This window comes from Aurantimonas sp. A2-1-M11 (assembly GCF_036549475.1).
Classification (GTDB): domain Bacteria; phylum Pseudomonadota; class Alphaproteobacteria; order Rhizobiales; family Rhizobiaceae; genus Aurantimonas.
The window spans coordinates 1-40,649 of the sequence record NZ_JAZHLI010000042.1; the positions used below are offsets into that span (position 1 = coordinate 1).

The following is a 40,649-nucleotide window of genomic DNA, read 5'->3' on the forward strand; positions in this document are numbered from 1 at the left end:
TCGGCTTTCTGCGATGGATACGGCTGGTCTTGCTGACGCCCTTGAGAAAGCGCTCATTCTCGGCCGAGCGGTAGGCGCTGTCTGCCCAGACATCGGAGGCGGTGTTTGAAGGGGCGATCAGCCCTTCGCGCAAACGCGCTCCGTCATGAGCCGCCGCGTCGGTGACGAGAGACTCGAAATCGACCGTAACGGAGAGCTTCTCCAATGGATCGCCATGGCGTGAGAGTTGCGAAAGCCGATCCTCGACGTCCCAAAACCCGATCTGTCCCGCCATCCGACCCCTCCCGAAAGCGCGACCTCAGTGAATCATGTCAGCACGAAATCCGCCAGTTTCCGGAGGCATCCANACCCGATCTGTCCCGCCATCCGACCCCTCCCGAAAGCGCGACCTCAGTGAATCATGTCAGCACGAAATCCGCCAGTTTCCGGAGGCATCCATCTGATGGCGATGCAGGGCGAGGATGTCGCCGACAATAGCCTCGTCCTGCATGCGGTGTATCTCATGGCGACCTGCGCGATCATTATCGATGCCAGTGCCCACGGGACATTGAGGGATGACCGGGTGCTGCCCGGGGCCCAGGTGTTCGCGATGGTGCAGGCCGAGATCCTGAGGCGTCGGGCGGCGTTCGAGGAGAGGAAGACGGCCTGATGGGCAAGTATGAAGGCACCTGGGTCGATGTCGCTCGCGAGACGATGACCGAGAGCGAGGTCTACGCGCTGATGGCGGGCATAGAGCGGGAGATCCAGGACGATCCGGAGTGCGCCCTGGAACAGGCGAACAGCATCGTCCAGCGGCACTACCCGAACGTCGTCATCGTCGCGTGGGACGACGAGACCGCCGCGGTTTCGGGGACGGAGCTTGTCGACAGGGCCATCGAGATCCTCGCGGGCTCGAAGCGTTGGGACGAGCAGCTGGCGCGCAACACTCATCTGAATCCGGGTGTCGGTAAGGACTGAAACCCTTATGTAATAGGCGTTGTACCTGTTTCGCGATTTCAGTAACAACACCTTGCTGGCTCGCCGCAAACGGAACCAAATATTGTTATCGTTCGCTCTCCTGACCCGGCTTTTCCGCAGCCATCCAGTGACCCTCACATCGGGTTGCTCTCGTCGTTGACGGTCGGCTCGTTCGCGATCCTGTCTGCGTCGAACTCGTCTACGATCTGCGTGATCCCGGCGTCCGCAGCCAGATCCCGCAGCTGCTCCCGGATATAGCGGACCTGGCCCAACGCTTCGGTCAGCGACCCGTCGATGTTGTATGGCGTCGGATCGTCTGGCGCCGCGGTCGCCGGATCGAACGCGAAGAGTTCCTGAGCGATTGAGACGTTGCCCTCCACCGCGGCGAGTTCGGTCCAGATCGCAATCAGGCGCTCGATTTGGCGGGTGTCCATGATGATTCCAGCGCTGTGGGAGATCGTTCTTCAAGGTTATACCGGATCTGCGCAGGCGGCGTAGCGCCGTCATCCTCGCCTGCCAAGGCCTCCCTCACCCGTCCTCATCTGCCGCCTCCACGATCCTGTTCTTCGGGCCGCTCGGCAGCGCTTCCCGCGCCATTAGGAGCGTCTTCACCAGTGCAGCGTCCCCGAGTGGAGCGAATCGACGGAATTTGCCATACGTGCCCGCGTACCGAGTAGAGGAGAGAATATGTTTAATCGGGTTCGACTGGCTTTTGTCGGAATGATAGTAGCGACACCGCTGGTTCTGTCGGGATGTCAAACGGGGAAGCCGGGAGTTTCGAACGACACGTATACGGGGGTAACGACATACTACTCGGGTATCGTAGACGCGAACAGTGGGCTACTGATGAACCTGAAATCGCAGGCTATTTATTCAGATAAGCTCGGATACGGCGTCAAAACGAACTACTTCAGTTCGGCATCCGGCTGGATGTTTCTGGAGAGCGCGTATGCTGGAGGGAGGCAGTACAACTACGACGTGACTGACCGCCAGACGGCAATGTGCAGCGGGACTGGCTGTGTCACTATCGAGAAGGGCTTCATCCATATGACCGAGTCCGAGTTCGCCAAGGCGGCGGAGACGGGCTTCGACTTCAAGCTCATCGGGAGCCGCGGGTCAGTGACCGGCCGCATCGAGCCAGCAGTTTTCCAGCAAGTCACCAGCCAACGGACCGGGTGATCCTGGATCAAACTCCTGAGCAACAAGAGAAGCCGTCTCCGCGGAGACGGCTTCTGAACTCAATGATCTCCGAGGCGGGTGTTCAGTTTCCGAAATTTATGTACAACCCCTGCGCCATAGGGGTTTGCGGCCCGTTATACCGTTTGCGCAGATCCGGTATAACGGAAATCGGCGTCGTACAGCGGCGGGGATGCGTGGGTAGGTATTCAGTCGTCGCGGTCGAGAGATGGGCTTCAGTGGGCAAGTGAGAGGCCGTTTTTCCGACCGAGGCCGGCGTGGATCACCGAAGGCGGGCCAGGCGTTCCTTCAGTTGCTCGTCGAGAAGCTCAAGCGCTTCGCGGATCTCACCGGTTTCTGAATCGGACAGTCCGCCGAAAAGGTTCTCTTCGACGCCTCGCCAGATCTCTCGAACCAACGCCTGCATCTCGACGCCGGCGTCAGTGAGGACGACCGCACTCTTCCGATGATCGAGCATGTCTGGGATCTGCTCGACGAGTCCCTTCTTCGACAGGCAATTCAACATCTTAGAGACCGTGGCGGGGCGGACGCCGAGCCGGGCGGCAATCTGGCAAACGGTTCGTGTCGGCTCTGCGGAAAGAAGGATGATCAGCTCGTCCTGGCCGGGGCGCAGGCCCGCCACGCGTGTCGCGATCTCCACATAAGCGCGAGTAAGCTTCGCGACGCGCAGCAGATCGACAACGATGTGGCTGCTGGCTGGCGCCGCCGAGGCGATGTCTGACGTTTGGTACATCGGATCTCCCTCCTGATTGGCGTGTCACCTGACAACAAGAGATCAGTCGCCAGATTCCGATGCCACGTTTTCCATGCGCCCCACGCATTGCATCGCTGCCAGTCACCCGCCCACGGCAAACCGGCCATTTAAACGCCCGCTGAGCGGATGAAGGGTCACCGAAGGGTTTATCCCTCCTACCCTTCGCCTCTGCCTTCAGCGGCCAGTATAAACGCTGTTTTTATTTCACGAGTTGCCTTGATTTCCGTCTATGAGGAAGCTATCTTTATCGTATCGGCAGGGAGCAAGTCCCGCTGCGAGCGAGGCGAAAAAGGCTAGCGAAATGAACAATCTGAAGGCGATCATGAACTGCGCATGGGAAATCGCCCGGGCTGGCGCCGCCGGATTCGGCGGCAAGGTCCGCATGTATTTTGGCGCTGCATTGAAGCAGTATTGGAAGGAGAACGGGATGAACGGCGAGAACAAGAAGTCGATCGGGGACAAGACCGCCACCTGACCCCTGAACCCCGGGTCTCCGCAAATGTGTGGAGACCTCCTCAATCAAACAGGAAAGCGCTATGATCGAATTCTCCGTCCCGCCCGTCGACCATTCGTTCGAGGCCGCTGGCTACTTCGAAGCCGGCGATTTCCTTCGCGAGGCCGGCGAGGCTCTCTACGGCGACCGCTGGCAGACCGCGATCGCCCGCGACTTGGACGTTTCGGACCGCACCGTGCGCAACTGGAACGCCATGAAATTCGCGATTCCCCTCGGCGTCCAGCGCGACATCCTCGCTCTCCTGTCGGCCCGCGAGATCGAAATTGCTCGTGTCCGGGGCGGCGGCGAAAGGATGCTCGAGCACGACGATCAGCCGACCCGGGTCTGTTCCGACTCTCCGGAGACCACGTTCATCTTCGGTAGCATCAGCCACCGTTCGTCCGCGGACATGCACGACGCGATCGCGTACGCCTGGATCGGCGGTGGCGTCACCCCGGACCTCGCGGATGTCGAGGAAATCCTCGCAAACTGGGAAATCTCCGCCGAGGAGATCGAAGGCGCCGACGGGTGGGGCCTCGCCGGGACCGAAGAGAAGGACCCCCTCAACAACTATGAGCGCCGCGAACTCAAGGCCGCCGTCGAGCGGCTCCGGGACCGGCTGGCGAACGGCGACGAGGAGGACGAGTGATGGGCCTCCGCGAACTCATGACCCGGGCGCACAAGAAGACGAAGCGCCTCGTCCGCGCCGGCATCAGCTACGCAGCGACCCTGCGCCTCGTCCTCCGCGATCTCTGGCACCTCCTCCGCCGCCCGCTCCCTGCCCTCGTCGGCCGGCGCCGGGACGTCATGCGCGCCGAATCCCTGCGGTCCACGTGGCTCCCTTACTACGCCGCCGAGATCGAACACTGGGTCCTCGAATGCCAGGACGAGCCCGGCGTTTTCGAGCGCGGCCTGACCCTGACCCTCGCCCTTTTCCGCAGCGAGGCGGCATTCTGGATCGACATCGGGCGCGGCGGAATGCTCGGCCTCGAGCGGCTCGGCGAGATCATCCGCGGCGAAGAAGTCGCCGCATAATCAATGTAGGAAAGGAACACTCACATGATCAAGACCATCGACCTCGACTCCCCTGCCGCTTCCGAAGCTTTCGAGGAAGCAAATGGCCGCGCCAATACTTTCACCCTCGGCGTGGACGACGCGAAGCGCATCGCCGAGAGCGTCTGCAGGCAGCTCGACAACGCCGGTCTCGCGGCATCGAATCGTAAGGGCGTCGAGGTCTACGTGCGGTCCGGCGGGCCGAGCGGGAGCAGCTACAACCACGCGGCGAACGGGACGGAATTCAAGCTTCTGTGGCGCGGCGGACGCTTTCAGATCGTCGCCGGCAGCGTGGGGCGGGTCAGCGTCTACCCGACGAATCCGAAGGTCCGGCGGGTCACGCTGAACGAAGCGCAGGCAGAGATCGTCCGGAACGCCGCCGTCCGCCCCTTCCCCATCGCTGCCGCCGCGGCACCGAGCAAGCTGGTTTCGAGCCAGACCGAAGCCAACGACCATCGCCCCATCTAACGCATAGATCAAAACGAGAACATCCCATAGCCTCCGGTTCACCAGAATCGGAGGCTTTCTCTTGTCCAGACGATCGCGCTACGTCCGCCCCCTCGGCGTCCTGCCGCCAGACGCTGGCATCACGGACGCTCACATGCGCACGATCATCACCCTGGCGATCGAAGAGATCCCAGTCGATTTGCGGGCCCGCATCGCGATGAAGCGGCCGCCGACGAACTGGCAAGATTACGATGACGCCAGGAGGGCGATCGCGGAGCATCTGGTGTCGAGGATCCGCGAATCGGTGCGGTGCGATTACTCCGGATCGGGCGCGAACGGAGGGCACGGGTGACTGCGGTCTATTATGCCGATGTGCGGGTTTTCCGCACATGGCTATAATAGAGATCACCGTCCGCCGGCTTGGTCGACCCTCTGCTGCATGACGTCGCCCAGAGCCCTGGCCTCCGCCTCTTCCTTGGCCCGTTCGATGTATGCCCGCTCCCACCCCTCGAGCTTGCTGCCGATCGTCGGGGTGGGCGTCCGTACCGCCAAGATCTCGTCGAGAGTGACCGGCCGGAAGTCCCAGCAATCGACACCGACATCCACGGCGCCGGCGACCAGGCGATTGCCGTGGACGTGCCCGAAGAGGTGAACGCTGTCCCTGTAATAGGCAGGCCATTCTGCCAAGGGGTAGTGACACATGACCACCCGCTTGCCGTCGACGGCGATCTCCTTCAGATCATGGACCGATTCCCAACCCCAGTCGCGAACAGACGACTTGTCGTGATTGCCGACAATCAGGTGCTTGCGGCCATGCAGCATCCCGAAGATCTTGTGGGCGTCGTCGACGGACATTTTGTAAGCGAAGTCGCCGAGGTGCCAGACCTCGTCTCCCGGCGCGACGGTAGCGTTCCAGCGCTTCACCATCTCGCTGTCCATCCTGCCGACAGTCTTGAACGGCCTGGCGCACAGATCGATGATGCCGGCGTGCCCAAAATGGTGGTCTGCTGTGAAGAAAATCCTGCTCATCGTGGCCTCCATCGCCAATGCTACTGCCTTCTAATGCTCTGAAGCTTCCACCGCATTACATTGAGGCCGATACTTTTACGCATTTCCGCGTCAGTGTTGGTCCAGACTTCCAGCGCAGATGCGACGAAATCGTTGGGCGGGATGCCCTCTCCCTCTTCGATCTGGCGCAGGCGTTCCTGCAAATGCTTTGGGATCACGATCAACATGGGTAGGCCTCCTTCGCCTTAATTCCGGATTTCCAGCCGGTCGCGGTTGTCGACAAGCGCCTCGACGATGCGCGACAACTGCCTGAGAGAGCCGCCGCGCCAGGCCTTCTTCAGCAGGTCTTCTTCGTCGGGCGCGATCGGCGGGATCATTCCCGGGACGAGGCCCCGCTTCCGCCGGATGTCGTCCACGATCCGGCGGGCGAGAGGACCGATGTGTTCGGGGCCCGGGTCCGGCATCCGAACGACGTCGAACCGGTCCCTCAACGGCGCCGGGATCGACAAGGTGTTCGCTGTCGCGACGAACGAAACGTGCGAGAGATCGATCGGCGCGTCGAGAGCGGTCTCGTAATATGCCTGCGCAGTATGCGCCTCCAGCATCGGCAGCAAGACATCCACGAGACTACCGTTCTCGAAGTGCCTGCCCGCCTTCTCGATCTCGTCGAGAATGACCAGGGGATTCGCCACACCGTGCTGTCGGATCGCTTCGCCCGGCGTCGACAGCTGCGCGGAGTGCCACCTGGCGGGCGTTCCTCCGAAGCTGTTGTCGCCCGAGGAAGCACACGGGAACACGAAATGCGGAGTGTCCAGCATCGCGGCGATCGCCTGCAAGAGACTCGTCTTCCCCGTTCCCGGCGCGCCGACGAGGAGGGTCGGCCGCAGCTTCACCACGTCGCCGACATTGATGCCCGCCAGAAGCCGGCGGATCACGTCGCCGGCGTGGGGCCACTCCCCCAGGAGCATCGCAGTCGGGTCGTTGTAGACAGTCCGCAACGGCAGATCGACGTTCGCGATCTTCTCGCATGCCGACCACAGTGACTTCGTGGCTTGCGTCTTGGGCGTGGCGATCGGCGAGGTCAGGACGCGGGCGGTCGGGCCGGCGGGCTCCGGCATGCGCACGTCTTCCTCGACCAGCGGAGCCGCCTCCTCCGGCTCCTGGGCGCCGGCTTCGGCGCGGAAGATCGCCAGGATCTCGATGAAGTCGGAGGGCAGGCTCGCTTGTTCGATCGCCAGGTCGAGGTGGACGCAATCGAACGAAAGCGGGTCCCAGCCGGCCGGCCAGACGGCATCGGGCGTTCCGAAGTGCAGACGCAAGACCTCGGTCAGATGCGCCTCGCCGACCCTGGTGGCGTCGATCTCGGCGGAGGCGATCCTCGCCAACACATCAGGCACAACGTCATCCGGCCCGAGCTGGAGCAGGACATCGCTCTGCCCGAGAGCCTTGAGAATTTCCCGGACATCGATATAGCGGCCGGCGACGTCGAGCGACGCGCCCCGCGCTTCATGGACGATGCCTGAGACGTACGTTCTTGCTGCCCACCGAGCAGACCGCTCCCAGTTTTCGTTCGACCGGATAACGACCAGGCGGCGGCGATCCGACATCCGCTCCGGAATACGGAGTTCAGGATTCGCGAGGAAAATCGCTTTGAGAGTGGGGATTCGGGCGTCTTCGACGAGAGACTGGATGCCGGGATCTTCGTCGTCGACGTCGTCGCCGGAGAAGGTCTGGCCTTCGCTGTATGCGCGGCGAGACCCGACGAGACGGGCAAGCTTCTTTGACATAGAAAGCACTCCAGAGTCGACGGTTGCGGGCCTAATTCGCCTGGGTTCCGTCTGGAAGCGTTCTGGGTATCAGCGAGGGGTTAAGATCGCTTAACGAATATCCCGAGAAATCGTCATAGATCCTCGAACTCTTCGAAATCGTCGTCGTGGGCGAGTTCGAGCATGCATGACCTCGCGACCTGGCGGACGAAGCCCGATTCCTCACGCAGGTCAGCGTAGACCAGGCGTATCCGGTGATCGAACTCGGCTTTCAATGCCAGCTGGTGCTCGAGCTTGGCGAGCAGCTTCGGTGGGATCCGGGATTCGCCGTTCAGCCAGCGAGTCACTTGCCGCATCGGGACCATAGTCGACCGTTGAAGGCTTTCTGCGGTCGATCGCGGGAAGACCTTTTTCACCAGCGCGATCGAGGCGGCAGCGTCGTAGGGGACGAAATCTGGCTTCTGGGAATTGTCGTCGTTCATGTCGGGGGCCTCCGTTCGCCCAGGTGGTGATCGCCCGAACTATGGTGGCAGAAGCCGGCGCGAGGCTGAAGCCGAAAGTCCCGACAGAATCCCTGTCAGGGACCAATCAGGGACCAAATGCCAATCACCGGGCCGGCAGTGCTTCGCCGAAATCCCGTTTCAGCATCGATATCAAGGGGTTATTTGGTGGGTGATGTAGGGTTCGAACCTACGACCCGCTGATTAAGAGTCAGCTGCTCTACCAACTGAGCTAATCACCCACGACGCCGGTGGCGTTCGGTAGCGGCTACATAAGCGGAAGCGCGGGACCTGTCCACCCCGCGCGATGGCATTTTTGCAGTGCGATGACAGTTATTTCGGCGGCCAGCCGATCCTTGCCCCTGCAGGCGCGGCGCCCCTGCGAGCAGGCCCGGTCCTTGCGGGTCAGGACCAGGCGAACAGGCGAGTCAGGGCCTCGGGCAGTGCTTCCGGCTCGATGCGACGGATGCTGCCGGTGACGGCGGGCGCGGGCCGCGTGTCGACCGGCGCGGGGGCCGGCGCCGGCTCCGGTCGCCGGTCCTCGTGGTCGGGGCCCGGCTCGATGTCCAGAAAGCGGATGCCGGCGAACATGGCGCGGCGGTAGACCAGGCGCGCCGGGCGCTCGTCCTGCGCCTCGCCGATCCGGATCTGGAATTCCTTGGGCAGATGCGCGGCGTCGTCGATGGTCAGGAGCGCGCCGGTGGCCGAAATGTTGCGCACGATGCAGTCGAAGGTGGAATAGCCGCCGTTGAAGACGACCTTCGCGCGCTTGAGGGTGCGCATGCGCGGCGCGACGCGGCGTTCCGAATCGTCCGGCTCGTGTTCAGGAAGCGCGGCCATATCAGCCTCCGTGCCAGGTCTGTCGCCCCGTTTGTCGCAGGAACTCCTTTGCATTTCCTGAACCGGACGCGGCAAGTTCGCCTGAAATGCAAGGCGCCGGCGGGACAAGGCCCCGCCGGCGCTGTTTTTCTGCGAAGAGCGCCTATGCCGCGATCAGTTGCGGTCCTTGTCGACCAGCGCGTTGGACTTGATCCACGGCATCATGCCGCGCAGCTTCTCGCCGACTTCCTCGATCTGGTGCTTGTCGTTGAGGCGGCGGATGCCCTTGAAGCGCGCGCCGCCGGCCCGGTATTCCTGCATCCAGTCCGAGGTGAACTTGCCGGTCTGGATGTCGTGCAGGACGCGCTTCATCTCGGCCTTGGTTTCCGAGGTGATGATGCGCGGGCCGGAGACATACTCGCCCCATTCGGCGGTGTTGGAGATCGAGTAGTTCATGTTGGCGATGCCGCCCTCATAGATGAGGTCGACGATCAGCTTCACTTCGTGCAGGCACTCGAAATAGGCCATTTCCGGCGCGTAGCCGGCTTCCACCAGCGTCTCGAAGCCGGCGCGGATCAGCTCGACGAGACCGCCGCACAGGACGACCTGCTCGCCGAACAGGTCGGTCTCGCACTCTTCCTTGAAGTTCGTCTCGATGATGCCCGAGCGGCCACCGCCGACGCCGCAGGCGTAGGACAGCGCCAGTTCCAGCGCGTTGCCCGACGGATCCTGGTGAACGGCGACGAGGCACGGCACGCCGCCACCCTTCTGGTATTCGCCGCGCACCGTGTGGCCCGGGCCCTTCGGCGCGATCATCACCACGTCGACGCTCGCCTTCGGCTCGATCAGGCCGAAATGCACGTTGAGGCCGTGGGCGAAGGCGATCGCAGCGCCATCGCGGATGTGCGGGGCGATCTCGTCGCGGTAGATGTCGGCCTGGAGCTCGTCCGGGGTCGCCATCATCATCAGGTCGGCCCAGCCGGCCGCCTCGGAGACGGTCATGACCTTGAAGCCGTCGGCTTCGGCCTTCTTGGCGGTCGCCGAGCCGGCGCGCAGCGCAACGGCGACATCGTTGGCGCCGGAATCCTTCAGGTTCAGCGCATGGGCACGGCCCTGGCTGCCGTAGCCGATGATCGCGACCTTGCGGGACTTGACGAGATTGAGATCGGCATCCCGATCGTAATAGACGCGCATGATGTATCCTCCTTGGATGATGGCTGGTTGTCGTGAATTCAGGCCGTTGCCGGCCTCTCCTCGTCCACTCCGTACAGAGTGAAGAACTGGTGTGTGGCGCGCTCGGCGTCGCGGGCGACGGCATCGCGATCGAGCGCCTGGCGGTCGCCGAGCAGCAGCCGAATCTGCACGTCGCGTACGACGAGGCCGAAGAAGCTGCGAAAGGCGTCGTCGGCGTCGTCGAACCGCACCAGTCCGGCGGCCCGGCCGGCCTCGAGCGCCGGCTTCAGCCGCCGCGCCATGGCGAAGGGACCGTTATGCAGGACGATGGCGCCGAGATCGGCGGTCTTCGACCCGGCCTCGGCGATGGCCAGCCGGTTGAGCGCCACCGAGGTCGGTGAGCTCAGCACGGTCAGCCAGTCGCGGGCGAACTGGGTCAGATGCGCCGCCAGACGCTCGCGGGAGGCGGCCTCCGCCCCCACCGGTACGCCGCGCACCTTGGAGGCCTGCCACTGCACCGTGGCGGTCAGCAAACCGTCCCGGTCGCCGAACCATTTGTAGAGCGTCTCCTTGGAGCAGCTCGCGGCGCGGGCGACGGCCGTCATGGTCAGCGGCCGGCGCGCCTCGACGAGCAGGCGCAGCGCCGCGTCCAGCACGGCGCCCTGGCGCTCGGTCATGCTCTCCACGGCGATGGTTTCGGTTGCCGACACTCTGCCTCCCAACGGTCGGCATTGCCGTACCGTACGTTACGGTACGGCTCCTATCCGCTGTCGGAGGCCGGTGCAAGCGGAAAACGTCGTGCCGTTGATCCGGGCTATCCGGGCAGCGCGATGCGGGGTCCGCTCAGCCCTGGCCGCAGGCGGCACGGAACCGGCGCACGCTGGCTTCCATCCCGTATTCCAGCGCATCGGCGGTCAGCCCGTGGCCGATGGAGACTTCCGCGAGATCCGGGATCCGGGCGACCAGCGCCGGCAGATTGGCGACGGTCAGGTCGTGCCCGGCATTGACGCCGAGCCCTGCGGCGAAGGCCGCGTCGGCCGTCGCGCCGAGGCGTTCGATCTCGGCGGCCGCGGCGGCGGGATCGGAATGGGTGCCGCCATAAGGGCCGGTATAGAGCTCGATCCGGTCGCAGCCCGTGGCAGCGGCGGCCGGGATCGCGGAAGGGTCGGCATCGGCGAAGAGGGACACCCGCGCACCGCCGGCCTGCAGACGCGCGACGATGGGCTGCAGAAAGGCCGCTTCGCCCGCAAAGTCCCAGCCATGGTCGGAGGTCGGCTGCGACGGATCGTCCGGCACCAGCGTCACCTGCTCGGGACTGACCGTCTCGACCAGCGCCAGGAACTCTTCGGTCGGATAGCCTTCGATGTTGAACTCGGCCGCGGGAAACTCGCTGTCGATCAACCGGCGCAGATCCGGAAGGTCGGAGAAGCGGATGTGCCGCTGGTCCGGCCGCGGATGCACGGTCAGCCCGTGTGTGCCGGCCCGCAGCGCGATGCGGCCGAAATCGACCACGTTCGGCCATGGCAGGTCGCGGCGATTGCGCAGCATGGCGACGGCATTGAGATTGACGGAGAGTGCGGTCGACATCGTGGCCTCGCGAGAAATTGCGGCGTTCCGTAACTGTGCGATCCCCGGCGAACGGTCAACGGCGCGGCAAGAAAAGCTCCCGATCCGACGACCGCGGACGGATCGCATGTTGAAAGGGCTCCCCATACAGTTAGTCTGTCACCGGCATTGTGATTACCCGGGGCGCCTCCCGGGTCTGGTTCCGAGGGAGAGAGAAGAGATATGCGCGGTTCGAACTTCATACCGATCGTGGTTGCCGGCGTCGTCGGCATCGCGATCGGCTGGGGCCTCGCCCCCGACTACGACGACGTCCGCGAGGATCTGGGCAGTCGGATCGACGGTGTCGCCGGCCAGTTGCAGACCGAGATCCAGACATTGCAGACCAGCGTCTCGGAACTCAGCCAGCAGGCTGCCGCACCGGCCGACGACGTAATGGCGCAGACGCAATCGGCGATCAGCGCCCTGGGTACCCGCCTCGACGAGCTCACCGGCGAGTTCCAGACCCGCACCGAAGCGCTGGGACAGTCGCTGCAGACGAGCGCCGGCGAGGCGCGGGACACAGCTTCGGCCAAGCTCGACTCACTGGCCGCCGCCGTCGAAGACCTGAAGGGAGACATCGCGAGCGGGGCCCCCGGTTCGGCTGAGAACGCCGCAGGCGCTGGCGGCAGCGATCCGGCGGCACTGGCTGGCCAGATCGGCAACACCGGCGCCATCCTGCTGCCCGGCCAGTCGGCGATTTTCGGCGGCACGCCGGTCGCACTCGTCGCCATCGCCGCGGAGACCGGCAACGCCACGCTGGCGGTCGCGGGCGGCGACGAACAGGACGTCGCGGCCGGCAGCAGCATCGATGTCGGCAACAATTGCCAGGTGACCGTCGCGGGCATCGCGGCCGGTGCCGCCTATCTGGGCTCGCAGGATTGCGCCGACGCAACAGCCCCCGCCTCCGGCGGCGAGACCCAGCAGGCTGAGGCGGCTCCCGCCGAAGCGGCCCCCGCACCCGAAGCGGCGGCATCCCCGGACACGGCGGCAGCCGGCGACGCCGCATCGAGCCAGGCCCCCGCGGCTGAGGCCCCGGCGGAACAGCCGGCCGAAGCTGCCGAAGCCCCGGCAGAGCAGCCGGCCGAGACGGCAGCGGCAGACGCAGCGCCGGCCGCGGACCCTGCGGGCGATCAGTCCTTGCCCATCGGCGACACGGCGATCTTCGGCGAGACGCGGGTCTTCGTCTCCGCCATCGGTGAGGACAATGCCACCCTCTTCGTCGTTGGTGGCGACGGCCGCCAGACCGTCGCGGTGGGCGAGGCGCTCGATGCCGGCAATGGCTGCAGCGTCACCGTCGAGAGCATTTCCGACGGCCAGGTGACCCTTGCCGGCGACAACTGCGCGGGTGGAACCGGCGAGGCACAGGCTGCGCCCGAGTCGGGCGAGGACACCGCTGCATCGACGCCCCAGGGTGCGATCGCACCGGCTGCCGAGGCGCCGGCGCAGGCCGAACCCGAGGCACCCGCCGAGGCCAGCGCGGCGGCTCCGGCCGGCGATGGTGGAATCACCGTCGGCCAGACGGCGACCTTCGGCGACAAGAAGGTCTTCGTCTCCGGTCTCATCAACAATGGCGCCGTTCTCTATGTCGTCGGCGGCGGTCGCCAGCAGGTGGAGACCGGAAGCTCCGCCGATCTCGGCGACGGCTGCACCGCAGTCCTCGACCGCGTCGAGAATCGCACGGTCTTCATGACCCCGAACGGCTGCTGAGCGAGCACGATAAATCCGGGCAGAACGGTAGAGGGCGGGAACGACTGGTTCCCGCCCTCTTTTCTTGGTCCGGCTTGCGGCGCCGATTGGGCGCGAACCGGATTCAGAAAGCGTTCGGGCCTATTTGACGATCGTCAGGGTCTCGGCCGCGCGGGTGATGGCGGTGTAGAGCCAGCGCTCGCGGGTCTCCTTGAAGGCCCAGCTCTCGTCGAACAGCATGACGTTGTTCCATTGGGAGCCCTGCGCCTTGTGGACCGTCAGCGCGTAGCCATAGTCGAAATCGTCGAAGCGCTTCTTGGTCGGCCAGGGAATGTCCGCATCCGGATCCTCGAAGGCGGCCTTGAGCAGCCGGATCTTGGCGGCGCCCTGGTCGATGTCGTCATCGTCCGGCTTGACGATCAGGTTGACCCCCGGCTTGGTCGTCTCGCGCGAGGCCGTCATCACCTGCCAGAGCGAGCCGTTGAGCAGCCCCTTGGCCGGGTCGTTGCGCAGGCAAACCAGCTTGTCGCCGGACATGGGCAGCGGCCCCTCGAAGCCCTTCAGCTCGCGCAGCCGTCCGTTGTAGCGCCGACGGGTGCGGTTGGTGCCAACGAGAACCTGGTCGGCGGCAAGCACCTCCTCGGTCTCCACGTCGCGCTTGCCGATGATGCGGGCCGCGCCCCAGTCGCCATGCATCAGCTCCTTGCCCTCGCGCACATGCAGAGCGAGCTCGATGATCGGGTTGTCCCGGGCCTGGCGGTGAATCTCGGTCAGGAGGAAGTCCGGCTCGGCCTCGGTGAAGAAGCCGCCGCCCGAGACCGGCGGCAACTGTCCCGGATCGCCGAGCACCAGGATCGGCGTGCCGAACGACATCAGGTCGCGGCCCAGCGCCTCGTCCACCATCGAGCATTCGTCGACGATGACCAGCTTGGCCTTGGCGACCGGGCTCTGCCGGTTCAGCGAAAAGGTCGGCGAGACCCGCGAGACGCCGCTCGCCTCGTCCGAGACGGTCTCCTCGCCGCGCGGCCGGTAGATCAGCGAATGCAGGGTGCGGGCGCTCTTGGCGCCCTTCGAGCGCAGCACCTGCGCCGCCTTGCCGGTGAAGGCGGCGAACTGCACGGCCCCGTCGATGCCCTCGGCAAAATGCTTCGCCAGCGTCGTCTTGCCGGTTCCAGCATAGCCGAACAGCCGGAAGATCGGGGTGTCCCCCGCCTCCAGCCAGCCGGCCACGGCCTTCAGCGCATCGTCCTGCTGTGGTGAGAGTTTCAAGCCGATCTCCGGTCGCCGGTCGGGCGCCCGGCCCGATTCCCTTTGCGACAAGCCTTATAGGTCCCGGCCCGCTTTTTCACCCTCGATGCGTCGCCGCGCCGATGCGACCCTGTCTCGCCTGCCAGCCGGGCGTGCCGCGGCACATCTCCGGCATCGGGATCGGTCTCAGGACGCGGTGGGCGCCCGGCCCGCAGTATCTTTGTCGTTGGCGGCAATGATCCCGGCAATCGCCCGGGCCAGTTCGCGTTCGCCGAACGGCTTGGGAAGCTTCGGCAGGGTGTTGTCGCCGCCGGGGGGCAGTTCGGCATAGCCGGTGGCCAGGATGATCGGCAGGCCGGGCAGTTCGGTGCGGATCACCTGGGCGAGCTGGCTGCCGGTCATGCGCGGCATGGCGTGATCGGTGATCACCAGATCCACTGCCTTGCCGTCCCGCAGGATGTCCAGCGCCTCGGTCCCCGACATCGCCTCGAACACGCGGTGCCCCATGTCCTCCAGCATCGCCACGGTGTTCATCAGCACCAGTCCGTCGTCGTCGACGGCCAGAATCGTCAGCGGACGGTGACCGCCGGGTTCGGCGGCAGCCGCATCGAAAGCTACCGGCGCCGCGGCGGCTGCGGCTGCGGCTGCGACGGCGTCGGCTGTCGCGGCCGGGAGCCACAATTCGACGCGGGTACCCTCTCCCTTGCGGCTGTGGATCCGCAGGCCGCCACCCGACTGGCTGACCAGCCCGTGCACCATCGACAGGCCGAGACCGGTGCCCTTGCCCACCCCCTTGGTCGTGAAGAACGGCTCGGCCGCACGCTCCACCGTCTTGGCATCCATGCCTTCGCCCGTATCGGTCACGGCGATCCGCACATAGGCGCCGGGCTGCAGGCCGCCCGGATCGGCGCGCGCGACCATCACTTCGTCGGCGTCGATGACCACGACGCCGCCGCTGCCCTCCATCGCGTCCCGCGCATTGACAAGAAGGTTGAGCAGCGCGGTCTCGAGTTGGTTGGGATCGACATGGGCCGGCGCCAATCCGCTGGAAAAATGCGTCTCGATGGTAATTTCCGGGCCGATCGAACGCTCCAGGAAGCCGGTGATACCGGCGACGAGTTCCGCCAGATCGACGGCGCGGGGCGCCAGGTCCTGCCTTCGGGCGAAGGCCAGCATGCGCTGCGTCAGCGTGGCGCCGCGCCGGGCGCCCTCGAGGGCGTTGTCGATCAGCGACAGCACCGCGTCGGGCTCCACGCCGACGCGCTTGCGCGCCATTTCCAGGCTGCCCAGAACGGCGGTGAGGAGATTGTTGAAATCGTGGGCAATGCCGCCGGTGAGTTGCCCGATCGCCTCCATCTTCTGCGACTGGGCCAGCGCGGCATTGGCCTTGGCCAGCGCCTCCTGCGCCTGCTTGCGCTCGGTGACGTCGCGCGTGATCTTGGCAAAGCCGATGACGTTGCCGTGTTCGTCGTCGACCCGGTCGACCACCACGCTCGCCCAGAAACGGCGGCCGTCCTTGCGGATGCGCCACCCCTCGGTCTCGAAGCGGCCTTCTACGAGCGCGGTGCGAAGGCCGCGCGCGGGCTCGCCACGCTCGCGGTCCTCGGGGGTGAAGAAGCGCGAGAAATGCTCGCCCACGATCTCTTCGCGGGTGTAGCCCTTGATCCGCTCGGCTCCCAGGTTCCAGTTCGTCACCCGTCCGTCGCGATCGAGCATGTAGATCGCGTAGTCGCGCACGCCGTCCACCAGCAGCCGGAACTGCTCCTCGCTGCGCTTCAGGCTCTCCGCCGCTTCCTTGCGCTCGGTCAGGTCGCGGGTGATCTTGGCGTAGCCGATCAGGCCGCCGTCGGCGTGGCGTATCGAGTCGAGCACCACATGCGCCCAGAACTGGCGGCCGTCCTTGCGGACGCGCCAGCCTTCCGTCTCGAACCGACCTTCATCGGCCGCGATCCGCAGCTCGCGCTGCGGCAGGCCCGCCTGCCGGTCCGCCGGGACGAAGAAGCGGGAGAAATTCTCCCCGAGAATCTCGTCCGCCCTGTAGCCCTTGAAGCGCTGCGCGCCGGCGTTCCAGCTCGTGATGACGCCGTCGGGATCGAGCATGTAGATCGCGTAGTCGGTGATGGCGTCGACGAGCAGTCGATAACGTCCCTCGTCGCCCCCCGACACCGTCACGCGTGCCGCTCGTGCCATGCCATCGTCCTCACGCCTTCGTTATCCGGACAGACATAGCGACGGACAGCGTGGCGCCAAGACGTGCAAGGGTCGACAAGCTGCGAAATCGTGAGCGATTACATGCCTTCCTTGCCGCGTGACAAGGCGGCCACGCCGGTGCGGCAGACCTCGACGAGTCCGAGCGGCTGCATGATCGCCACGAACTTGTCGAGCTTGGACGGCCGCCCGGTGAGCTCGAAGACGAAATGCTCGATCGACGAGTCGATGACCTTGGCGCGGAAGACGTCGGCCAGGCGCAGCGCCTCGACGCGCTTGTCGCCCTGCCCCGCCACCTTGAGGATGGCGAGTTCCCGCTCGATCGGGTCGTTGTCGCCATTGGCGCCGCCGGCCCGGGTCAGATCGACCACCCGGTGCACCGGTACGATGCGGTCGAGCTGGCTCTTCAGTTGCTCGATGACATGCGGCGCGCCGCGGGTCACCACGGTGATCCGCGACAGATGCTTCTCGTGCTCGGTCTCGGAGACGGTGAGGCTTTCGATATTGTAGCCACGACCGGAAAACAGGCCGATCACCCGCGCCAGGACGCCCGGCTCGTTGTCGACAAGCACGGCGAGAGTTCGGGACTCGATCGCCTCCTTCTCCGGCGTGATGAAATAGGCCGATGCGGGCGGCTGGACGGGTTGGTTCATGACGAAAACTCGGCAGGTTCTTGCGGTTGCGGCACCATAGAGGCGCGGCGCGCAAAGGCCAAGGACGCTTGTCAGGGCCGCCGGACCCGTGCCGCTTTTGCCGTTGGTGCTGGACGTGCGTCATCGGAAGCGCATCTTGACCTGCAATGAATGGCGCCGGACGCGGCGGCAATCGAAAGGGAGAGACGGACATGAAGACGATCGTGCTTCTCGGCACCACGGCGGCTCTGGCCTTTCCGGGCCTGAGCGGCGCATCGGCCCAGGCGCCGGGGCAGACGCATTGCGTCCCGGCGCTCACCGATGCGGGCTTTTCCCTGACACTCCGGGTCGACGGCCAGGGCGGGCTCTTCCGCCTGGCCTGCCGCGACGGGGCACTCGTCGCTATCTCGGCGGACGAGCCGGTCGCCGATGCCACTGTGCCGATGGCGCAGGAGACGCCGGACGAGGCGGCCGATCAGATCGCCGCCAGCGCCGCCGAGGCACAGTCCGAAATGGCCGCGGACGCCGAGCTAGCCGAACCGCCGGCGGAATTGTCCGCGTCGCCGGCAACGGACAGCGCTGCCGCCCCGGCCGACACGATGGCAGCGGAGATCTCGGACGAGGCCGTAACCGATTCCAGCGCCGTTGCAGCGGCAGGGTCCGAACCCGGCGACGACATGGTCGCGGTCGAACCGGGCAGCGCCGAGACAGTGGCCCAGCCGGACATGGAGCCGGCCGGGACGGATGATGCGGCAGACAGCGAGGCGGCCTCGGACTCTGCCGCAGCCGCCATCAACACCCTCGTGGGCGAATCCGGCAACGATGCCGCACTCGACCAGCTACCGACGGAGCTTGCCGATCCGACCGGCGGATCCGCGAGCGAAGACGCTGCCCAGGCAGACTCCGGCGCTGACGCACAGCCGGCCCCCGACGGCGACGATACCGCCAAGGCCGACGGACCGGCGGACGACGTAGAGGAAATGATCGACGAGAGCGCCGAAGCCGCGGCTGAGGACCTCGACGCCGATACGTTGCAGTCGCCGCCGGAGCTTTCGGCCGCCGATCTCGACACCGCCCGCAACGCCGCCGGCCTGTCGGGTGCGACGCCCGAAACCTCGATTACCGAGGCGCCGCAGGACGCGCATTCTTCTGGGCCGGCTGCCATGGCCGACGACGGCGACGCGGGCGACGACAACAAGCCGGCCGTCGCATCGAAGGATGCGGCGCCGATCGGCGCGGCCTCGCGTCCCGGCAAGGCCAAGCAGGACGACCGGCTGGCCGCCACCGATGGTCCTACGCCGGGCGAGCCGGCCAGGTCGTCGGAACCGGGCATGGTGGCAGTGCCACTTGCGGTCATCGGCAGCGCCGAACTGGCACTGCCCGGCGCCTCCTTCCGCAGTGTGGCGATCAGGGGTGACGGCGAGGACCGGATCTATGCCCTGCGCGGCGAAGTGCGCGGCGGCCGCGACGTCGCGGTCACCGTTGCCGTCGACGGGGCCGTGCTGAAGATCGACCGCGAGGTTACCCCCGACGAGGTGCCGAAGCGGATCCTGCGGATCGCCGAGGCGCTGATGCCCGATGCCGAGATCGATCACGTGATCCTGTCGAACCGCGAGAACTACAAGAGCTTCTTCGTCTTCGCCGGCATGGACACCCGCGGCGAGCGCTTCGAACTGGAGATCCGGTCCGACGGGCGCAGCGTTGCCTTCGACCGCCCGTCATAGGTTAGATGAACGAAAGGCGGCTCGCGCCGCCCTTCGTTTCGACAGATCAGAGCGTCCTTCGTGCGCCCGTTGGACGCACATCGCTCTGCAAGATCAGACCAGGGCCCGGCCCTTGGCGTCGATGACGCTGCCCACCGCCTCGTCGCTCGCCTCGTCGGGCAGCAGGATCTCGTTATGGGCCTTGCCCGACGGGATCATCGGGAAGCAATTGGCCAGATTGGCCACGCGGCAGTCGAACAGCACCGGCTTGTCGACTGCCAGCATCTCCTCGATGGCCGCGTCGAGATCACCCGGCTTCTGGCAGCGGATGCCGTGGCCACCGTAGGCCTCGGCCAGCTTGACGAAGTCCGGCAGGGCCTCGGTGTAGGAGTTGGACAGCCGGTTGCCGTGCAGAAGCTGCTGCCACTGGCGCACCATGCCCATGTACTGGTTGTTCAGGATGAAGATCTTGACGTTGGCGCCGTGCTGCACGGCCGTCGACATCTCCTGCATGTTCATCAGCACCGAGGCGTCGCCGGCGATGCAGACCGACAGCGCATCGGGATGCGCGATCTGCGCCCCGATCGCCGCCGGGAGGCCGTACCCCATCGTGCCGAGGCCGCCGGAGGTCAGCCAGCGGTTCGGCGCCTCGAAGCCGTAGAACTGCGCCGCCCACATCTGGTGCTGGCCCACTTCGGTCGAGACATAGGTCTCGCGGTCCTTGGTGTGCGCATAGAGCCGCTGGATCGCGTATTGCGGCATGATGATGTCGTCGTTCGGGTGGTAGGCCAGGCTGTCGCGGGCACGCCATGCGCCGATCTGGTCCCACCAGCCGGCCAGGGCCGCCTCGTCGATCGCTGCACCGCGCTCCTTCCACAGGCCGACCATGTCCTTGAGGACATGGGCAATATCGCCGATGATCGGCAGGTCGGCCCGCACGTTCTTGTTGATCGAGGACGGATCGATGTCGATGTGGATCTTCTTGGAGTTCGGCGAGAAGGCGTCGAGGCGGCCGGTGATGCGGTCGTCGAAGCGTGCGCCGACGCACAGCATCACGTCGCAGCCATGCATGGCCAGATTGGCCTCGTAGGTACCGTGCATGCCCAGCATGCCCAGCCAGCTTTCGCCGGAGGCCGGATAGGCGCCGAGCCCCATCAGGGTCGAGGTGATGGGCGCACCGGTTAGGGCCACGAGTTCGCGCAGGAACTGCGCCGCCTCCGGACCGGAGTTGATGACACCACCGCCCGAATAGATGATCGGCCGCCGGGCACCGGCCAGCATCGCCACCGCCGCCTCGATCCGGTCGCGGTCGCCGACCAGCTTCGGCCGGTAGCTCTCGTGCTGGGTCTGCGGCTGGGGCGGCGAATAGAGGCCCGTGGCGAACTGCACGTCCTTGGGAATGTCGACGACGACCGGCCCCGGGCGCCCGGTGGTCGCCACGTGGAAGGCCTCGTGCAGGACACGGGCCAGGTCGTTGACGTCCTTCACCAGCCAGTTGTGCTTGGTGCAGGGCCGGGTGATGCCGACCGTGTCGCATTCCTGGAAAGCGTCCGAGCCGATCAGCGTCGTCGGAACCTGGCCGGTGATGCAGACCAGCGGGATCGAATCCATCAGCGCGTCCTGCAACGCCGTGACGGCGTTGGTCGCGCCGGGCCCCGAGGTCACGAGCATGACGCCGGGCTTGCCGGTCGAGCGGGCGTAGCCCTCGGCGGCGTGTCCGGCGCCCTGCTCGTGGCGTACGAGAATGTGGCGAACGGCGTCCTGCTGGAAGATCTCGTCGTAGATGGGAAGGACCGCGCCGCCCGGATAGCCGAAGATGTCGAGGACGCCGTGGTCCTTCAACGCCTCCACGACCATCGCCGCGCCTGTCATTTCCCGTGTGTCCGATGTCGCGTTCATGACTCGTCTTCCGTCCCTGCCGGGTCTGTCTGGCGCCACTTCCCGGCCCGGATGCCTGTGTCGGAAATCGGCGCAATAAAAAAGGGCCACTGGGGCCCTTGAGTTGCGCACACGTGGCTCTCGCCGGACGGTCCCTAGACCGCCTCGCGTGTGCGCCGTCCTACTACGAGAATGTTGATCGTCATCATGGGGCGGAAGCTAAGCCCGTCGCGCCCGTCCGTCAACGGCTTATCTTCGCATCCGGCCCGGCGGCCAGTCCTGCCCCCGGGCCGGGGATCGCTCAGCCGACCCTTTCGATATGGATGCGGCGGTAGAGTGCCTCGGCACCGGCGTAGATGCCGAAGGCGATCAGGCCGAGACCGGTGATCGACAGGAGGATCCAGCCGAAGCTCCACTGGGACATCGCCTGCAGCGCCGCGTCCAGTCCAGGCGTGTCGCCTTCGCTGTAGGAGACGGCGCCGGTGAACAGCAGCCCGGCGAGGACTAGGAAGGTCACGCCCCGCGCGATCAGGCCGAAGCGGCAGACCGGCCGCAGCCATGCGCGCTTGTCGGCGGGAATGGTCATGTATTTCTCGAAGCCGGCGATGATCCCCTTGTAGATGTGGGCTGCCCCGGCCACCGCCATGCCGAGCGAAACGAGATAGGTGATCCAGACGCCGTAGCCGGCATCATAGGCAGCCGTGACGACCCCGCCACCGCCACCATCCGAGCTCACACCGGCGAGAACCGTGGCGGCATAGAAGGCAACACCGCCGTAGGCGAAGGCACTGATCAGGAGGCCGGTCCGGGCAAAGACGCCCTTGGCATCGTGGCCGTGCTCGTCGACGTCGAAATACACCTGGATGAGCCGCCAGATCGTGAAGAAGGTCAGCGCCGCGATCAGGGCGACGAGGGCGATCGTGCCGAAACTGGAGCCGGCGATCGTGTTGACCGCATCCTCGGTTCCCATGGCACGCCCGGTCGCATAGGCGGCGCGGAAGGCAAAATAGCCGATGATCAGAAAGACCAGGCCGCGCGCGGCGTAGCCGGCCCGGGCGGCCTTGCGAAGCCAGTCATTGTGGCTCTTGGAGATGTCCTGGAAAGTCAATGTCGCTCCTCACCTTGTGATGGAGCTATACGCGGCGGCTCAGGCGTTGGTTCCGGCCGGTATACCGGACCCGGCGCCGGCATGTACCCGGTTCCGGCCTCCCTGCTTGGCGCTGTAGAGATTGATGTCGGCACGCTTGAAGATCCCCGCGCAGTCGTCGCCCGGGGCCGACGACGCCAGGCCGACCGACACGGTGATCGGCAGCGTCACGTCGCCGACGCGGATCGTCAGCGCCGACACGGCCCGCCGAATCCGTTCGGCGAACGAGACCAGCCCCTGCCCCGACATGTTCGTGACGACGATCGCGAACTCCTCGCCCCCCAGCCTCGCAACCACATCATGGTGGCGGGCAAACTCGCTGAGGCAGCCGGCGACGGCCTTCAGCACCTCGTCGCCGACACCGTGGCCGAACGTGTCGTTCACGTTCTTGAACTTGTCGAGATCGAGCAGCATCAGCCCCACCGGACGGCCGATCCCCTCGAAGGCCGAAACATATTCCTCGAACATCCGGTCGAATTCGCCGGTTGCTCAGCCCGGTCAGCGGATCGGTCAGGGCCGCCTGCTCGAGGCGCTGGGAGGACTGCTCGAGGGAATCGGCCAGCGAGCGCAGCTTGCCCTGCTCGCGCAATTCCGCACGGATGGTCGGCAGGATCAGGAAAAGGCCGACGGCCAGCGCGACGCCGAGGCTGGCCCAGGTCGCTGAGAACAGGCCGGTCGCCATCGGGGGCTCTCCGGCTTCCGCCAGGATCGCGGCCGTGACCGAGTGGGCCTTCACCGTACAGGCGCCCGCAACGACGATCGCGGCCAGAAACAGCACGACCGACAGCTCAGCCTTGGTTGCCTTCATCGACGGTCCCTGCACCGGTTCTTACCCAGCGGCATCGATACGCCGAGAAGCTGTCCGGTCGCTTAAGGCGGTCGCTCAAATCGTCTGGATCGCTGCGACATCCGGTACCACCAGGCGCTCCCAGCTGGCATCAAACTGATTGCGGAACCAGGTTTCCTGGCGCTTGGCGTACTGGCGCGTGCGGGTCGCGGCGCGCTCCACGGCGAGATCCGGCGCCATCGTGCCGTCGAGCACCGCCGACAGTTCGACCACACCGATGGCCTTGGCGGCTGATCCGTCCATCGCGCCGGGCAGGGTCCGAAAGGCCGCGACCTCCTCGAGCGCTCCTTCCGCCATCATCCGGGCGAATCGATCGCCGATCGCTTGGCGCAGCACGGCGCGGTCCGGCGCGGTCACCAGCTTCACGCAGGCGGCCGGATCGAGCAGCCCCGGACGACGCCCGGTCTGCAGCGCCGAGAGCGGCTGCCCCGCCGCTTCGCCCACTTCCAGGGCACGCACGATTCGCTGCCCGTCGGCCGGGTCGATCCGCTGCGCCGCCACCGGGTCCGTATCGGCAAGCCTTCGGTGCAGCGCCGGCGCCCCCTCCTCCGCCAGCCGCTGCCGCCAGCGCGCACGCACGGCCGGGGGCACGGGCGGCAGATCGTCGAGAAGGCCGAGCAAGGACTTGAAATAGAGGCCGGTGCCGCCGCACAGGATCGGCAGGCGGCCCGACGCGCGGATCTCGTCCAGCACCGGCGCCACGTCCCGGACATAGGCGCCGGCGGAATAGCTCCGGTCGGGCGCGACATGGCCGTAGAGCCTGTGGGGGACCCGGGCGAGGGCCTCGGCATCGGGCCGCGCGGTCAGGATGCGCAGGCCGGCATAGACCTGCATCGAATCGGCATTGACGACGACACCGTCATGGCGCTCGGCCAGTTCCACCGCCAGGCCCGACTTGCCGCTGGCGGTCGGTCCCGCTATCAGGATCGCCTGTTTTCCCGCCATTCTGGACAGTCGCTTCATGCTCGTCGCAACGCTCATTGCCGCACCCAAGGGTGCCGACCTGCCTGCTTCAGGCCTCGCCGAAACTGCCCGGGCGGTCGGCACGACACCGGACCAGGCGGACTGGCTGGCACCGGGTTTTGCCGCGGATTTGCCGTTCGAACCACCGGCCAGCCCGACCTGGCGGCAGGATCTGGCCGCCATTGCGGCGGCTGGCGGGTTCGACTGCGTGGTGCAGCAGCGCGACCAGCGGCGCAAGCGGATTTTGATCGCCGACATGGATTCCACCATGATCGATCAGGAATGCATCGACGAACTCGCCGATGCCATCGGGATCAAGGATCGCGTTGCCGGCATCACCGCCCGGGCCATGAATGGCGAGATTGCCTTCGAACCGGCGCTGAAGGAACGCGTCGCACTGCTGGAAGGACTGGCGACGGCGGTCGTCGAGCAGGTCATCGCCGAGCGCATCACGCTGGCCTCCGGCGGCGCCGAACTCGTCGCCACGATGCGAGCCAACGGCGCCTTCACGGCACTCGTCTCGGGCGGCTTCACAGTCTTCACCGGTCCCATCGCCGAACGTCTCGGCTTCCACGAGAACCGCGCCAACACGTTGCGGTTCGAGGGTGACGCCTTCACGGGGCGCGTTGCCGAGCCGATCCTCGGCTCGGCGGCCAAGGTCGCGGCCCTGGAGGATTTCGCCGCGCGGCTCGGCGTGACGGCGCAGGAAGCGATCGCCGTCGGAGATGGCGCCAACGATCTGCCGATGATCGAACGGGCCGGCACCGGGGTCGCGCTGCATGCCAAGCCGTCGGTCGCCGCGGCCGCGCCGCACCGGGTCGACCATGGCGACCTGACGGCGCTTCTGTTCCTGCAGGGCTATAGGGCCGCGGAGTTCGTGCGGCCCGGCTGACGGGCGCCCGGCCGTCTACTCGATCGGCACGACGACGAAGCGCAGATCGCCATTGCCCGCGACCAGGAGCAGCAGCGCATTGCGGCGCCCCGCGTCTTTCAGTTCGGCGATCTTGTCCGCCACATCCCTGGCGCTGGTCACCTCTTCCTGGGCGACCTCGCGGATCAGCGTGCCGGCCTCGATGCCCTTGTCGGCGGCATGGGAGTTCGGCGACACGGCAGTCACCACAATTCCTTCGACGTCCTCGCCCAGCGCATACTGCTCGCGCAGGGTCGGATCGAGTTCGGACAGCGTCATGCCGAGCGTCATGACCGGGCCGGCATCGGCGTCGTCCGTTTCGCCCGCATCGGGATCGGTCGCCGACGGTGCGTCTTCGGTCTCGGCCATCAGCTTCTCGCCGTCTTCGAGCCGGCCCAGCGTCACCTCGACGCTGGTCTGCTCGGCCGGCTGATCGGTCGCGGTCTTGCGCAGCACCTCGACCGCGACCGACTTGCCGACCGGCGTCTCCGCCACGATGCGCGGCAGGTCGCGCGAGCTCTCCACCGCCGTGCCGTCGAAGGAGACGATGACGTCGCCGACCTTCAGGAGGCCGTTGTCGGAGGGCCCGCCCGGCACGATCCCCATAACGACCGCGCCGCGCGCCTCGCCGATGCCGAGCCCCTCGGCAATGTCGTCGGTGACGGCCTGCAGGCGAATGCCGAGCCAGCCGCGGCGGGTTTCACCGAACTCGCGCAGCTGGTCGATGACGTTGACGGCCAGGTTCGCCGGCACCGAGAAGCCGATGCCGATCGAGCCGCCAGTGGGCGAGATGATCGCCGTGTTGATGCCGACGACGTCGCCATTCAGGTCGAAAAGCGGGCCGCCGGAATTGCCGCGATTTATCGCGGCGTCGGTCTGGATGAAATTGTCGTAGGGGCCGGCATTGATGTTGCGGCCGCGCGCCGAGACGATGCCGATGGAAACCGAGCCGCCGAGCCCGAACGGGTTGCCGATGGCCATCACCCAGTCGCCGATGCGCAGGGCTTCCGAATCGCCGAACTTCACCGAGACCAGCGACTGGTCGGGCTCGACCTTGAGCACCGCCAGATCGGTCTTGGGATCGGTGCCGACGAGTTCCGCGTCGAGCTGCGTGCCGTCGGCGAAATTGACCGTGATCGTGTCGGCGTCGGCGATGACGTGGTTGTTGGTGACGACCACGCCCGAGGGATCGACGACGAAACCCGACCCCAGGGACTGCACCCGGCGATTCCCGAGCCCGTCCCGGTCCTCCAGGAGATCGTCGAAGAAATCCTGGAGCGGCGAGCCTTCCGGCGCTTCCAGCGGCGGCACGCCCCGACCGGGGACGTCGACCGCCTGGGAGGTAGAGATGTTGACGACGGCGTCGAGCAGCCCCTCCGCCAGATCTGCGACCGAGGCCGGTCCGCGAAAGGCGGCAGCAGGCGGCTGAATTGCAGGCGCCGGGCGTGCTTCTTCGGTGGGACCATTGTCGACCGGCGGCACCGGCAGCGCCGGAACGGCCGGCTCCGGCACCTCGACCGGCGCCTCGGTGGCATCCTGCGACGGCGCTTGCGCCTGCGCCGCGAGCGGATGCAGGAGCGCCATCGCAACGAGCGCTACCGTCGCCGACGCCGGGCCGGCGGAGCGGCGCGTCGTTCCGGTCGTCCGAAATGTCATGTCAGATCCTCTCGCATCGGCACGGGGTCGCGCCCGTGGCGCGCCCGGCATGATCTTGGGCGGCGCGGCCTGCTGTCCATGCGACAAGGCGCCCCCGTTCCGGTCACCGAGACGGGAGCGGAAAACAGTGTTCGAATCAAGAAGCTTTCTCGCGACCGACGCAATGGTGATGACGAGGCGACCGAAGAGAGATCGTGGAGATGGGAAGGCAGCGCACCGCGGGCCCACGCGGTCGGATCGCTCGCGCCATCGCAGGGCGATGCAGCCTGCAGCATCGCCCCAGACAACGGTTTCGACGCGCGGAGCAGTATGCGCAGCTGCAATGAGGTGGCGTGACTTGGGCGTCGGGGCATGACGCGGGACGCCCTAGTGGCGCACGAGCCAGACGATGGCGACCCCGAGCACGGCGGCGGCGAGGCCGCCGATCCGCAGGGACTTGTCCGGCAGCAGGGACGCCGTGCGGGCCATGTGCCGCACGCCGTCCGGAAACAGGCAGTAGGCGACGCCCTCGATCACCAGAACGAGACCGAGGGCGGCGACGAAATCGCTCACTGGGCGATGGAGCCGGTCTGGTCAGCGTTGCCTTCAGACGCTTCCGCCGGAGCGGACGGATCGGCAAGCACGCCGGGAACATCCGCGTCAGTCTCGGTCGGTGCAGCGTCAGCCGACGCATCGGCCGACACGCTGGCGGCATCAACCTCCGGCGCGGTAGCAGCATCCGTCGACGCTGTGTTGGCCTCCGGCGCCGAGCCCGCGTCGGATGTTGGCGTCCCCGGCGTCGGGGCGGCTGACGGCAAGGTGCCGATCTCGTCACCGCCAGCACCGCTGAAGTACCGGAAGAACTCCGAATCCGGCGACAGCACCATCGTCGTACCGGAATTTTCCAGCGCCTGCCGGTAGGCCTGCATCGAGCGATAGAAGTCGAAGAACTCGGGATTGCTCCCGTAGGCCTCGGCGAAGATGCCACTTCGCGCCGCCTCGCCCTCGCCTCGCAGGATCTCCGACTCGCGCTGCGCATCGGCGACCGTCTCGACCACGCCGCGATCGGCTGCGGCGCGGATCTCGCGTGCCGCCACCTGGCCGCGGGCACGCAGCCGCTCGGCTTCGGCCAGACGCTCGGCCTGCATGCGCTCGTAGGTCTGCTGGGAGACCTCCTGCGTCAGGTCGGTCCGCCGGATCCGCACGTCGGTCAGTTCGATACCGAGCGAGGCTGCGTCCGGACGCAGCTGGTCACGCACCTGCCGCATCATGTCGGCGCGTTCCGCCGACAGGGCCGCCTCGAAGCCACGCAGACCGTAGACCCGGCGCAGGGCCGCATCGAGACGGGTGCGCAGCCGCTGCTCGGCCGCCGGGATCGAGCCCGAGACCGACCGCAGGAAGCGATCCGCATCGGAGATGTTGTAGACGAGGAACGCGTCGACCTCGTAGAACTTGCCGCCCGAAACCTGGACGCGGATGTCGTCCAGGTCGAAGCGCAGCAGTCGGTCCGGCAGCTTGCGGACCTGATCGGCGCCGGCGAAGGCGGCCGGCCACTTGAAGTAGAGGCCGGGCTCCTCGACGACGCGCTGGATCTCGCCGAAGCGCAGGACGACAGCCTGCTCCTTCTCGTTGACGATGAAGATCGAGTTCCACGCGACGAGCGCGACGATGGCGACCGCAATGGCGATCCCGTAGAAGCGGTTGCTCATCAGTTCGCCCCCTGCTGGACCGTCGTGTTACCGACCGTCGTGTTCCCGGTTGCGGTACCGGTGTTCGGCCGTGGCTGACCGGCGGTATTGCCCTGACGCTGCAGCTCGTTGAGCGGCAGATAGGGCACGACACCCTGCGACCCGGCTGCGCCCGGCTCGACGATCATCTTGGTCGAGCCCTGCAGCACGCCTTCCATGGTCTCCAGGAAGAGACGCTTGCGGGTGATGGCCGGGGCCTTCTCGTACTCCGTCCGGATCGAGGTGAAGCGCTGCGCCTCACCCTCGGCTTCCTGAACGACGCGGTCCTTGTAACCGGCGGCATCCTCGCGGATCTGCGCGGCCTCACCACGAGCCTGACCCAGCTGCTGGTTGCGGTAGCGATTGGCTTCCTCGATGAAGCGATCCTCGTCCTGCTCGGCGCGCTGCACCTCGTCGAATGCGTCAGCGACCTGGCTGGGCGGTGCCGCATCCTCGATGGAGATGCCGTTGACGCGCAGGCCCGCCTGATACTCGTTCAGCGTCTCCTGGGTGATCTGGCGCACCTCCTCGGCAATGCCGGCGCGGTCGTCACGGAACACGTCCTGCACCGGACGGCGACCGACCACTTCGCGCATCGCGCTTTCCGACACCTGCTGCAGCATGGCGATCGGATCGTCGACCTGGAACAGATAGTTCTGCGGGTCATCGACCTGGTAGAGCACCGCGAACTGCACATCGACGATGTTCTGGTCGCCCGACAGCATCAGGCCGGAATTGTCTCCGGCCTGGCTCGAGCCGAGGGTGATCTGGTTTTCCACGACAGGAACCGTCTCGACGGTCTCGAAAGGCCAGAAGGCCACATGCAGGCCGGGGGAGGACAATTCCTGCTTCGGCTCACCGAACAGGAGCTCGACGCCGATCTCGTCCGGCTGCACCGTGTAGACGGCCTTGAACAGCCACAGAACCACAAGGCCTGCGACGATCAGGAAGCCCCATCCGGCCAGGCCGGCCGGCGAACCGCCACCACCGCCGCCGCCGCCACCGGGGATGGCGCGCCGAAGCCGGTCCTGGCCGCGCCGCAGAATGTCTTCCAGATCGGGCGAACCGCCGCTTCCACCCGGGCGGGGAGATTGCGGGCGCTGGCCCCAGGGGCCGCCATTGCCGCTTCCGCCGCCGCCTTTCCAGCCACCATTGCCGGTCTGATTGCTCCAGGGCATCGCTGTCCTTCCAAATGTCAGGGAGTTCTGCGGGCGTCGAGCCTCCCGCTTTTCACGCGCAGATCCGTACAGTCCTTATAAGAACTGCGAAATCGGCTTTCAACGCGAGTGTGACCAATTTGCCCATGGGCGTTCGCGAATGGTGAACAATACCGCCGCCGGGACCACACAAACAGATCGCGGAGCCTTCGACGATCGGGTGCATGTGCTCTACCGGTCCCGTCGCACATACACGACGAAGCGGCTGTCCGCACTGTCATTCGGGCCCCGTTCGCAGGGCTCCTCGGATTCGATCGCCCAGATGGCCGGATCGATGGCGGGAAACATCGTGTCTCCCGTCACGTCCGTGGCGATTCGGGTGACGTAGAGCCTGTCGATACGGTCGAGGAACAGACGATAGATCTCCGCACCGCCGGCGATCACGATTTCGTCGGCCGCGCGTGCGCGCGCCGCATCCCGGGCGCGGTCCAGCGCCTCCTCCGGCGTGCGGGCCAGCACCGCCCCTTCCAGAACGGACCTTGCTCCACGGCTCAGCACGATGGTGTCGCGCCCGTCCAGCACCCGACCGATCGAGTCGAGCGTCTTGCGGCCCATGATCATCGGCTTGCCCATGGTCAGGCGGCGATAGCGCTTCAGGTCGCTCGGCATCCGCCACGGCATCGCACCGTCGTCGCCGATGACGCCGTTCTCGGCCATGGCGACGACCGCCACGAGCGCGGGATCGGTCACCGCCATGCCGTCGCCCTCGCCGGCCGGCACGACACCGCTGCGTAGCCCCCCATCAGACCGCCACCTTCGCCTTGATGTGCTCGTGCGCCTGATAGCCTTCGAGGGCGATGTCCTCAAAGGTGAAGGCGAAGAGATCGTCGATCGCAGGATTGAGCGTCAGCGTCGGCAGCGGCAGCGGCGTGCGGGTCAGTTGCAGGCGCGCCTGGTCGAAATGATTGCTGTAGAGATGCGCGTCGCCCAGCGTGTGGACGAAGTCGCCCGGCTTCAGCCCGGTGGCCTGCGCCACCATCGCCGTCAGCAGCGCATAGGATGCGATGTTGAAGGGCACGCCGAGGAAGATGTCTGCCGAGCGCTGATAGAGCTGGCAGGACAGGCGCCCGCCGGCGACATAGAACTGGAACAGGCAGTGGCAGGGGGGCAGCGCCATCTCGTCGACCAGCGCCGGGTTCCAGGCCGACACGATCAGCCGCCGCGACTGCGGCGTGCGGCGGATCGCCTCCACGACGCGGGCGATCTGGTCGATATGGCCGCCGTCGTAATCGGGCCAGGACCGCCATTGCGCGCCGTAGACTGGGCCAAGGTCACCGTTCTCGTCGGCCCATTCGTCCCAGATCCGCACCCCGTTGGCCTTCAGATAGGCGATGTTGGTGTCGCCCTTCAGGAACCAAAGGAGTTCGTGGACGACCGACTTCCAGTGCAGCTTCTTCGTCGTCAGCATCGGAAACCCGTCTGACAGGTCGAACCGCATCTGGTGGCCGAACACCGAGCGGGTGCCGGTCCCGGTGCGATCGGGACGATCGAAGCCGGTCTCCATGACTCGCGTCAGAAGATCCAGATACTGGCGCATGGCACATACCCTTCCGGCGCCGCAGCCAGCCGGTCGTAGATGGGATGATCCGCACGGGAGGGCCCGCGGGGTCGGGAGGTCGGCGCGCTTTCCGCGCCGGCCGGCAGACTTTGTCCGATTCCCTGCGGTTTCGAAAGCGTCATGGGCTTTTCACGAGGCAATCCCCTGCCTATATTGCGCTTGCCGGCTTCGTGCCGGCTATGGCGATAAACGGCCGATGCAATAAACCTTTCGGACCCGGGGGCGGTACCCGGCGCCTCCACCTGAACCCATCGCTCGCGAGGATGGGCTCAGGCGGGGGCGAAATAGGATCGACGAGGGTGTAAAGATCGGACTTTTGCTCGGCATGGTTCCGCCGTTATCGGGCCTATTTGTAGTTGCAAACGACAACTATGCGGAAGCACGTCTCGCAGCGTAAGCTGCGCGATCGCTTCAATTCAAGCCCTGGAGGTTCGCACTTCTAGGCGGGGTCCGGAGGCACCTGGCAACAGAAGCCTCCACTTTTACGAGATGGTCCGGGATCACCCTGGCATCATCAACAGGCATGCAGGATCGGGACACCGCAATGGGCCAGGATCATATCCGTTACGATGTTCTCGCACAGGAGGCCCTGCGCGGCGTCATTCGCAAGGTGATAGGCGAGGTCGTGAAGACCGGCCTTCCCGGCGACCACCATTTCTTCATCACCTTCCTGACCACGGCACCCGGCGTGCGGATTTCCTCGCGGCTGCGCGAGAAATATCCCGAGCTGATGACCATCGTTATCCAGCACCAGTACTGGGACTTGCAGGTCACCGACACCTCCTTCGAGGTCGGCCTGTCCTTCTCCGACATTCCCGAGCGTCTGCTGATCCCCTTCGCGGCGATTCGCGGCTTCTACGATCCCGCGGTGAATTTCGAGCTCGAATTCGACGTGCGCGGCATGGACGCGGCCAACGAGCAGCCCGATGACGGCGACGCGGGCGAGCAGGGCGACACCGAGAATTCCTCGCAGCCGGCGCAGATCCTGACGCCGACCAAGCTCCAGGCCAAGGAAAAGGTCGCCGCCGCGGCGTCCTCCGAGGCCGGCGAAACCGAGGAAAAGAAGGACGCCGAAGTCGTCTCCCTCGATGCGTTCCGCAAGAAGCCCTGATCCCTCCCGGCCGCGCCGGACTGTCCCCATGGCCGAGATCGTCAATCTGCGCCTGACCCGCAAGCGCAAGGCGCGCGAGGCGGCCGCGCGCGACGCCGAGGACAATCGCCTGCGGCACGGCACGCCGAAGGCTATGCGTCAGTCAGCCGGGGCAGAGCGGGCGGACGCAGCCCGCAAGCTGGACGGCGCGAAGCGCGAGCGGCGTGACACCGGACCTTCCGGCACCCCGAACGATCCCCCCGACACGGCCGGCGACCCGACATGATCGTCAAGCGGTCCGTCGCGATCAGTGGTCATGCCACCTCGATCAGCGTCGAGGACCGGTTCTGGGACGAGCTGCGGCGCATAGCCGGCCGCCGCGACATGCCGGTCGCCGCGATGATCGCCGAGATCGACGCCGCCCGCGACCCCGCCACCAACCTGTCCTCGGCCATCCGCCTGTTCGTACTGGAGGACGCCCTCGCCCACCGCGCGGCCGAATAGAGCATCGCGCGAAGTCGGCGACGTCGTCACTCCCAGTTGCGACGACCGGCTCCGGCCACATCCGCCAATCCTGCGGGCAGCGATCCGGCCTCAGAATTCCAATGGATCGTTGACGCCTGGCAGCGACGGGAAGCGGCTGCTCTGGCCCGGCGGCGCATCGGGAATCGGCCGCCCGAAATCCACCTCCGGCGCGGCTTCGGCCTGCGGTCGCGGTTCGGCGGCTTCGGGCGGCGTCTCCTGGCGCGGCCGCGATTCGGCCTCCGCACGCTCACGCTGGGCCTCGGCCTCCTGCCTGCGCTGTTCCTCGGCCTCGGCCGCCTCGCGCCGACGCGCGTCTGCGGCAGCGGCCTCTGCCGCTGCTTCTGCCTCCGCTGCTGCGGCGGCCTCCGCTGCGGCTGCGGCTTCCGCTGCTGCGGCAGCTTCGGCTTCCCGGCGCGCCTGCTCGGCTTCCGCGGCTGCCTGGCGTTCGGCGGCGATGCGCGCCGCCTCTGCCTCGCGCCAGCGGTAGAACCGCGCCTCGCGCCGCAGCCGCAGCGTTTCCTGCAGATTCTCCTGCATGGCCTCCACCCGCGCCTGCTCGCGCTCCAGCGCCCGCACCGACAGATAATTGGCGAGCGACGTGACATCGGCGATCAGACGCGGTGCGGCCAGCGAGCCGGACAGGTCGTAGGTCACGCTCGGATCGGCCCCCTCCACCCAGTCGTCGCCGGGCGCGGTCGCCAGCCGCAACTCGCCGTCGATGCCGAGATCGGTGAGATCGACGCGGCCGTCCATGGTCAGGGAGACGCCGTCGTCGCGCACGGTGACCGGGGCGAAACGCGCCTGCCCCGCGGTCACGGCGAAGTCCGCGGCGGCCTGGGTAATCGCAAAACCCGAACCGCCCGACACGGCCGCAAGTGCCGCGCCCGTGTCGGTGCCGGGGCTGAACCCTTCGCGGTCCGCCGCCACGAGAAGCGGCGGCAGGAACTCCTTCGGGACCCCGGGCAGCACGAGATCCCGGGCCGCGACGCGCCCTGCGCCGGTGAGGCCCGAGACCAGCGCCGCATAGGACTGGCCCGTCCCTTCGACCCGGATCGCAGCATCCATGCGGGACTCGGCTTCCGCAGCCGCCAGGGCCGGCCACACCGTATCCAGGGCAAAGCCGTTCGCCGCGATGTCGAGGGTCGCGCGGCCGAGACCATCGGCATTGCGCAGCGCCAGCGCGCCGCCCAGCGTTCCGCCCGGCACGTCGAGGCGCGCATCGGCAAACGCTGCCTCGCCGGCCCCGCCCGACACAATCGCCGAAAACCGGTCGAATGTCCCGCCACCGGTATCGAGCCGATCAGCCGTCAGATCGACCGAGAACGGCACCGGCGGCATCAGGCTGTCGCGAAAGGCTTCCTCGGGCCAGCCGGCCCCGCCGAATGCCTCGGCGACGGGCCGTCCGAAGACGAGATGGGCGACCCAGGGCAGCGACAGCCGGTCGAGGTGAACGTCGCCCGCGACCGGCGCGCCGGCCAGCTTGGCCAGGCTGGCCGCGATGCGGGCCCCGGCGATGTCGCCGGACAGATCGTTCAGGCGCCAGGCGCCAGCATGGTAGACCAGAGCGCCGTTCACCTCGAGCGGCACCGCGTCGAGCGACTGGCCGAGATCGATCGCCCCCGTCATCAGCCAGGGCGCCGCATCCTGGCTGCGCAGATAGGCCGAGATCTCCGCTCCGGATATGCCCTCCGGCGTCACCTCGAGCAGACCATCGAGACTGATTTCGCTGCCCGGCGCACGCAAGGTCGCCGTCGTCACCACCGGTCCGGTTTCGGCGGCCGACAGGGACAGCTCGGCCTCCAGCGGCGCCGGGGCGCCGATGTCGATGGCCGGAATGCCGAGCTGGCCGAGAAGCACCGTCGGCTCGTCGTTCTCCAGCCGCAGGTCGAGCCCGAAGCGCCCGCTCTCGGTCCGGGCATAGATGCCGTTCTCGATCGACGCGGACAGGTCTATCTTGCTGCCGGCCGCGGCACCGTCGAGGCGCACGAACAGGGTCGGCTTCTTGCCCGCTTCGCCGTCCAGCGTCTCGATCTCGCCCGCAAGGGACAGGGGCGCGAGATGCTCCGCCTGGGAGCTCAGCGTCTGCAACAGCGGCACGCCGGGGAAGCGCTCCAGGAGAAGTGCGAGAAACCGGTTCGGCTCGGTCGAATCGAGCGACACGACCAGCCGGCCCTTCGCCTCGCCGGTCAGGTCCGACAACTCGCCCGACGCATTGATGGTCGCGCCCGACAGCCCCTCGACCGCGAAGGTGGTGATCGCCAGCGTATCGCCGTCGAAGCTGGCATCGGCGTCGATCCGCTCGGCCGTCGCGTCGCGCAATTGCACCGGGCCAGCCGTCAGCGCCACGTCGAAGCGGTCGGCATTGGCCAGTGAATTGGCATTGCCGGTGAACAGCTGCGACAGGGCCAGGAAGGCGTCGAGATCGACCGCACTGCCATCCAGATCGGCGGTGATCCTGGTGTGGTCCCCCCCGCGCGCGCGCTCCAGCGACCCGGTGATGCGGTCACCGCCGACATCGATCTCCATGTCCTGGAAGGCCTGGCGATCCGCCGTCAGCTCGGCCTTCGCGGCAAGACCCGCCCGGCCGAGGCGGCGGATGGCCGGATCGATCTCGCCAGTCAGCCAGTCGGCGAAGCCGGATGGCTGGTTGGACGCCAGCAGGAGATCGCCGGAAAAGCCGAAGGTTTCGTCCAGATCGACGAGACCGGTCGCTTCGAGCCGCGTGCGGCCGGGCAGCTGCGCGACGAAGCGCGAGAGCGACCAGCCGGTTTCCGTCGGGCTCGCCGCCAGGGCGACGTCGCGGATGGTGGTGTCACCCGCCACGATGACCGGCAGCGAGATCTCGACCGTTCCCGGGATCGTCGGCCGCGGAATCTCGGCCAACACGGCGCGCATCGCCTCCACGCGCTCGGAAAGGCCGAGAACCGCCTGGGCATCCTCCTCGCCATCGACGGCGAGCCGGTCGACGTCGATCTGCTCGCCTTCCAGGTTCAGCAGGAATTTCGGGATACCGGCAAAGTCGAACCGCCCCTCGCCGGTGAGGAGATAGGGCCGCGCCGCGTCGCCGGCCTGCACGCGGATGTCGGTGATTTCGGCCGCCGTCGGCGACAATGTGATCGCGCCGGCCGCCCGCACCGGCAACACCGGCGGCCGGTCCGGGCTCGCCTCGACCGGCTCACTCTCCGGCGTCGACGCGAACGGATCGGCATTGGCCAGCTGCTCGGCGCTTGCGGGCTGGGGCGGCAGCGGTCGGGTCACGGCGATGGTACCGGCAAAGCCCGGCCGGCCCCCTTCCAGGCTGGCATCGCCGTCCAGCGTCAGCGACGTCGCCAGGGTCTCGTTCGCCGTCTCGAGTCGCACCGGCAGGTCGCCGCCCTCCTGCAGCGTGCCGATGCCCACCGAGAAGGCGATGGTCTCGCCCCCCACGACGATGCTGCCGCGCCCGTCCACGGGGCCGGCCAGCGAACCCGCCGACAGGGTCGCGGTCAAATCTTCCAGCCGGTGGGTGCGGCCGGTCAGGCCGTTCTCGACGGTCACCGTGCCGTTCTCCACGGCGACATTTTCCAGCACCACCGTCGCGCCGCGCGGGATCGCTGGTCGCTCGACCACCCAGTCGATCGTCCCGTCCGCCCGCACGGGCACCCGGATGTCGGGCGTATCCACCGTCATGGAGAAGATGCGGATCTCGCCGGACAGATAGGGCGCCAGTTCGGCGTCCATGCGGAACCGATCGACCGACAGCAGTGCCTCGCCATCCTCGCCGAGCACCGTCACGTCGCCGAAGGTCACCGACGGAAACGGCAGGAGCCGCGCTTCGGCTTCGCCCTCGACCACGACCTTGCGGCCGAGAATCTGCGAGGCCTGGCGCTCGAAATCCGTGCGATAGGCGGTCCAGTCGATGAAATAGGGTGCGAACAGCGCGCCGAGCAGCGCGAGCACGAGAAGTCCGCCGAGAAAGACAAAGGCTCTGACCAGTACGGGCTCCTTTCCTGATTGCTCCCGATTCTGCCCGGTCGACGGCCCGACAATGGCTGCTGCCGCTTGTCTGACGCTGATCCTAGAGGACACGGGGCGCGGGCGAAACCGCAGACATGTCCGATGATTAGAACGCCGTGCATCCGGCAGGACGCGCAAAGGTTGCTCTAATACGTTGAATTGGCGCACCGACGCGAAAATCGGGGATGGATCTTCGGGTCGGCGCGCCGTGCGCGAGGCGGTCTGCGCCAGGCGGCAAAAAACTGCTGCCGCCGGCTCTATCTGCCTGAGATTACGGGAGGATCTTCCCCGGATTCAAGATATTGAGGGGGTCGAGCGCCCCCTTGATGGTCTTCATCACGTCGACCGCACCGCCCAGTTCCTTGCGCAGATAGGAGCGCTTGCCCTGGCCGATGCCGTGCTCGCCGGTGCAGGTGCCGTCCATGGCGACCGCCCGCTCGGCCAGTCGCGCCATGAACGCCTCGGCCGCGTCGATCTCGGCCTGCACCGCCATGTCGAGCAGCAGGGTGACGTGGAAATTGCCGTCGCCGACATGGCCGACGATGGGTGCGAGCAGTCCGGCCGCATCGATGTCGGCCTGGGTCTCGGCGATGCAGTCCGCCAGCCGCGACACCGGCACGCAGACATCGGTGGCGATGCCCTTGGCGCCGGGCCGCAGCGCTAGCGCCGCCCAGTAGAACTGGTGCCGCGCCTTCCACAGCTGCGCCCTGTCCTCGGTGCGCGCCGCGCTCTTCAGCGGCCCGCCGCCATGCTCGCCGGCAATGGCACCGAACATCTCCGCCTGCTCGGCGACCGAGCCCGCCGAGCCGTGAAACTCCACGAAGAGCGACGGTTGCGGCTCCAGGTCGAGCTGCGAATAGGCGATCGCCGCCTGCATCGACAGGGCGTCGAGAAGTTCGATCCGGGCGACAGGAATGCCGAGCTGGATCGTCTGGATGACGGCATCACAGGCACTGCGCACGTCCCGAAACGGGCAGACGCCGGACAGGATCGTTTCCGGGATGCCATAGAGCTTGAGGTTGAGCTGGGTGATGATGCCCAGCGTACCCTCTGAGCCGACCAGGAGACGGGTCAGGTCGTAGCCCGCCGAGGTCTTGCGGGCGCGGCGCGCCGTGCGAATCAGGCTGCCGTCGGCCATCACTGCCGTCAGGCCGATGACGTTGTCGCGCATCGTGCCGTAGCGCACGGCATTGGTGCCCGAAGCCCGGGTCGCGGCCATGCCGCCGAGGCTGGCATTGGCACCGGGATCGATGGGAAAGAACAGGCCGGTGTCGCGCAGATGCGCGTTCAGCGCCTCGCGGGTGACGCCCGGCTGGACCATGCAGTCGAGATCCTCGGGATGCACGGCCAGCACCTTGTCCATGCGCGACAGGTCGAGCGAGATGCCGCCCTCCGGCGCGTTGACATGCCCCTCCAGCGACGAGCCGGTGCCGAAGGCGACGATCGGCGTGCGGTATTCGGCGCAGATGCGCACGATCTCCTGCACCTCCTCCTCGCTCTCGGCGAAAGCCACGGCGTCGGGCATCTGGTTGGGGATGTATGTGGTCGAATGGGCATGCGCCCGCCGCACGTCCTCGCCCGTCACCAGGCGCTCGCAGAAGCGCTGCTTCAGCACCGCCACGGCCTGGGCAACGCCTTCGCGCTTGGCCGGCCGTTCGGCCAGGATGTCCGCTAGAGCCATGTCGATCTCCTCCCACTTCCCTTCGCCGCATGCCGGCGGCGACTGCGCGGCTTTCGCCGCCCTGCTCGTGTCCTGTCCCGCCGCTCATGCGGATGGGTCGGTTTGACTTCCCGCGTTCGGCAGGCTCTGCCTCGTTCCAGCCCGTATCCACAGGAGGCCCGGACCCCGCGATGAATGCGACAGAAGCGACACCGTACCGCTCACCCCTGATGGCGGTGCAACCGGAATGGATCGACTACAACGGCCATCTCAATCTGGCTTACTATCACGTCCTGTTCGACCGCGGGATCGACGGCCTGTTCGATTCGGTCGGCCTCGGCGAGGCCTATCGTGCCGAACGGGGCTACACCACCTACACTGCCGAGGCCCATGTCTGCTACCTGCGCGAAGTGCCGCCGGACGCCGAAGTCTATGTGACATCGCAGATCGTCGGCCTGGACGCCAAGCGGCTGCACATCTTCCAGGAGCTGCACCATTCCGATGGCTGGCTGGCGGCGACGCTGGAAAACCTCAGCCTGTCGATCGACCAGCGCGGCGAGAGGCCGAAGGTCGCGCCTTTCCCGGACGACGTGCTCGCACGCGTCTCGGCCGTCGCGGGCGAACACGCAGCCCTACCGCGGCCGGAGCGGCTGGGTCGGGCCATCGGCATGGGACGGCGCTGACCATGCGACGACGGCCGTAAGTCTCTCAACGACAATCGCGGACCGCCTTCCCATTCGGCAGATCATTAACCTGCCGTTCCTATGGTCGCAGGCGGGATACGACGTAAGGGGACCCCTCCGCGATGGACGTGACGGTGACGTTGAGCCTGGTGAAGATCGTCACCTTCGCTAGCTTATCGCTCCTGTGCTGGGCGATCTATGCCGGGCTGCGAACCGAGCCGGCGCTGGCATGGCTGGCCGCGGCCGTGCTGATCGGTGGCGTGGAGGTTGTCGTTCTCAGCCAGCTTCAGAGTTCCGACGCCGAGCTCGTCGTCATCGCCATGCTCCTGCCCCTCGCCTATCTGTGCGTCGGCCAGTCGACGCGGCTGATGACGCGGGATCTCCGGCAGTATCGCCTGCTGATCGGCGCCGTCGTTGGCCTTGCTGCGGGATCCCTGGTGCTGTTGGCATTGGACGTGCCGTTCATCTACCAGACCCTGCCGCTGCAGATGGCCTGCGGGCTGGCGATCCTGGAAAGCGTCTGGCGAATTGTCAGGCGGCCCGACAGATCCTGGCTGGACATCGCCCTTGCCGTCGCGCTGTGCGCCGTCGCCGGCATCTTCCTGGTCCGCCTGCCCCTGTTCCCCGTGCTGTTCGACAGCGCCGCGAGCTATCAGGCGGTCAAGACATCCGGACCGGAAACCGTCCTCCTCATCGCCTCCGGACTGCTGACGCCACTCGTGGTCTTCCTGCTTCTTGCCAGGATCATCGGCGGGGTCATCGCGAGATACCGCATGCGGGCCGAGCGGGACGCCATGACCGGGCTGCTGAATCGTCGCGGCTTCGACCAGAGTTTGGCGCGGATGCCCCGCGGCGGCGGCACCCTGGTGCTCTGCGACATCGACCATTTCAAGCAGGTGAACGATCGCTATGGCCATTCGGTGGGCGACTCGGTCATCCGCGCCTTCGCCGAACTGATCGCACGGACCGGCTGTTGCGCCGGGCGCATAGGCGGCGAGGAATTCGCCCTGATCCTGCCGGACTGCGAGGCCAGGGCTGCAGCGATGGTGGCAGACGATCTGCGGCTTGCCTTCCATCAGGGCATGCATGACGGAATCGCGCCCGGGCACCGGATCAGTGCAAGTTTCGGCATTGCCGAATATGCCGCCGGGGAGTCGATCGAGGCGGCCCTCCCGAAAGCCGATCGGGCCCTCTACCAGGCCAAGCACGCGGGACGGAATCGGGTCGTCGTCTATGCGCAGCCGGTCGATGCGACGGAGGCATGCTGCGCTGCGGCCTGAAAGCGGCGTTCCACGCCTTCCGCCCCGGCGGTGACAGGTCTGAGCGCACCGGACGGTCTGTGCGCACCCTCGCCCGAACGCCTCCCATACATCAACGGCGCCCGGAGAACCGGACGCCGTTGCCAGGGGAATCGCATTTGGAAATTTTTGTAGTCTGATTGTTCACGTGCCTTTGCGTTTGCGGTTGCGATGGATTCTTCGCTTGGCCGGCGGATTTTCGCCGTTGGGAGGATGCCGTGGAAGAATTTGTCGCCTGCTGGGAAGGGCTTGATGATCCGCGCACC

At 66.7% G+C, this 40,649-nt stretch carries 42 protein-coding genes, 1 tRNA gene, 1 other RNA gene and 1 pseudogene; 18 read left to right on the top strand and 27 right to left on the bottom strand.

Annotation, left to right across the window (positions count from 1 at the left end):
• Window positions 1-274 (bottom strand): annotated as a pseudogene (locus VQ042_RS17045) (hypothetical protein); the annotation flags it as partial.
• A 168-nt stretch (window positions 275-442) separates the two neighbouring features.
• Between VQ042_RS17045 and VQ042_RS17050 the strand changes: the two are divergent.
• Window positions 443-649 (top strand): hypothetical protein, encoded by a 207-nt coding sequence (locus VQ042_RS17050; protein WP_331821440.1) that lies wholly within the window; start codon window positions 443-445, stop codon window positions 647-649.
• Window positions 649-957, top strand: coding sequence for a hypothetical protein (locus VQ042_RS17055; RefSeq protein WP_331821442.1), 309 nt, complete (start codon window positions 649-651; stop codon window positions 955-957). Before VQ042_RS17050 ends, VQ042_RS17055 begins: the two co-directional genes overlap by 1 nt.
• 134 nt (window positions 958-1,091) lie before the next feature.
• Here VQ042_RS17055 and VQ042_RS17060 read toward each other — a convergent pair whose 3' ends face one another.
• Entirely contained in the window at window positions 1,092-1,391 is a 300-nt protein-coding gene (locus VQ042_RS17060; RefSeq protein WP_331821444.1) for a hypothetical protein, read from the bottom strand.
• Window positions 1,392-1,677: 286 nt separating this feature from the next.
• On the opposite strand from VQ042_RS17060, the gene VQ042_RS17065 reads away from it, so the two are divergent.
• The gene (locus tag VQ042_RS17065) at window positions 1,678-2,136 is read left to right on the top strand and encodes a hypothetical protein (RefSeq protein WP_331821446.1); all 459 of its coding nucleotides are present in this window, start codon (window positions 1,678-1,680) and stop codon (window positions 2,134-2,136) included.
• Window positions 2,137-2,416: 280 nt separating this feature from the next.
• On the opposite strand, the gene VQ042_RS17070 is transcribed toward VQ042_RS17065, so the two are convergent.
• The gene (locus tag VQ042_RS17070; protein WP_331821447.1) at window positions 2,417-2,887 is read right to left on the bottom strand and encodes a MarR family winged helix-turn-helix transcriptional regulator; all 471 of its coding nucleotides are present in this window, start codon (window positions 2,885-2,887) and stop codon (window positions 2,417-2,419) included.
• 322 nt (window positions 2,888-3,209) lie between these two features.
• Between VQ042_RS17070 and VQ042_RS17075 the strand changes: the two genes are divergently transcribed.
• The 5 genes from VQ042_RS17075 to VQ042_RS17095 all read left to right on the top strand — a co-directional run bounded on the left by VQ042_RS17075 (window position 3,210) and on the right by VQ042_RS17095 (window position 5,253).
• Complete coding sequence (locus VQ042_RS17075; RefSeq protein ID WP_331821449.1) at window positions 3,210-3,383, top strand: hypothetical protein; 174 nt, start codon at window positions 3,210-3,212, stop codon at window positions 3,381-3,383.
• A 61-nt stretch (window positions 3,384-3,444) separates the two neighbouring features.
• The gene (locus tag VQ042_RS17080; RefSeq protein WP_331821451.1) at window positions 3,445-4,050 is read left to right on the top strand and encodes a hypothetical protein; all 606 of its coding nucleotides are present in this window, start codon (window positions 3,445-3,447) and stop codon (window positions 4,048-4,050) included.
• Window positions 4,050-4,436 carry a hypothetical protein gene (locus tag VQ042_RS17085; protein ID WP_331821453.1) on the top strand — a complete coding sequence of 129 codons (387 nt, stop codon included), beginning with the start codon at window positions 4,050-4,052 and terminating at the stop codon, window positions 4,434-4,436. Before VQ042_RS17080 ends, VQ042_RS17085 begins: the two co-directional genes overlap by 1 nt.
• Window positions 4,437-4,460: 24 nt before the next feature.
• On the top strand, window positions 4,461-4,922 hold the full coding sequence (locus VQ042_RS17090) for a hypothetical protein (protein ID WP_331821454.1): 462 nt from the start codon (window positions 4,461-4,463) through the stop codon (window positions 4,920-4,922).
• Between the two features lie 133 nt (window positions 4,923-5,055).
• The gene (locus tag VQ042_RS17095) at window positions 5,056-5,253 is read left to right on the top strand and encodes a hypothetical protein (RefSeq protein WP_331821456.1); all 198 of its coding nucleotides are present in this window, start codon (window positions 5,056-5,058) and stop codon (window positions 5,251-5,253) included.
• A gap of 53 nt (window positions 5,254-5,306) precedes the next feature.
• Here VQ042_RS17095 and VQ042_RS17100 read toward each other — a convergent pair whose 3' ends face one another.
• The 9 genes from VQ042_RS17100 to VQ042_RS17140 all read right to left on the bottom strand — a co-directional run bounded on the left by VQ042_RS17100 (window position 5,307) and on the right by VQ042_RS17140 (window position 11,754).
• Window positions 5,307-5,930, bottom strand: a complete 624-nt coding sequence (locus tag VQ042_RS17100; protein WP_331821458.1) for a metallophosphoesterase family protein — start codon at window positions 5,928-5,930, stop codon at window positions 5,307-5,309.
• Window positions 5,931-5,950: 20 nt separating this feature from the next.
• Complete coding sequence (locus VQ042_RS17105; protein ID WP_331821460.1) at window positions 5,951-6,136, bottom strand: hypothetical protein; 186 nt, start codon at window positions 6,134-6,136, stop codon at window positions 5,951-5,953.
• A gap of 18 nt (window positions 6,137-6,154) precedes the next feature.
• Window positions 6,155-7,696, bottom strand: a complete 1,542-nt coding sequence (locus tag VQ042_RS17110; protein ID WP_331821462.1) for an AAA family ATPase — start codon at window positions 7,694-7,696, stop codon at window positions 6,155-6,157.
• A gap of 113 nt (window positions 7,697-7,809) precedes the next feature.
• Entirely contained in the window at window positions 7,810-8,157 is a 348-nt protein-coding gene (locus VQ042_RS17115; protein ID WP_331821464.1) for a hypothetical protein, read from the bottom strand.
• A 184-nt stretch (window positions 8,158-8,341) separates the two neighbouring features.
• A tRNA-Lys gene (locus VQ042_RS17120) sits at window positions 8,342-8,417 on the bottom strand.
• A gap of 163 nt (window positions 8,418-8,580) precedes the next feature.
• Entirely contained in the window at window positions 8,581-9,015 is a 435-nt protein-coding gene (locus VQ042_RS17125) for a PilZ domain-containing protein (RefSeq protein WP_331821466.1), read from the bottom strand.
• Window positions 9,016-9,168: 153 nt separating this feature from the next.
• Window positions 9,169-10,188: a ketol-acid reductoisomerase gene (ilvC, locus tag VQ042_RS17130; RefSeq protein ID WP_331821468.1), complete on the bottom strand. Its 1,020-nt coding sequence runs from the start codon at window positions 10,186-10,188 to the stop codon at window positions 9,169-9,171.
• A gap of 38 nt (window positions 10,189-10,226) precedes the next feature.
• Window positions 10,227-10,844 carry a TetR/AcrR family transcriptional regulator C-terminal domain-containing protein gene (locus VQ042_RS17135; RefSeq protein WP_331821519.1) on the bottom strand — a complete coding sequence of 206 codons (618 nt, stop codon included), beginning with the start codon at window positions 10,842-10,844 and terminating at the stop codon, window positions 10,227-10,229.
• Window positions 10,845-11,010: 166 nt separating this feature from the next.
• Entirely contained in the window at window positions 11,011-11,754 is a 744-nt protein-coding gene (locus VQ042_RS17140) for a pyridoxine 5'-phosphate synthase (protein ID WP_331821470.1), read from the bottom strand.
• Window positions 11,755-11,955: 201 nt separating this feature from the next.
• On the opposite strand from VQ042_RS17140, the gene VQ042_RS17145 reads away from it, so the two are divergent.
• Window positions 11,956-13,479 (top strand): hypothetical protein, encoded by a 1,524-nt coding sequence (locus VQ042_RS17145; RefSeq protein ID WP_331821472.1) that lies wholly within the window; start codon window positions 11,956-11,958, stop codon window positions 13,477-13,479.
• 120 nt (window positions 13,480-13,599) lie between these two features.
• On the opposite strand, the gene VQ042_RS17150 is transcribed toward VQ042_RS17145, so the two are convergent.
• The 3 genes from VQ042_RS17150 to ilvN form a co-directional block, all read right to left on the bottom strand.
• On the bottom strand, window positions 13,600-14,727 hold the full coding sequence (locus tag VQ042_RS17150; RefSeq protein ID WP_331821474.1) for an ATP-dependent DNA helicase: 1,128 nt from the start codon (window positions 14,725-14,727) through the stop codon (window positions 13,600-13,602).
• Window positions 14,728-14,892: 165 nt separating this feature from the next.
• Window positions 14,893-16,896 (bottom strand): hybrid sensor histidine kinase/response regulator, encoded by a 2,004-nt coding sequence (locus VQ042_RS17155; protein WP_331821476.1) that lies wholly within the window; start codon window positions 16,894-16,896, stop codon window positions 14,893-14,895.
• Window positions 16,897-16,994: 98 nt separating this feature from the next.
• On the bottom strand, window positions 16,995-17,567 hold the full coding sequence (gene ilvN, locus VQ042_RS17160) for an acetolactate synthase small subunit (protein WP_331821478.1): 573 nt from the start codon (window positions 17,565-17,567) through the stop codon (window positions 16,995-16,997).
• Between the two features lie 191 nt (window positions 17,568-17,758).
• Here ilvN and VQ042_RS17165 point away from each other — a divergent pair, with 191 nt between their 5' ends.
• Window positions 17,759-19,270: a hypothetical protein gene (locus VQ042_RS17165; protein ID WP_331821480.1), complete on the top strand. Its 1,512-nt coding sequence runs from the start codon at window positions 17,759-17,761 to the stop codon at window positions 19,268-19,270.
• 93 nt (window positions 19,271-19,363) lie between these two features.
• Here VQ042_RS17165 and VQ042_RS17170 read toward each other — a convergent pair whose 3' ends face one another.
• The 3 genes from VQ042_RS17170 to VQ042_RS17180 all read right to left on the bottom strand — a co-directional run bounded on the left by VQ042_RS17170 (window position 19,364) and on the right by VQ042_RS17180 (window position 22,742).
• Complete coding sequence (locus VQ042_RS17170; RefSeq protein WP_331821482.1) at window positions 19,364-21,148, bottom strand: acetolactate synthase 3 large subunit; 1,785 nt, start codon at window positions 21,146-21,148, stop codon at window positions 19,364-19,366.
• 280 nt (window positions 21,149-21,428) lie between these two features.
• Entirely contained in the window at window positions 21,429-22,235 is an 807-nt protein-coding gene (locus VQ042_RS17175) for a DUF1206 domain-containing protein (RefSeq protein ID WP_331821484.1), read from the bottom strand.
• Window positions 22,236-22,274: 39 nt separating this feature from the next.
• Window positions 22,275-22,742, bottom strand: coding sequence for a GGDEF domain-containing protein (locus VQ042_RS17180; protein ID WP_331821486.1), 468 nt, complete (start codon window positions 22,740-22,742; stop codon window positions 22,275-22,277).
• On the opposite strand from VQ042_RS17180, the gene VQ042_RS17185 reads away from it, so the two are divergent.
• On the top strand, window positions 22,669-22,938 hold the full coding sequence (locus VQ042_RS17185; protein WP_331821521.1) for a hypothetical protein: 270 nt from the start codon (window positions 22,669-22,671) through the stop codon (window positions 22,936-22,938). The genes VQ042_RS17180 and VQ042_RS17185 overlap by 74 nt on opposite strands.
• Before the next feature lie 219 nt (window positions 22,939-23,157).
• Here the strand turns inward: VQ042_RS17185 and miaA are convergent, their stop codons facing one another.
• Window positions 23,158-24,066, bottom strand: coding sequence for a tRNA (adenosine(37)-N6)-dimethylallyltransferase MiaA (gene miaA / locus VQ042_RS17190; RefSeq protein ID WP_331821488.1), 909 nt, complete (start codon window positions 24,064-24,066; stop codon window positions 23,158-23,160).
• Window positions 24,067-24,082: 16 nt separating this feature from the next.
• On the opposite strand from miaA, the gene serB reads away from it, so the two are divergent.
• Entirely contained in the window at window positions 24,083-24,976 is an 894-nt protein-coding gene (gene serB, locus VQ042_RS17195; protein ID WP_331821490.1) for a phosphoserine phosphatase SerB, read from the top strand.
• Between the two features lie 15 nt (window positions 24,977-24,991).
• On the opposite strand, the gene VQ042_RS17200 is transcribed toward serB, so the two are convergent.
• The 6 genes from VQ042_RS17200 to VQ042_RS17225 form a co-directional block, all read right to left on the bottom strand.
• Complete coding sequence (locus tag VQ042_RS17200; RefSeq protein WP_331821492.1) at window positions 24,992-26,650, bottom strand: Do family serine endopeptidase; 1,659 nt, start codon at window positions 26,648-26,650, stop codon at window positions 24,992-24,994.
• A 366-nt stretch (window positions 26,651-27,016) separates the two neighbouring features.
• The gene (locus VQ042_RS17205; protein WP_331821494.1) at window positions 27,017-27,202 is read right to left on the bottom strand and encodes a DUF2065 domain-containing protein; all 186 of its coding nucleotides are present in this window, start codon (window positions 27,200-27,202) and stop codon (window positions 27,017-27,019) included.
• Entirely contained in the window at window positions 27,199-28,338 is a 1,140-nt protein-coding gene (gene hflC / locus VQ042_RS17210; RefSeq protein ID WP_331821496.1) for a protease modulator HflC, read from the bottom strand. The genes VQ042_RS17205 and hflC overlap by 4 nt, the downstream gene beginning before the upstream one ends.
• On the bottom strand, window positions 28,338-29,534 hold the full coding sequence (gene hflK / locus VQ042_RS17215; protein ID WP_331821498.1) for an FtsH protease activity modulator HflK: 1,197 nt from the start codon (window positions 29,532-29,534) through the stop codon (window positions 28,338-28,340). Before hflK ends, hflC begins: the two co-directional genes overlap by 1 nt.
• 210 nt (window positions 29,535-29,744) lie before the next feature.
• Entirely contained in the window at window positions 29,745-30,293 is a 549-nt protein-coding gene (locus tag VQ042_RS17220) for a dihydrofolate reductase (protein ID WP_331821500.1), read from the bottom strand.
• Window positions 30,294-30,315: 22 nt separating this feature from the next.
• Window positions 30,316-31,110, bottom strand: a complete 795-nt coding sequence (locus VQ042_RS17225; RefSeq protein WP_331821502.1) for a thymidylate synthase — start codon at window positions 31,108-31,110, stop codon at window positions 30,316-30,318.
• A 143-nt stretch (window positions 31,111-31,253) separates the two neighbouring features.
• Here VQ042_RS17225 and ssrA point away from each other — a divergent pair.
• The 4 genes from ssrA to VQ042_RS17245 all read left to right on the top strand — a co-directional run bounded on the left by ssrA (window position 31,254) and on the right by VQ042_RS17245 (window position 32,725).
• Window positions 31,254-31,612: a transfer-messenger RNA gene (ssrA, locus tag VQ042_RS17230) on the top strand.
• Window positions 31,613-31,675: 63 nt separating this feature from the next.
• Window positions 31,676-32,242, top strand: a complete 567-nt coding sequence (locus VQ042_RS17235; protein WP_331821504.1) for an SspB family protein — start codon at window positions 31,676-31,678, stop codon at window positions 32,240-32,242.
• Between the two features lie 28 nt (window positions 32,243-32,270).
• The gene (locus tag VQ042_RS17240) at window positions 32,271-32,507 is read left to right on the top strand and encodes a DUF4169 family protein (RefSeq protein ID WP_331821506.1); all 237 of its coding nucleotides are present in this window, start codon (window positions 32,271-32,273) and stop codon (window positions 32,505-32,507) included.
• Window positions 32,504-32,725 carry a ribbon-helix-helix domain-containing protein gene (locus VQ042_RS17245; RefSeq protein WP_331821508.1) on the top strand — a complete coding sequence of 74 codons (222 nt, stop codon included), beginning with the start codon at window positions 32,504-32,506 and terminating at the stop codon, window positions 32,723-32,725. Before VQ042_RS17240 ends, VQ042_RS17245 begins: the two co-directional genes overlap by 4 nt.
• 90 nt (window positions 32,726-32,815) lie before the next feature.
• Here the strand turns inward: VQ042_RS17245 and VQ042_RS17250 are convergent, their stop codons facing one another.
• Both VQ042_RS17250 and VQ042_RS17255 read right to left on the bottom strand, forming a co-directional pair.
• On the bottom strand, window positions 32,816-36,910 hold the full coding sequence (locus VQ042_RS17250; protein WP_331821510.1) for an AsmA family protein: 4,095 nt from the start codon (window positions 36,908-36,910) through the stop codon (window positions 32,816-32,818).
• Window positions 36,911-37,013: 103 nt separating this feature from the next.
• Window positions 37,014-38,423, bottom strand: a complete 1,410-nt coding sequence (locus VQ042_RS17255) for an FAD-binding oxidoreductase (RefSeq protein ID WP_331821512.1) — start codon at window positions 38,421-38,423, stop codon at window positions 37,014-37,016.
• Window positions 38,424-38,593: 170 nt separating this feature from the next.
• On the opposite strand from VQ042_RS17255, the gene VQ042_RS17260 reads away from it, so the two are divergent.
• Window positions 38,594-39,085: a thioesterase family protein gene (locus VQ042_RS17260; RefSeq protein ID WP_331821514.1), complete on the top strand. Its 492-nt coding sequence runs from the start codon at window positions 38,594-38,596 to the stop codon at window positions 39,083-39,085.
• A 122-nt stretch (window positions 39,086-39,207) separates the two neighbouring features.
• Window positions 39,208-40,365, top strand: coding sequence for a GGDEF domain-containing protein (locus tag VQ042_RS17265; protein ID WP_331821517.1), 1,158 nt, complete (start codon window positions 39,208-39,210; stop codon window positions 40,363-40,365).
• The last annotated feature ends 284 nt before the right edge of the window (window positions 40,366-40,649 follow it).

Coding starts and splice junctions, on each gene's coding strand:
- VQ042_RS17050 (WP_331821440.1), top strand. CDS start 443: ATGGCGATGCAGGGCGAGGATGTCGCCGACAATAGCCTCGTCCTGCAT.
- VQ042_RS17055 (WP_331821442.1), top strand. CDS start 649: ATGGGCAAGTATGAAGGCACCTGGGTCGATGTCGCTCGCGAGACGATG.
- VQ042_RS17060 (WP_331821444.1), bottom strand. CDS start 1,391: ATGGACACCCGCCAAATCGAGCGCCTGATTGCGATCTGGACCGAACTC.
- VQ042_RS17065 (WP_331821446.1), top strand. CDS start 1,678: ATGATAGTAGCGACACCGCTGGTTCTGTCGGGATGTCAAACGGGGAAG.
- VQ042_RS17070 (WP_331821447.1), bottom strand. CDS start 2,887: ATGTACCAAACGTCAGACATCGCCTCGGCGGCGCCAGCCAGCAGCCAC.
- VQ042_RS17075 (WP_331821449.1), top strand. CDS start 3,210: ATGAACAATCTGAAGGCGATCATGAACTGCGCATGGGAAATCGCCCGG.
- VQ042_RS17080 (WP_331821451.1), top strand. CDS start 3,445: ATGATCGAATTCTCCGTCCCGCCCGTCGACCATTCGTTCGAGGCCGCT.
- VQ042_RS17085 (WP_331821453.1), top strand. CDS start 4,050: ATGGGCCTCCGCGAACTCATGACCCGGGCGCACAAGAAGACGAAGCGC.
- VQ042_RS17090 (WP_331821454.1), top strand. CDS start 4,461: ATGATCAAGACCATCGACCTCGACTCCCCTGCCGCTTCCGAAGCTTTC.
- VQ042_RS17095 (WP_331821456.1), top strand. CDS start 5,056: ATGCGCACGATCATCACCCTGGCGATCGAAGAGATCCCAGTCGATTTG.
- VQ042_RS17100 (WP_331821458.1), bottom strand. CDS start 5,930: ATGAGCAGGATTTTCTTCACAGCAGACCACCATTTTGGGCACGCCGGC.
- VQ042_RS17105 (WP_331821460.1), bottom strand. CDS start 6,136: ATGTTGATCGTGATCCCAAAGCATTTGCAGGAACGCCTGCGCCAGATC.
- VQ042_RS17110 (WP_331821462.1), bottom strand. CDS start 7,696: ATGTCAAAGAAGCTTGCCCGTCTCGTCGGGTCTCGCCGCGCATACAGC.
- VQ042_RS17115 (WP_331821464.1), bottom strand. CDS start 8,157: ATGAACGACGACAATTCCCAGAAGCCAGATTTCGTCCCCTACGACGCT.
- VQ042_RS17125 (WP_331821466.1), bottom strand. CDS start 9,015: ATGGCCGCGCTTCCTGAACACGAGCCGGACGATTCGGAACGCCGCGTC.
- ilvC (WP_331821468.1), bottom strand. CDS start 10,188: ATGCGCGTCTATTACGATCGGGATGCCGATCTCAATCTCGTCAAGTCC.
- VQ042_RS17135 (WP_331821519.1), bottom strand. CDS start 10,844: ATGACCGAGCGCCAGGGCGCCGTGCTGGACGCGGCGCTGCGCCTGCTC.
- VQ042_RS17140 (WP_331821470.1), bottom strand. CDS start 11,754: ATGTCGACCGCACTCTCCGTCAATCTCAATGCCGTCGCCATGCTGCGC.
- VQ042_RS17145 (WP_331821472.1), top strand. CDS start 11,956: ATGCGCGGTTCGAACTTCATACCGATCGTGGTTGCCGGCGTCGTCGGC.
- VQ042_RS17155 (WP_331821476.1), bottom strand. CDS start 16,896: ATGGCACGAGCGGCACGCGTGACGGTGTCGGGGGGCGACGAGGGACGT.
- ilvN (WP_331821478.1), bottom strand. CDS start 17,567: ATGAACCAACCCGTCCAGCCGCCCGCATCGGCCTATTTCATCACGCCG.
- VQ042_RS17165 (WP_331821480.1), top strand. CDS start 17,759: ATGAAGACGATCGTGCTTCTCGGCACCACGGCGGCTCTGGCCTTTCCG.
- VQ042_RS17170 (WP_331821482.1), bottom strand. CDS start 21,148: ATGAACGCGACATCGGACACACGGGAAATGACAGGCGCGGCGATGGTC.
- VQ042_RS17180 (WP_331821486.1), bottom strand. CDS start 22,742: ATGTTCGAGGAATATGTTTCGGCCTTCGAGGGGATCGGCCGTCCGGTG.
- miaA (WP_331821488.1), bottom strand. CDS start 24,066: ATGGCGGGAAAACAGGCGATCCTGATAGCGGGACCGACCGCCAGCGGC.
- serB (WP_331821490.1), top strand. CDS start 24,083: ATGCTCGTCGCAACGCTCATTGCCGCACCCAAGGGTGCCGACCTGCCT.
- VQ042_RS17200 (WP_331821492.1), bottom strand. CDS start 26,650: ATGACATTTCGGACGACCGGAACGACGCGCCGCTCCGCCGGCCCGGCG.
- hflC (WP_331821496.1), bottom strand. CDS start 28,338: ATGAGCAACCGCTTCTACGGGATCGCCATTGCGGTCGCCATCGTCGCG.
- hflK (WP_331821498.1), bottom strand. CDS start 29,534: ATGCCCTGGAGCAATCAGACCGGCAATGGTGGCTGGAAAGGCGGCGGC.
- VQ042_RS17225 (WP_331821502.1), bottom strand. CDS start 31,110: ATGCGCCAGTATCTGGATCTTCTGACGCGAGTCATGGAGACCGGCTTC.
- VQ042_RS17235 (WP_331821504.1), top strand. CDS start 31,676: ATGGGCCAGGATCATATCCGTTACGATGTTCTCGCACAGGAGGCCCTG.
- VQ042_RS17240 (WP_331821506.1), top strand. CDS start 32,271: ATGGCCGAGATCGTCAATCTGCGCCTGACCCGCAAGCGCAAGGCGCGC.
- VQ042_RS17245 (WP_331821508.1), top strand. CDS start 32,504: ATGATCGTCAAGCGGTCCGTCGCGATCAGTGGTCATGCCACCTCGATC.
- VQ042_RS17255 (WP_331821512.1), bottom strand. CDS start 38,423: ATGGCTCTAGCGGACATCCTGGCCGAACGGCCGGCCAAGCGCGAAGGC.
- VQ042_RS17260 (WP_331821514.1), top strand. CDS start 38,594: ATGAATGCGACAGAAGCGACACCGTACCGCTCACCCCTGATGGCGGTG.
- VQ042_RS17265 (WP_331821517.1), top strand. CDS start 39,208: ATGGACGTGACGGTGACGTTGAGCCTGGTGAAGATCGTCACCTTCGCT.